This is a genomic window from Empedobacter sp. UBA6305 (assembly GCF_002440405.1).
Taxonomy (GTDB): Bacteria; Bacteroidota; Bacteroidia; order Flavobacteriales; family Weeksellaceae; genus Empedobacter; species Empedobacter falsenii_B.
This window is the reverse complement of sequence record NZ_DJTP01000016.1, coordinates 1-57671: the sequence shown is the minus strand read 5'-3', so window position 1 is coordinate 57671 and position 57671 is coordinate 1. Positions and strand designations below refer to the sequence as shown.

Genomic DNA, 57671 nt, shown 5'->3' with positions numbered 1-57671 from the left:
GCAAAAATCTTTTGATTCTTCGCCCATTCTTCCGAATTTCTGTAAACATAAAGTGTTTTAGCGTCTACAATTTTCACTTCTCCGTCAACTAATTTATCACGATGATTAAGATCTAAAATGATATTTGCGTCACCAGCTTTATTAAAAGTATATTCATGCAAACCAACGTGAGTTGTTGCCGTTAATCGAACATTGACATTATATTTATCTAACAAAACTTGATAATATCCTGCTGTTGCTTTTTCATTTTTATGCGAAAATTTAGAACCATAATCAGTCTGATTAAATCCTTTCTGATTAAGCGTTGGCATCAACATAATGTCACCATAATCAGAAACTCCTGTTCCATTTAGATGTGTATGTGAAAAACCATAAATAAAATCATCAGAATAATGATAACCACCACAACCATCCCAACTTCCATCAATTCGAGTATCTGGAGAAAGTTGAACCATTCCGAATGGTAAAGTCGCTCCAGGAAATGTATGTCCATGTCCACCTGTTCCAATAAACGGATTAACATATTGTGCATAATTATTTTTCTGAGCAAAAATTAATGATGAAAACATCATCAGAATAAATGATAGTAAAGTTGATCTCATTAGTTTTTAGTGTTTTGATTGACAGAAATTCTGTTATACAATAATATGGATTATATTTGTTTTAACACAATTTAGAAATCGATTAACACATGAGTAATAGAAGAAATTTCATAAAAAATCTTGGAGCTTTAGGCTTACTTTTAGGTACAACAAAACTTGATCTTAATGCGCAAACTACATCTAAAAGATCAACTACTTCAACAAAAATCAATAAACCAATTGTTCTTTCTACTTGGCGTTTTGGAATTGAAGCTAATGCCGAAGCTTGGAAAGTTTTAGGTAATAATGGAACAGCTTTAGATGCTGTAGAGCAAGGCGTAAAATTGGTCGAAGCTGATCCAAATGAACGAAGTGTTGGTTATGGTGGACGTCCTGATCGCGATGGAAAAGTAACTTTAGATGCATGTATTATGGACGATCAAGCAAATATTGGTTCTGTTGCTAGTTTAGAGTATATCAAACATCCAATTTCTGTTGCGCGAAAGGTAATGGAAGATACACCACACGTGATGTTAGTTGGAAATGGTGCACTTCAATTTGCGTTGGAAAAAGGCTTCAAAAAAGAGAATTTATTAACTGATGTTTCCGAAAAAGAGTGGAAAGAATGGTTGAAAGATACTAATTATCAGATGCCTATCAATATCGAAAATCATGATACAATTGGAATGATTGCCTTAGATTCCTATGGAAATCTTTCTGGAGCTTGTACTACGAGCGGAATGGCGTACAAAATGCACGGACGTGTTGGTGATTCACCAATTATCGGCGCAGGTTTATATGTTGATAACGAAATTGGTGCAGCAACCGCTACTGGTCATGGTGAAGAAGTGATTCGTATTGCGGGAAGTCATTTGGTTGTGGAGTTGATGCGTCAAGGTTATTCGCCAGAAAATGCATGTAAGGAGGCTGTTCATCGAATCATTAAATTAACAAAATCGCGTAAAAAAGATTTATCGGCGATTCAAGTTGGTTTTATTGCAATTAACAAACAAGGCGAATATGGTTCATATTGTATTCATCCTGGCTTTAACTTTGCGGTTTATGATGAAACTGGAAATCGTTTAATTGACGGAAAATCTATTACAAAATGAAAAAAATAGAAATTGCTTGCTTTAATTTAGAATCAGCTTTAGTTGCAGCAAAATCAAATGCAGATAGAATCGAGTTATGTGCTGATGTTTCAACAGGCGGAATTACACCTAGTTTTGAAGATATCAAAACATTAAGAAAAGAAACAGATAAAGAAATTATGGTGATGATTCGCCCTCGTGATGGAGACTTTTGTTATTCTGATGAAGAATTTGAACAAATGAAATCTGAAATCATCATGATTAAAAATTTTAGAATTGATGGTTTTGTTTTTGGAATTTTGAATGAAGATAACGAAATCGATTTTGAACGAAATCATGAATTAATTGAACTTGCAAAACCTTTTCCTTGTACTTTTCATCGCGCTTTTGACAGAACTTCTGATGCCGAAAATTCACTTCAAATCGTGATTGATTTAGGATTCAAAACTATTTTAACTTCTGGTTTAGATAGTAATGTTTATGATGGAAAACGTGAATTAAAAAACCTTGTTAAAAAAGCAGAAAATCAAATCACAATTATGCCTGGAGGTGGTTTGCGCTCAACAAATATTGAAGAAATTGATTCATATACAAACGCTACTTACTTTCATTCATCAGCGATGATTGATGATTCTGGAATTGCTAATTTAGAAGAAATCAATCGATTAAAAAGTATGATAAATTCTGAAAAATAAAAATAGTAACTTTGGACTATGCTTTGGGAAAATATAATTGGACAACAGGAGATTAAAAACAAGCTTCAACAATCTATAAAAGATGGTCGTATAAGTCATGCTCAGCTTTTTTCTGGTCCAGAAGGTTCGGGAACTTTGGCTTTGGCAATTGCTTATGCACGTGAAGTTTTGTGTGGTTTGAATAACGAACAATGCAATCTGAAAGTTGATAAATTACAACATCCCGATTTACATTTTTCTTTTCCTTATTCAGCAACAGAAAGTGTAAAAAAGCCACTTGCTAAGTATTTATTAAACGATTGGCGAACTTTTGTAGACGAAAATGTCTATGGAAATTTAACGGATTGGATGTCTCATCTTGGTATTGAGAAAAAACAAGGCGTTATTCCTGTTGATGAAGCGGATGAAATCGTCAAAACATTAGCGCTAAATAGTTACGAAGGAGGCTATAAAATCATGATTATTTGGCAAGCTGAGGAAATGACTACTGCAGCTGCAAATAAATTGTTGAAAATAATTGAAGAACCGCCTCAAAAAACACTTTTTTTATTGGTAACAGAACGTGAAGATTTGATTCTACAAACTATTACTTCTCGTTGTCAATTGGTTAAAATTCCTCGTTTATCGCAATCGGATATAAAGAATTATCTAATTGAGAAGAAAAATATTAATCCAGAAAAAGCGCAACATATCGCTTTTTTATCGCAAGGAAATGTACGAGAAGCGTTGCATCAATTGAATGATGACGAACATTTATTCGATAAGTATTTTGTGACTTGGGTTCGAAAAGCCTTTATGGCAGCCAAAACGCCAACCGTTTTAAAAGATTTGATTGATTGGTCGAATCAAATTGCAAGTTGGTCGAGAAGTGAACAAAAAGATTTTTTGAATTATTGTTCAGAGATTTTTCGTCAAGCTTTGTTAAAAACGTATCAATCTGATGATTTAGTTTTTTTACAAATTAATGCAGAAGGTTTTAAATGGCAAGGTTTTGCGCCTTTTATACATGGAGCTAATATCGAAGATATTTTAAATGAAATTAATGAAGCGTCGTATCATATCGAGCGAAATGGTAATTCTAAAATTATACTTTTAGATTTATCTATCAAGTTAACTCGCTATTTACATCGAAAAACAGCATAAAAAAACCACTTATCTAATAAGTGGTTTCTTTATATGATCTGAATGTTATTTCAAATTATTTTGCTGGAGCTTCAGTAGCTGGAGCTACTTCCTTAGCTGCACCTTCAACTTTAGTTGCTAAAGAATCAGTTTTTTCTACTAAAGAATCAGTTTTAGCTGCTAAAGAATCAGTTTGAGCTGCTAAAGAGTCAGTTTGAGTTGCTAAAGAGTCAGTTGTATTTTCTACTGCTTCTTCTGCTTTTTTCTCACCACAAGATACTGCTCCTAAAGATAAAGCTGCTACTGCAACTACTGCGAAAAATTTTTTCATTGTTTTATTGTTTTAATTATTAATAATTTTCGATTAATTTTCTTTGACAAATGTATTTCGAAACGTAAACAACAGCATGTAAAATCAATGTAATATAATTGTATTAATCAATTCTCAATAAATAAAATTTAAACTATTGATTTTTAATCAATTATAAATAGTTTTACAATTTTTGAATATTTTTTGTAAAAAACATTGTGTCAATTATTTATCTAATGAAGACAGTTAAATTTAAAAATTAATTGATTTTGATTAATTTTTGATCCTAAATCATTTAATCTTTATTCTAAAAAATTAATTATTTATACATTTGTATAAATTTAATAAAAGTATGCTAGTAGTTTCTTACATTCAAGAAAACAAAGATCGTGTAATTGAAGGACTTAAAAAACGTAACTTCAAACAATTAGATCTTGTTGATGAAGTTTTAAATGTGGATGAACTTCGTCGTAAAACACAATTTGAATTAGATAATGTATTAGCTGAATCCAACAAATTAGCAAAAGAAATTGGTAATTTGTTTAAAGATGGAAGATCGGAAGAGGCTAATGAATTAAAAAACAAAACGGTTGATTTAAAAACTCAATCAAAAGAGTTACAAGATTTATTATCGTCTTACGAAACATCCGTTAAAGATATTTTGTATCAAATCCCGAATATTCCGAACGAAATCGTAAAAGCAGGAAAAGATGCTGATGATAATGAAATCGTTTTTGAACACGGAGATGCAACTGCAAAACCAAACAATTTGCCACACTGGGAAGTTGCTAAGAAATTTAACATCATTGATTTTGAATTAGGTGTTAAAATTACCGGAGCTGGTTTCCCTGTTTACAAAGGAAAAGGTGCTCGTTTGCAACGTGCTTTAACACAATTTTTCTTAGATAAAAATTCTGATGCTGGCTATACAGAAATTGTTCCTCCCTTCGTTGTGAATGAGGCTTCTGGTTATGGAACTGGACAGTTACCAGACAAAGAAGGACAAATGTATTATATTGGAGAAGATGATTTGTACTTGATTCCTACTGCGGAAGTTCCTGTGACGAATATTTACCGTGATACAATTGTAAAAGCAGAAGATTTACCAATTACGTTGACTGCATATTCACCATGTTTCCGTCGTGAAGCGGGTTCTTATGGAAAAGATGTTAGAGGATTAAATCGTTTACACCAATTTGAGAAAGTTGAGATTGTACGTATCGAAAAACCAGAAAATTCTTACGCTGCTTTAGACGGAATGATTGAGCACGTAAAAGGAATTTTAGAAGATTTAGAATTACCATACCGTATTTTAAGACTTTGTGGTGGTGATACAGGATTTACATCTGCAATTACATACGATTTTGAAGTTTTCTCTGAAGCGCAAGAAAAATGGTTAGAAGTTTCATCTGTATCTAATTTTGAGACTTTCCAAGCGAATCGTTTGAAATTACGTTACAAAGATGAAAACGGAACTCAATTAGCACATAGTTTAAATGGTTCTGCTTTGGCTTTACCACGTATTTTAGCCTCAATTTTAGAGAATCACCAACAAGCTGATGGAACAGTAAAAATTCCGAAAGCGTTGCAACCTTATACTCGTTTTGAGATTTTAGATTAATCAATAATCTGTCAGATAAATAAAAGCTCGAGAATTTCTCGAGCTTTTTTATGTTATTAAAATTGAAACTAAATCAGGTGTTTCAATTCTTTTTTCAAACTATCTTCCCAAGTCGGAATATCAAATTGATAAACTTCTTTTATTTTCGATTTATCCAATAAACTATACGCAGGACGTTTCGCTTTTGTCGGATAAGCTGAAGTTGGAACAGGATTAATTTCGATTGTTGAATTAGACAATTCTTTAATTTTTTGCGCAAATTCAAACCAAGAACATTTTCCTTCATTCGAATAATTAAAAATTCCATAGGTTAAATCATCTTTCAAAATAATCGTTAAGATTACATCAGCCAAATCAATTGCATTTGTTGGCGAACCAATTTGATCTGCTACAACAGAGATCGAATCTTTGTCATTAAACAACCTAAGCATCGTTTTAACGAAATTATTTCCAAATCGAGAATAAACCCAAGCTGTGCGTAAAATAATCGTTTTAGAATTGTTTTCTAATGCTAAATTTTCGCCATCTAATTTTGTTTGACCATACACCCCTATAGGATTTGTTTGATCTGTTTCTAGACGAGGTTGAGCTTCAGTTCCATCAAATACATAATCTGTCGAAACGTGAATAAAAGGAATTCCTTTTTGATTCGTGATTTTTGCTAAAAATTCTGTTGCTTTTGCGTTTACTAAATAAGCATTCTCTTGATCATCTTCAGCTTTATCAACCGCTGTATAAGCTGCACAATTGACAACAAAATCGAATGATTTATCTTCGAAATAATGATTAATTAATTCTTCATTCGTAATATCTAATTCATTTCGAGTGACAAAAAAACATTCAATTTCCTTGTAGTTTTTTGATTGCTCTAAAATCGATTGACCTAACTGACCATTCGCTCCGGTAACTAAAATTCTTTTCATATATAAAAAAAGCCACTAAAATAGTGGCTTGAAGGTATTATTAATATCTTAAAATTATAATCCTAATTCTTTTTTAACGTCATTTAATAAGTCGTATCCTCCAGCTTTGTAAACTAAAACACCTGCAGGTAAAACATATTTAACTCCTTTTTTTGCAGCAGCAGCATTAATTGCATCCATTACTCTTTTCTCGATTGGATCCATTAAAGCTTTCTCTTTTGCTTGCATTTCATCTTGAGCAGCTTTTGCATACGTTTCGTATTTCTTTTGCATTTCTTGCTCTTTCTCTTGGTATTTGTTCGCTGCAATTAATTTTTGAGCCTCTTCTTGAGATTTACCAGCTAAATCTTTTTGAGCAGTTTCCATAAAAGTTTTATAGTCTGCTTGTAATTTTGCGATAGCATCTTCGTGTTTTTTACCTAATGCTTGTAAATCAGCCTCTGCTTTTTTGTAAGCTGGCATTGATTCAATTACTGCTTGCGTATCAATATGTGCAATTTCTTGAGCGAAAGATAAAACGCTTCCGAAAACCATCATTGTAAATACTGCTATCAATCTAATTTGTTTCATTTCTAGTCTAATTTGTTTTTTAAAATTTATTTTCTTGTTTTATTGCTACTATTACTAGTTTTATTATTTCCAGAAGTTGATGTTTTTGAATTATTTGGTTTCAACTCTGGTCTTAAAGTCATTAATACTTCTCTACTTATGTCAAACTTTGGATCTGTATAAATCATGATTAAATCACTTCCTTTATCAAATACAAAACCATATCCTCTTTTATCTGCAACTTCTTTTGTCGCATTATAAATTTGATCTTGTAAAGGCTTTACCATTGATCTTCTCAGATTAACTAAATCACCATTTGGTCCATAACGTTTATCTTGCAAAATTCTTACAGCCGCTACTTCATCAGCTAGCTTTTTCTCTTGCTCTTTCACCTGTTCTGCCGTTAATAAAATCTTTTCGGCTTCGAATTCGGCTTGTAATTTAGCTAAATTTTCTTGTTTTTGCTCAATTTCTTTTTGCCAAGACTCTGTTTGAGATTTTAATTTGTTTTGAGACGATGTATATTCTGGTAAATTTTCTAAAATATACTGACTGTCTACATAACAAAATCTTTGCGCAAAAGAGAAACTTGCTAATCCAAAGAACAACGCTATAAAACTAATCCATTTTTTCATATTTGTGGTGTGTTAATTCTAAAATTATGCCAAAATGTTCTAAGCAAATTTATTCAATTTATTAGAATTGTTGTCCAATAATAAAGTGAGTTTGCCATCCTGAGCGTTCTGTTTGTCCAAATCCTTTATCAAATCCATATCCGAAATCGAATCCTAATAAACCAAATGCTGGCATGTAAATACGAACACCTGCCCCTGCAGAACGTTTTAATTCAAACGGTTTAAATTCACTTGTATTGTTCCAAACGTTACCTCCTTCCGCAAAAGTTAATGCATAAATTTTAGCTGTTTGGCTCATTGTGATTGGATAACGCAATTCTAATGAATATTTATTATAAATCGTACCACCTCCTTCTGGCGTAATATCTCCTGTTTGTCCACCAGAATTTGTTGCATCTTCGTAACCTCTTAATGAAATAATCTCACGTCCATCGAAACGATTTTGTGTAAGACCTGTTCCTCCTAAGTAAAAACGTTCGAAAGGAATTGTTCCAATTTTACGGTTATATGTTCCTAAAACTCCAAACTCTCCACCGGCTTTTAAAACTAATTTACCAGTTAATTCTTTGTAGAAATATGCTTTAGCTTTGAATTTATAATATTCTAACCATTTGAATTTTTCTACATCAGACATGTTTGTATAGTCTTTGTTATTAAAAGCTGAATAAGGAAATGTTGTCGTAAACGATAAACTAATTTCTGATCCTGATTGTGGGAAAATAGGGTCTGGTCCAGCAGAATTACGTGTTAAACCTAATGTGTAGTTTAAGTTGTTTGACGAACCATTTTCATATTGCATATTACCAACAGACATCGCATAATTATCGAAGTTATATAACTGATAAGAAATTGAGTTTGATAAACGGAAATAATCATCTGGCCAAGTTAATAACTTAGTTAACCCAACTGAAGCTCCTAAGATATCCAATTTCGCTTTTTCTCCATAATTATCACGGTAATCATATTGCGAATAATAAAAAGACGTTGATAAAGCTGTAGGGCGTTTTCCTCCAATCCAAGGTTCAACAAATGATAAACTATAATTTTTATATCCGTTACCAGCTTGTGCTCTTAGTGATAATTGTTGTCCATCTCCCATTGGAATTGGTTTCCAAGCTTTTTTATTGAAAAAATTCTTTAATGAGAAATTCCCGAAAGTTAATCCTAATGTACCAATGAAAGTCCCTGCACCATATCCTCCTTGTAATTCTACTTGAGAAGATGATTTTGGCGCAACTTTCCACTCCACATCAACTGTATTATTATCTTGATTTGGTTGAATATCTGGAACTATTTGCGTTGGTTCTAAGTATCCCAAAGAAGCTAACTCCATCATCGTACGCTTAATGTCCGATTTAGAGAATAAATCTCCTGGTTTAGTTCTTAACTCACGGTATAAAATATGATCGTGTGCTTCTGTATTACCGTTAATCGTTACTTTATTAAGTGTAGCTTGAGTTCCTTCAAAAATTTTGATTTCCAGGTCAATCGTATCATTTTTCACACTTTTTTCAACAGGAATAGCACGTGCAAATAAATACCCTCTGTCCATGTATAACGTTGAAATATCATCATCTTTTTCTGATCCCGAAATCTTTTTATTGATTCCGACAGCATCATAACGATCTCCGGTTTTATATCCAAAAATTCGTTGCAACTGCTCAGAAGTATAAATAGAGTTTCCTGAGAACGTTACATCTCCTAAGAAATATGGTTTTCCTTCGTTAACCTTAATTTTTACCAATAAGTTTTTATCATCAACTTTTTCGATATTGTATGACTCAACTTTAGCATCTCTAAAACCAACAGATTTGTATTCTTCAACCAATGTTTTTAAATCTTCCTGGAATTTTTCAGGAATCATTTTAGATGACTTGAAGATATTGATAGATTTCTGTTTGGTATTTTTCATCCCTTTTTTACGTAAACGAGCAGCAGTTAAGTTTTCATTTCCTTCGAAAATGATTTTCTTAATCTTTACACGCTCTCCACGATTCACATTTAATGTAATGTTTTCTTCGTCTTCTTTACCAACAATTGGCTGACGTTCTACATTAATTGTTGTGTTAGGATAACCTTTTCCAGTATAATAATCTTTAATTTTATTATTTGTCGTATTGATTAAACTTTGTGTAATCTTAACACCTGGATTTAATTTATTTTGTTTGATTAAATCTTCGCGTTGCGATTTTTTCACACCATTAATCTTAATTTCTCCTAAACTAGGAACTGAAACCAAGGCAAGCTCTAATGTAACTTCGTTACCTTCTATTTTATCTACATACAAGTCGATGTCAGAGAAAATATTAGATCTCCATAATTTTTTTACAGCATTATTTACCTTCGTACCTGGTAATTCTATCTCTTCACCGATAGCAAAACCTGCATAACGGATAATTTGATTCTTAGAATATTTAGAGTCACCTGTTACAACGATATCTTTCAATTTGAAAGTTCGTGCATTGGTATAATCTAAGACAAAATTATCTTGTTGTGTTGAATCAATGGTTTTCGTAGAATCTACGACTTGCGCTTGTGCCATGTAAGCTCCAAGCATACACATTGTCCAAAAAATTTTCTTCATAATCCTCTATTTCAGTTCGATTAGTTCGTTAGTTGCTCGCTTATCTTACCAAATCTACGTTCTCGATTTTGGTAATTTAAAATTGCTTTATAAAATTCTTCCTCGTTAAAATCAGGCCACAAAACCTCTGTAAAATATAATTCTGCGTAAGCAATTTGCCACAACAAGAAATTACTAATTCTGGTTTCGCCACTTGTTCTAATCATAAGATCTACCATAGGTAAATCGTGTGTATATAAGTTTTGATGAACTAATTCTTCATTAAAATCATTGTCGGATATTTCTCCGTCTTTATATTTTTGTGCAATAGACTTCATCGCTTGTAATAGTTCTTCTTTCGAACCATAACTTAATGCTAATGTCAAAACACAAGCTGTGTTGTCTTTCGTTTTTTCTATTGCTTGAGTCAAATCTTTGAATGCTTTTTTTGGTAATTTTGATAAATCTCCAATCACATTCAAGCGAACTCCATTTTTGTGTAATTCATTTATTTCGTCCTTAATTGCAGAACTTAATAAAGTCATTAAAACATTGACTTCTAATTTTGGACGATTCCAGTTTTCTGTAGAAAATGCGTAAAGTGTAAGATGTTTTATTCCTAATCTACGACATGTCTCTATAGAAGATCGAACAGCTCCTAAAGCACTTTTATGTCCAAAAGTTCTTTCTTTACCGTTCTTCTTGGCCCATCTTCCGTTACCATCCATAATGATTGCAACGTGATTAGGTATATTATTTTTATCTATTTGTTCTACTAAACTAATTTCCATTCTTTTTAATCACAATAACAAGCAGGTCGACCAAAACTATATGTCAACGAAATTCCTGTTATAACATACCAATCTTTGTTAGATAGATTTCCGTAAACTACTTCATTATCATAAGGAAAATTTGGGAAAATATTTTTATATTCCTCACTAAATTTGCCTGTATTATAATCGATATAATCCACATTTGTATATCGAACACCTGTCTCAAAAGATAAAATCCAATTGTAATTGAATCTTACTTTATATCCAACTCCAAAAGGAATTGTTAAATCGGTATTATATTTTGTTTTTTCTATAATATTCGTCCCATCGTAATCATATTCTTTTCCTTTTGCTGAAAATGCTCCAACTCCTACAAAAATATAAGGCGATTGCGCTTTTTCTTGATCATCATTGATATTAAAGAAATTATACTCAAACATCAATGATCCTTCTACAATATTATTTCGAAAATTTTTATTTCTTTCTAATTTGTAATACTCTTTCGAGCGGTGATCACTTGCTCCAACTTTTGAATAAGATATATTTGCTCTAAAACCCATTTGTGGATTTATATTAAAACGATATAATCCTCCTATTGAAATTGGTAAATATATTTTACCTCCTGCTTCAGTTTTAGTAGGAAATGGATTGATATAACTGGCTTTACCAACATCTCCAATCACATTTGCTCCACCAGCAAAAATTCCGAGTTCATGTCTTTGCGCAAAAGTTAATTGCGAAAAACATAATATAAAAACAAACAAAAATAATCTCCTCATAAGTTGTGTTATTTTTTCGGCTTTTGCTTTTTATCTTCTTTTAAATTCGAACAAATATAAACAAAAGTCAATTCAACGTAACTGATTTAACAAAAATTAAGAAGTTTTATTGTAAATTTTAATTCCTTTTATCTGAACCCCAAAGCATTTTTTCTCTCAAAGTTGTGAAATAAGTCGCGTCAATAGCTTCAACGATTAAGATTTTGAAGTCAGCTTTTTGTATTGTCAATTCGACGTCAGTTGTTAAAGGAAAGTTACGAGAATCTAACGAAAGGAAATATTCATTAGCTCTACTGCGTATTTTTAAGTCAATTTTTTCGTTTTCTGACACAACTAATGGACGCACATTTAGATTATGTGGCGCAACAGGTGTAATGACAAAATTTTGATTAGACGGATGAACAATTGGTCCACCACAACTTAACGAATATCCTGTAGAACCTGTTGGCGTAGAAATAATCAAACCATCAGACCAAAAAGAATTTAAAAATTCATTGTTTAAATAAGCATCAACCGTAATCATACTCGTTGTTTCACGGCGAACTACAGTCACTTCGTTAATCGCAAAATTATTTTCAATTTCTACACCATCACTTCTTTTCACTGTTAATAAAGTTCGTGGAATAATGTTATAATCATCATTGAAAAAACTATCCATTTGCTCCAACAACACACTTTTATTAATTGTTGCTAAAAAGCCTAAACGTCCAGTATTTACGCCAATAATTGGAATATTAGAATCCCTAACAATTGTAGTTGCCGATAAGATTGTTCCATCTCCACCAAAACTGAATAAAAACTTGACCGATTTGTCTAAATCATCATGAGAAGTATAGGTTTCTACGTTATCAGTATCAAAATCAGTTGTTTCTTTTAAGATTTGAAGAAAATTTTGCTCAACACAAAAAGCAATTTCGTTGTGAACTAAATAATTAATAAATGGTGGAATAATATCCGTTAAAGACGTACTTGTTTTTTGTCCAAAAAGTGCAACTTTTATCATTAGGTATTCATGTATTTTAACAATTGTGCATAACGACTTTGCAGAAGTTCTTGTTTTTCGTCGTTATAAAATTTTTGAATCACTTGATATCCATAACGCTCAAATGTTTCGCCAATTGCCAACAAGTTCGATGAACTAAATTTCAGCAAAACATAAACGCTATCCTCATTATTCCCAACAATCATCATTCCCAAAATTTTTCCGTTATTCACTTCAATAATATTAGAAATCGCGGTCATCGACAAATCTTTTTCCGCAATCGAAACCAACATCGAAACGCCTTGCGCAGCGACAAAAGGAAAATTTGCAAATGTGTTGATAATATCCGTTTCCGTAATAAAACCAACATAGCGCGACTGTTCGTTAATAATCGGTAAGATATTCGCCTGATTCGTGTACATCATGTGAATTGCATCTAAAAGCGTACTCAATTCAGAAAGATAAAAACTCTCCAAATACGAAGTATAATCTACTTTTTCATCATCAATTGATAATTCAATCAAATCTTCTTCCGAGATATTTCCAACAAAATCCAACCCTTTAAACAAAGCTAAATGCGTCAATTTATTCTCTTGCACAACTTCTAAAAGCTGACTTGGAGAAGAATTAACTTTCCCTGGTTTTATCTCATTCGATAGATATTCGGTGATATACATGGCACAAATTTATATATTTTAATACATTAATTCTCTATTTTTAATGCTAATTGGGTTAAAATCATTGATTATTAATTGAAATTTAACCAATTTATTCTAAATTATTTAGTCAAAATATATTCCAAAATCTACTAATAATCAAAAAATAATGTGATTTACAATTTTTTAAAGCAAAACTCTTCCTCAAATTCAAAAAAGAATGGCTTAAATTTTGTAGATTTGCAGTACCAATTTTAACATTGAATGAAGAACCCATTATTTTATGCCAAAATCTTACTTTTTGGCGAATATGGAATTATTGAAAACTCGAAAGGATTAACAATTCCTTATAATTTTTACCAAGGTGCATTAAAATTTGAGCCTTCTGAAATTGCAGAATCATCAAATGCTCACTTGAAAAATTATGCAAAGTTTTTAGAAGAAAATTTTGCTGATACTTTTGATACAAAGTCTTTTTCGGAAGATGTTGCAAACGGAATGTACTTCGATTCTAACATTCCTCAAGGATATGGTGTAGGTAGTTCTGGTGCTTTAGTTGCCGCTATTTATGACAAATACGCCTTGAATAAAATTGATATCAATCAAAATCTAAACAAAGAAAAAATCAGCGAATTAAAAGCGCTTTTCGGTAATTTAGAATCTCATTTTCATGGAAAAAGTTCTGGAATTGATCCTTTAATTTGTTACATGAATATTCCTTTGTTAATTCAATCAAAAGATGATATCTCGACAATTGGTTTACCTTCTGCAAATGCTGACGGAAAAGGAGCTGTTTTCTTAATCAATTCGGGTACACCAGGAGAAACGGCGCCAATGATTCATATTTTCTTCGAAAAAATGAAAAAAGAGGGTTTTCGTAAAACATTGAAAGAAGAATTTATTAAATACAACAACGCATGTATCGAAAACTTTGTGAAAGGTGAATACAATCCACTTTTTTCAAATCTTCAAAAATTGTCAGCTTGGGGTTATGAGCATTTCAGACCAATGATTCCTCAAAAACTGGTGAATGCATGGAAAACTGGAATTGATACAGATACGTATTACCTAAAACTTTGTGGTTCTGGCGGAGGCGGTTATGTTCTTGGTTTTACACAAGATTATGACAAAGCGAAAAGCTACTTAAAAGACTTCCAGACCGAAGTTATTTACAAATTCTAAAAAATAATTTATAAAAATATAATCAATGAACGTTCAGAAAATAATCTTAAAAGTTTTTGCATTATTTTCTGTTGTTCGTGGCTATAATTTAATTGTGTTAATATTGGCACAATACCTTGCTGCACTTTTTATTTTTGCGCCAGAAGTTGGTCATCGTCAATTGTTGACAAATCCAAAGTTGGACGGGCTTATTCTTTGTTCGATACTTTGTGTGGCCGCGGGATATATCATCAATAATTTTTACGATTTAGAAAAAGACGAACTCAAACGTCCTTTACAAGTTTATCTTCAGAAACAAGTTTCGCAAGGTTTCAAGCTAACCGTTTACATTGTTCTAAATGCTTTAGCATTGATTATTGCAGCTTTAATTTCGTGGAAAGTTTTCATTTTCTTTTTGGTTTATCAATTTTTGGTTTGGTTTTATAGTCACAAAATCAATCGATTTGCATTGATCAAAAACTTTTACTTGGTTGTCATTCGTGTGATGCCATTTTTCGCCTTATTGGTTTATTTTGATCATTTCACATTCAATTTGGCCTTGCATGCTACTTTCTTGACCATTTTATTATTGATTACTGATATTGTAAAAGATTTGAGTTCTCAAAAAGCAGATTTGATTTATAATTATGATTCAATTCCAATTAAATATGGAATCGATTTTACAAAAGTTTTGATTTCATGTTTAATTATTATAGAATTAATCATTGGAATTATTATCATTATGAAAAATGATGTTGGCGCAATGAAATACTTTTTTATTGCTGCAAATATCGCTTTCACAGTGATTTTATTTATCATTTGGAGAATAAAATCGACACAAGCATATAAGATTTTACATTATTTTTTTAAGGGAATGATTGTTGCGGGTGTATTTAGTATCGTATTAATCGAAATAAATCCCTTAACTTTGCAAACTATTGCGCAAAATTTTAATCAGCGCATAAATTAATCAAATTCAGATGAATAACAGACGAAATCAATCCAACGACAGAAATTCCCAAGGCGGGAACAATCGTGGAAAAGGTGGAGCAAGAGGAAATTCTTCTTCTAAACCATCTTCAGGGAAAGGAAAACCAACTTTTGGTGGAAAACCATCAGAAGAAGGAAAGAAAAGTTTTGGACCAAAGAAACCGTTTAACAAACCAGGTGAAAAACCATTTGTTAAAAGACTGAAAAAAGCACCAGTTGATGACGGGACTATTCGTTTAAATAAATATGTAGCGAATGCAGGGATTGCATCCAGAAGAGAGGCCGACGAGTTGATCAAAACTGGAATCGTTACAGTGAATGGTCAAGTGATTACTGAAATGGGTTATAAAGTACAACCCGATGATGAAGTTCGTTTCGATGGTCGTAAAATCTCTTCAGAGAAAAATGTATATTTTGTGTTGAATAAACCAAAAGGTTTTATTTCAACATCAAATGATGAAAAAGGACGTAAAACTGTGATGGACTTAATGTCTACAGCAACTACAGCGAGAATTTTCCCAGTAGGACGCTTGGATAGACAAACAACAGGAGTTTTATTGTTTACAAATGATGGTTATTTAACTAAGAAATTAACACATCCAAGTCATGATATCAAAAAAATATATCACGTTACATTGGACAAAAAGTTAACAGCAAATGATTTGGCTGACATCAAAAAAGGTGTTCGTTTAATTCCTGAAGGAATTGCAGTTGTTGACGAAATTTCTTTTATTGAAGGTAGACCGAAAAATGAAGTTGGTGTAGAATTACATATTGGTTGGAACCGCGTTGTACGTCGTATTTTCGAAACAAAAGGATACGAAGTAGAAGCGTTAGACCGCGTTTCTTTTGCAGGACTTACAAAGAAAACTTTACAAAGAGGTGATTTTAGAAGATTAACGGAATTAGAAGTTAACTTCTTGAAAATGTTATAATACCTCAGCTATAAAATTTAAAAACCACTTCTAAAGAAGTGGTTTTTTTATGTTTTAATCTTTCGAAACCTTGTTATTATAAGCTTCCATCATCTTTTTATTTGCTTCTTTCACAAAATCATCTTTCTCAATTTGTGTCATTTTCTGACCTTTTGATGGAATTTTAATCACTTCGTTTTTAGATGCTTCTTTTATATTAATTGCTCTGAAAATCGTTTCATAACTTTCGTCTTTCATTGTTGTTACAGCTTTCAATTCTAAAATTAAACCTGGTAACCCATTGAAAAATATTGGTCCTCCTTTTGGTTGTAAAGTTGGCGCAAACCAAACTTCTATCTTAGAATCTTTGTATTCGGTTATTGCTTTTTTTACTTTAATTCCCAAAATTTCTTTTGCTTCTCTACTAATTGTCCAAGTGTATTTAGGCAAATTATCTATTATTAAAATATTCTTGTTCACATAATTTCCTTCAATCTTATATTGTGAAGTTTTATAATCGATGTAAATATTATCATCAATTGTACTCATCGACATAGATGATTGATTTTGACTATTATCAATTCTTACAATTTCAGAAAAAAACGACTGATTTTCATTAAAAAGTAATTGATAGTATTTTGGTGTAGAATTGTTTTTATCTAATTCTGCCTTAAAAACAGGATCTTTTTCGTCAAAAAACATTTTATCATAGGTTTCATATTCTACTTTCCACAAATTTTGAGCAAATAGAAATGGAGAAAAAATCATTAGAAAGAAGAGTAAAGCTTTTAATTTCATAGTTGATTAATTATGAACTAAATATAATAATTATTTACAATAAAAAAGCGATTCAAAATTGAATCGCTTTTCTTATATTGAGAATTATTTCTTTTCAGAATTTTTTCCTTTGTTTTTCACATATTTCTCTAACCATTGATCTTGTTCCCACAACATGTGAAGAATATTTTCTCTGGCTGCATATCCGTGAGATTCTTTTGGTAATAAAACCAAACGAGTTGTCGCTCCCAAACCTTTCAATGCATTGAAATAGCGCTCAGATTGCATCGGGAAAGTTCCTGTATTATTATCTGCTTCACCATGAATTAACAACAATGGTGTTTTCATTTTATCTGCATTTTGGAAAGGCGCCATTGTGTTGTAAACATCTGGAGCTTCCCAATAATTACGTTGTTCAGATTGAAATCCAAAAGGCGTCAATGTACGGTTATAAGCACCTGAACGTGCGATACCTGCCGCAAATAAATTAGAATGCGTTAATAAATTTGCTGTCATAAATGCGCCATAAGAATGTCCACCAACCGCAACTCTTTCACGATCGATAAAACCTAATTTATCCACCGCATCAATCGCAGCTTTTGCATTGGCAACCAATTGAGGAACGAACGTATCATTTGGCTCCTCTTTTCCTTCTCCAATAATTGGGAAAGCCGCATCATCTAAGACCGCATATCCTCTCAATGCCCAATAAATAGGACCTCCGTAAGAAGGAGAAGTAAATTTATTTTCAGAAGTTGTAACCTGACCAGCCGTAGATGCATCTTTGAACTCACGAGGGTAAGCCCACATTAACATTGGCAACTTTTCCTTTTTCGTTTTATCGTAATTTGGCGGCAAATATAAAGTTCCTGATAATTCTACACCATCAGCACGTTTGTACGTAATTAATTCTTTCGAAATTTTGTTCATTGCCTCAAAAGGATTTTTTGTAAACGTTACTTGTTTTGGCTTTCCTCCTTTCTGAAAAATATTACGAACATATAAATTTGGATAATCTGTTTTCGATTGAATCTGTTCTAAAATGATCCCTTTCTTCGGATCGATAACTCGAGCAATCGCTTCTAGTTTATCTGATTTCTGTGCTCTCCATAAACGAGAAGTTTTTTGCGTTTTGATATCAAAATCATCTACAAAAGGTAAGATTCCTTCCGCAGAAACTCCTTCTCCAACTAACATCAATTTTCCTTTGTTAATTGCTAAAACATTGTAACCATAATCATTCATTTCAGTTACAAAACTTCCAGGATTATTGTAAGCATCTTGCGAGTTTCTACTAAAAAAGCGTATCGGTTCTTGATTTGGATTTGACGGATTGAACAAATAACTACTTTCGTTACGTGTATTATACCAAGCATCTCTCACAATCGCAACCTCATCATTCCCCCAAGTCACTCCTCTATAGCGATCTTTTACTTTTACCAACAACTCTTTATTCGCTGTAAATGGCGCCGTTACTTGATAAAGCGCATCGCGATATTCCGCAGGCTTGTTTGCATCACCACCATCTAAAGCCTCAACCCAATATAAAGTATTTGGTTTATCTGCTCTCCAATTCAAACCTCTTTTTCCCATAATCGTAGAAGAAAATCCTTTCGGAACAACTTCTTGTAACTCTTTATGATCAACTTCTTTTATTAATTTTCCGTTGATATCATACACAATATTGGTTGAAGGAAAACTATTGTACGTTACTAAATATGAAAAAGGTTTTTTGATTTCGTTCACCAAAACATATTGTCCATCTGGAGAAGTCGAAATATCTGTGTACATCGCAGCGTCTTTCCATTTCGATTTTGCACCTGTTTCGATATTTACTTTTACTAATTCAGAAATTGCTAATTGTTCGAAGTTAAACTCATCATTTTTATTTTGTAATAAATCTTGATAGGTTCTGTTTTGCGCTTCTTTTCCGTCAGCAACAGAAACTGTAGGTCCAGTCGCAATTGCGTCTTTTGTATCAATCAAAGCTTTTTTGGAAGCTGGAATTACATTCACAATTAATTCTGTATCTGAAATCCAATTGAAAGGACGACCTAAGTTTGCGTTTAATTTATCTTCATAAACTTTTGTTGCAGCTTGTGTTTTTACATCAACAATCCATAGTTCTACACCTTTATTTGTTGTATTTGTAACGGCAAATTTCGATTGAGAAGTGTTCCAAGATTGATTAGAAAAACGACCTTTTGCAGGTAAACCAGCAATCGTTTTTTCTTTTGAAGTTTTTAAATCAAAATAAGTAATTTTCTCGCTGAATGTTTCACGTGAATTAATATTTGTAACTGGATTAATTCGTAATCCTGCTAAACGTAATTCCGTTTCTGACAATTCATTAATCGTTTTATAACGACTTCTATAAGACAAAAATGCATTCTCCGCTTTACGATCTATACTAATTGACGGCGGCATATCTGCATCTGCCAATTGTAAAATTTCTTGCGGAGGCAATTGATAAGTAACATTTTCTTGTGCTTTTACCGATGCACCAAAAGTCATCGCTATAAAAAGCAACGAATAAACAATTTTCTTCATGTGTTTTTAAGATTTTACTTTATAAAGATATTGAATCTTTGGTAAAATGACATGATAGAAGTTAGTTTTGACTAAAATGTATAAAAAAAGACGAAAAATATTCGTCTTTTGATTTTATCTTCTTTTACCAAATTTACCTCCTTTCGTATTTGTAGGTGGTTTACTTTTTCCTACTCTGGCTTGAGTTGTTGATTTTTTTACTGGCTTTTTAATTGATTTTCCTTTCGAATCTTTAAAATCTGGAGAAATTTCTTTTGTTTTTTTCGCTGATGATTTTTTTGATTTTGAAGCTGGTTTCTTTTCTTCGTGTTTTTCCGAATCTTTCGTCAAGCGATTGATTTCTGCTAATTCTTCTGCCGTTAAATCTCGATGTTGACCAATTCCTACATTCAACGTTAAATTCATAATCCGAACACGTTCTAATTTTTTTACACCATATCCAAAATATTCGCACATACGGCGAATCTGTCTATTCAAACCTTGGATTAATGTAATTTTGAAAACATTTGTACTTATTTTTTCGATCTTACATTTCTTCGTAACCTGATTAAGAATCGGAACACCTTTCGACATTCGTTCGCAAAATTCATCCGTAATTGGTTTATCAACGGTTACAATGTATTCTTTTTCGTGATTATTTCCAGCACGTAAAATCTTATTCACAATATCACCATCGCTTGTCAATAAAATCAATCCTTGCGAATCTTTATCTAAACGACCAATCGGAAAAATTCGTTCTCCAAACGAAAGAAAATCGATAATATTATCTGGATCTGTAGGATCTGTTGTACACGTAACGCCCACAGGTTTATTCAGCATAATATAAACCGCATGCTCCTTTTCGCGCGGTTCTATTTCGACACCTTTTACAGTCACCACATCATTTGGTCCTACAAATTGCCCAATTTTAGCAACTCGTCCATTAATTTGTACCAAACGATTTTCGATGTATTGATCTGCTTCACGACGCGAACAAAAACCACTATCGCTAATATATTTGTTTAAACGCAAAAAATTAGTTTCTTCCATACTTGCAAAGATAGTTTTTTATCGATTTGAAATATATTTTGACAAAATTCTTTATCATTCTGCAAAACGATGAAACTTATTTATCTTTACAAAACCAAAGATTTTGAGAAATGAAAAAAATATTTTTTTTGAAAACTTGCGATACGTGCAAACGTATTATGAAAGAGTTTGATTTTACAGGTTTTGATTTGCATGAAATAAAATCGACTGCGATAACAGCAGAAGAATTAGAAGAAATGAAGAATTTAGCTGGCAACTACGAAGCTCTATTTTCACGTCGTGCACAGAATTACAAAAAATTAGGATTGAAAGATCAACAGCTTTCTGAAGATGATATCAAAAATTATATTTTATCAGATTATACTTTCCTAAAACGTCCTGTCGTGGTAGATGGAGACAAAATTTTTATTGGGAATGAAAAGAAAAACTTAGAAGCACTTGGGCAATATTTGAAATAGAAATCACACATGAAAAAAACAATTTTATTGACTACACTTTTAATGAGCGCTAGTTTAATTGCTCAGAAAAAGAATGTCACAATGGAAGATGCTGTACTTGGATTATCGACGAATTTACGTATCGAAAATCTAAATCAAGTTCAATGGATTCCGAATCAAAATGCGTACACGCAAAATGTAAAAACATCATACGGAGAAGCTTTAATCAAGAAAGAAGTTCCATCTCTTAAAACTGATACAATTTTTAGAAGTTCTCAATTTGAGAATAAAAGAATTCCTTCTTTGAATTGGATCAATGATAAGCAAGCTTATTTTTCTACAAAAACAGGTTACAAAACAATTACAACTGCTGGTCAACAAAACGATTGGTTGAAATTACCTGAAAATGCAGAAAATATAGAATTTGACGCGACGAATAATCAAGTTGGATATGTAATTGACAACAATTTATTTTTTGTTGATAAATCTGGAAAAACACATCAAATTACCAAAGACGGAAAATATGAAATCGTGAATGGAAAATCGGTTCATCAAAATGAATTTGGGATTCACAAAGGAATTTTCATCTCTCCAAAAGGGAATTTAGTTGCATTTTATAGAATGGATCAAACAGCGGTTACAGATTATCCAATTATCGATTGGTCTGTACAACCTGCGGTGAACAAAAACATCAAATATCCATTTGCTGGAACAAAAAATCATACGGTTACGTTAGGTGTTTATAATCCAACCACTCAAAAAACGACTTTCTTAGAAACTCACCCAGAAGTAGATCATTATTTAACTTCGGTTACGTGGTCGCCAGACGAAAAACATATTTATATTGCTTTACTTTCTCGTAATCAAAAGCACATGGAATTGAATCAATATGATGCAGTTTCAGGGAAATTGATTAAAACATTATTCAAAGAAGATGATACAAAATATGTAGAACCTCAAAATGAATTACATTTTATTCCAGGAAAAAATAACGAGTTTGTTTGGTGGTCGCAACGCGATGGTTTTATGCATTTGTACCGATTCAATACGGAAGGAAAATTATTGAACCAAATCACAAAAGGAGATTGGATTGTAACGGATCTTGTTGGAGAAAATGCGAAGAAAAAAGAATTCTTAATCATGACAACAAAAGATTCTCCGAAAGATCGTCATTTATATGCGGTGAATTGGGAGAATGGAAAATTGCGTAAAATAACAACTGATGCTGGAACGCACAATGTTTCGGTTTCAACGAACGGAGAATATGCAATTGATAATTGGAGTAATGATAACACGCCTCGTAAAATTGATGTATTGGATGCAAACGGAAAATTCAAACAAAATATCTTAACTGCTCAAAATCCTTTGGCAAATTACAATACAGCGAAAGTTGAAAATGTAACGTTAAAAGCAGATGATGGAACAGATTTGTATGGAAAATTAATCTATCCAACAAACTTTGATTCTTCGAAAAAATATCCCGTTATCGTTTATTTATACAATGGTCCTCACGCGCAATTAATCACAAATCGTTTTCCTGCAACAGGAAATCTTTGGTACGATCATTTAGCGGAAAAAGGTTATGTTGTATTTACAATGGACGGACGCGGATCGGCGAATAGAGGTCTTAAATTTGAACAAGCGATTCACGGAAATGTAGCAACTACAGAAATGAATGACCAAATGAAAGGTGTTGATTTCTTGAAAACTTTACCTTTCGTAGATGCGGAACGTATGGGAATTCATGGTTGGTCTTATGGTGGATTTATGACAACATCATTCATGTTGCGTAAACCTGACGTTTTCAAAGTTGGAGTTGCTGGTGGACCAGTTTTAGATTGGACGCAATACGAAATTATGTATACAGAACGCTACATGGAATCGCCTCAAGATAATCCTGAAGGTTTCAAAAACACGAATTTAATTAACCGTGTAAAAGACTTAAAAGGTAAATTATTGATGATTCACGGAGCGCAAGATAATGTGGTTGTTTGGCAACATTCGATTGATTTTATTCGCGAAGCAGTGAAAAATGGTGTTCAAATGGATTACTTTGTTTATCCTGGACATGAGCACAATGTTCGTGGAAAAGACCGCGTTCATTTGATGCAAAAAATTACAGATTACTTCGATTTATATCTTAAACCAGAAGGTACATCTCAAAAATAATAGTCAACAAAAAACCACTTCTTATGAAGTGGTTTTTTATATTTTATGATGTGATGCTAAAACGGGTTCAGTATGAAAATTTAGAACAAATTTACTTCTTTGTAAACTCAAACTTTTGTCCAGCTTCTTCTACAGAAAATGTCTTTTTATCTTTTGCAAAAGTCAACTCCAAACCGCCTTGTTCATTCACAAATTTACCATCACCTTGATAATCTAATGGAATAGTTTGTCCACCAAAAACTAAATTCAATTTATCGTTTTCAGCTTTCAACACAAATTCTGAATTAATTTGTTTATTCGTAAATGTACCTTCGTATTCTTTTGGATTAATCTTTTCAACAGGTTTTACATCCGCCATATTGAATGTATTATTCTTCAAATCAATATCTGGTAAAGCTCCATTTGGATCCAATTTAATCATCGAAACTTCTTTTGTTGAAGGCACTTTGAATGTCCATTCTGTATTACGTTTCCAAACTTCAATCGGTAATTTAACTTCTTGAGAAGTCCCATCTTTAAAGTTCACTTGAACAGTAGTTGGCATTGGTAATTGTCCAAAATTTTCAACTTTCAAAATCAAGCCTTTTTTGTAATCTCCATCTACATATTTTGCACTGTTAATTCCTTGATCAATTGTCCATTTATTCAAAAACCAACCTCTCCAAAACCAAGATAATTCTTCTCCTGAAACATTTTCCATCGTGCGGAAAAAATCTTCTGGCGTTGGATGTTTATATGCCCAATATTTGATGTATCGACGCAATGCTTTATCGAATTTTTCTTCACCCAAAATTGTTTCACGCAAAACTTTCATTCCTGCACCTGGCTTATAATACAACAATGCACCGATATTTCTTTCGCGCATATTATCTGGTTGAGTCGTTACAGGCTCAAGATTATCGCTGAATAAATAACCCGCCATTCGTTGTGCAGATTGCTTTTTGTAATATTCGCCATTGTTGAAATTCTTCGTCGAAATATCATTGATAAACGTATTAAAACCTTCGTCCATCCAACCATGAACACGCTCATTAGAACCAACAATCATCGGGAACCAAATATGTCCAAATTCGTGATCTGTAACACCCCAAAGTCCTTCACCTTTCGAAGTCATATGACAAAAAACAATCCCAGGATATTCCATTCCACCCTCATTTCCTGCCACATTTGTCGCCGCTGGATAAGGATACTCTAACCATTGTTTCGAGTAATGCTCAATAGAAGCTTTTGTATATTCTGTCGATCTTCCCCAAGCATCATTTCCGTCACTTTCTACTGGATAAGCCGAAATTGCCAACGATTTTTGACCACTTGGAAGATTAATTTTTGCTGCATCTAAGATGAACGAAGATGATGAAGCCCAAGCAAAATCACGTGTATTCTGAATTTTAAATTTCCACGTTTTTGTTCCTTTTGCAACTTTTGTCGCTTTGTTTACCTCATCAGCAGAACGAATAATAATGGTTTTATCACTCGCTTTTGCTTTGTTCCAACGATTCACTTCTTCTTTCGAGTAAACTTCGTTTTCATTCAATAATTCTCCCGAACCAACCACATAATGCGTAGACGGAACCGTAATACTTGCTGTTACATCTCCATATTCCAGATAAAATTCTCCTGGACCTAGATAAGGCAAAGTATTCCATCCCATGATGTCATCATAAACCGCCATGCGAGGAAACCATTGCGCCATCGTAAAAATCTTTCCATTTTTAGTTGGCTCTACTCCCATTCTATCGGCTCCATAATCTGGCGAAACAAATGAATATTCGATTTTTATTTTTGTTTTTCCTCCACGAGCTTTCAAATGATTAATCAAATCAATTTGCATGCGTGTATCCGAAACAGTGTATTTCGCTTCTTTTCCGTCGATTTGAACAGATTTAATTTTATAACCTCCTTCAAATTCAGAAGTTGAATCGCCATAACGGCTTCCAGAAATCGGTAATAAAGCACTTCCTCGAGATTCTTTTTTGAATAAATTTTGATCCAATTGTAACCACAAAAAGTCTAAATCATCAAAACTATTGTTGGTATATGTAATTTCAGTTGTTCCCGAAATTTCATTCTTTTCTTCATTCAAACTAACATTCAGATTATAATCTGCACGATTTTGCCAATAATTATGACCTGGTTTTCCACTCGCCGAACGAGTTTCTGTTGCATTATTCTGATAAAAAAATGGTTTGAAAGCTTCTTGATAATCGTATTTTGGTTTTTCTTGTTGACCAAAAACCGAAATCGAGAATAAACTTATTCCTAAAAGTAAGGGTTTGAAATAATTTTTCTTCATGTGTGAAATTTTACAGTAATTATAAAATTACCTCATATTTTTCAATACGAGGTAATTTCAACTTTATAATTATTCTAAAATTTTAGTTTGAAGCTTTTTAAATTCTTCTGGTGTTAATTTTTAGGTTGATTATAAGGTAAAGCAAGTAATAAATTTCAGTTTTTTCATTCTAATATTTTGATTAGATGAAATTAACATATTTGTACGCAATAAAAAAACTCATCCAAAAAAGATGAGTTTTCTATATTTTATTAATTTTTCTGAAAATTATTTCTTGTTTGCATAAAGAACTGGATTCAAATCCTCGTCATTATACATTTTCATTTGTTTATACACTTTCATGTATTTTTTACCTGCTTCAAAATCAGCCAACAATTCTTCAATCGCTGTTGATAAATCTTGATGTTGTTGATTCAAAACATCTAATTTCACTTGACAAGCTGCTTTATGCTCCGGTGTTGCATCCTCACGTTCTACCTCTTGTTTCATGTGATAAACCTTAAGCGATAAAATAGAAAAACGGTCTACAGCCCACGCAGGAGATTCTGTATTGTAAGTTGCATCTGCTTTTACTTCTACATTCGCATATTGTTGTAAAAACCAGCTATCCACATATTCTACCATATCTGTACGTTCTTGGTTTGATTTATCAATCCAACGTTTTAAGCTTAATGCTTCTACTGGATCAATTTGTGGATCACGAATAATATCTTCTAAATGCCATTGAACTGTATCAATCCAATTTTTTTTGTACAATAAATGAGCGATTAAATCTTCTTCGCTATATGGATTTTCGATTTGACGATTTACATCATCATATTTGTGATAATCATTGATACTTTGATTAAAAATAGACCAAGCTTTATCTGTGAATTTCATGTTTTGTTTTAGTTTATAAAATAAAAGCATTGTAATTGTATACGCAACTACAATGCTCTATTATCTAATTAAAAATATATTTTAATTTTCTTTTTTGTCAGAAGTACTTTCAGTAGCTTCTGATTTGTTATCATCTTTTGTTGCTTTCTTGAATTCGTTTAATCCAGAACCTAATCCTTTCATTAATTCAGGAATTTTCTTTCCTCCGAATAATAATAACACAACAAGTACGATTACGATCCATTCTTTACCTCCTAATCCCATACTGAATTGATTTTAATGCAAATATATAATTAATTTATTACATTCCCGCTACCCAAGAAGCAGGATTTTGTTTTGTTGTTCCGCTCCAAACTTGGAAATTCATGATTGTTTCTCCATCTCCACTTGTATAGATAATTCCTAAAGACTGACCACGTTTTACATCATCACCTTTCGAAACACTTACACTTGATAAGTTTGTATAAACTGAATAATACGAACCATGTCTTACCAATACAGACTTACCATTTCCAGATACACTCATTACAGCTTGAACAGTTCCTTCGTAAACAGCACGTGCATGTGCTCCACGATAAGTTGAAATATCAACACCACTATTTTGCGTTGTAATATTAGATAAAACTGGGTGAGAATTAGCTCCAAATCTACTTACAACCGTTCCTTTATCAACAGGCCAAGGTAGACGACCTTTGTTTGATGAGAATTCTCCCGAAATACCTTCAGAATCTGGACGTTCTGCAAAAGTCTCAGCTGGTTTTACCGCATCTACTTTTACAACACGTTCTTTTTCTGGCACTTTTACAACAACTTTTTGTTCTGCTTCTATCTTCGCTTTACGCTCAGCTTCAGCTTTTGCTGCTGCAATTTTACGTGCATCCTCTTCTTTTTGAGCTTTAAGACGCGCATCTTCTTCCGCTTTACGTTGTGCAATAATGCGTTGACGTTCAGCTTCTGCTTCACGTTCTAATTGCTCAAATTTAGAAATTTCTGTTTTCGCTGTAGAAACGAAACTTCCGGTTGGATGATGAGTTAAATAAGATTGATACGCTTGTTTTGTATGCGCCGAACGTGCAATATTCCATGCTTTGGCATCATTCTCAATTCTTAAAATTGCTGTACGAGCAGATTTCGCATAATCTCCTTTCGGATTATCACGTAAATATTCGTTATAAGAAGCAATAGAGTTTCCTCGTTTTGCTTCATTCCAATCTTTTAAATCTTTTTCTGCACGAATCTTAGCTTGACGAATTTCTTCTTCAATAATTGCTTTAATCTGCGCATCAATTTGGCGTTGTTGTGCTTCTTTTGCATTGATTTCTGCAGCAATAACACCTTCATTTTTACGGAATTCTTCGACCGCTTTCTCTTTTGTTAATCGTTCTTTTTCAAGATTTTGACTAAACAATGTTTGTTGAGAAAGTACTTTTTCTTTTTCGTCTTTCGCTTTTTCTTTTTTCGCTTTTTTCGTTTGAATATCAGTTTGTTTACCGATAATTTCATTAGCTTGTCCTAATTGAAAAGCCGAATATTTTTCTAAATATTTGATACGACGATAAGCCTCTCCCAAACTTTTAGAAGAAAGCACAAAAAGTAATTTATTTTCAACAGATTTGTTCTTATATGCTCGAACCAAAACCTGTTTGTAGTCTTTTTTTAGCTCAACCAACTCGCGCGAAAGTTTATTAATCTCTAATTGAGTTAAATAAATTTCGTCCTCGATAAAGCGTTTTTCTTTCGATAAGTTGTTAACTAATTTTGTTTGTACCTGAATTTTTTTCGTCAAATTCTGCACAAAATCAACATTTAACTTCGAATTTTGCTTATTAACCTCGAGTTGTTTGTTTAAGTTTATAATCTCTTTTTTAAGCTGAGCATTCTGTTTTTGTAAGTTCGCTTTATTGTACGGAACCTGCGCAAACACTGATAATGACAACGTTAAAAGTACAGTTGATAAAACAAACTTCATTATTTTATTTCTTTTTTCTTATACCCATCTGGAATTGAGAACGGTGTGTTCGTTTCCTGAAACGTAAAACTATTATATTCCAAGTCTATTTGACGCGTTTTTTTCTCTTTTATAATAATTTTAACATTTTTCGGAAATTCCTCTGCTCCAGCTTTTACCCAATTGTCGTAAGCCAAATCAACTTCCATTTTTCGTTTTGGATCTTTCAGATGTGCTTCTTTCAATCGGAAACCATTATCAAAAACATATGTTTGTATATATTCGCCTTCTTTTGGAGAAGTCGCAATCGCTTGATTTTTATTATATGTAATCGTATATTGATTATCTGTAAAAGTAGCTGTATAATCTGTAGGATTTAGATCAACGAAAACTTTTCCTAACATCAAATTTTGTAATTTTTGATAATCGACAAAATCAACTTTCAATAATTTATTTGCAATAGAAAAATCTCCTTCATAATATGTTCCACCTAACTTTTCAAAAGCTGAAAAACCATCAGGCGTAATCAATGCGCGAGCACCTGTAAATCCAAATTTTGTTGCATTAACCCATATCTTTTGCCCATTTTTCACAGCAATTGTAGCGTTTGCATCTCCAGAAATCTCTTCTAAATCTGCTGTTACTTTTGCCTTAATCGTCAAATCTTTGAATGATGATTTTTTTGACAAGGTTTGCTGAATAATTTTTGAAGAAGCCGAAACAACTTCTGTATTATCTTTATCTACTTTTGCTGCTTTCTGAGTGTTACAAGCTGTTGCAAGAACCCCTAAACAAAAGATATACGTTAATTTTTTAATCATAATTTTTATGCTTTGTGTGATTTGAAATCCAATTCTGAATAATCTCCTAAACTGATACTTCGCGAAACATCATAATATTTGGCATTATTTCCGATCATAGTATCTGTAAGATTTGCATTACTGATGATTGAATTTTCTTGAATCAAACTGTTATCAATATTCGAGTTTTCAACAACCGTTCCATTTCCTAATGAAACAAAAGGTCCGATTTTCGAATTTTTAATCACGACATTTTCTCCAATAAAACATGGTTCAATGATTAATGAATTGTCAATTTTTGCAGAAGAATGAATCGTTTTGAAATCTTCTTTATCCAGATTCAACACACGTGTATTGGTGTCAACTGTAACCGATTTATTACCACAATCCATCCATTCGTCCACTTTTCCAAGCGTAAATTTATCACCTGCAGCACGCATATTTTCTAATGCATCTGTCAATTGATATTCTCCACCTTTTTGAATATCATTTTCTAATAAATATTCAATTTCTTTATATAACTTTTGTCCATCACGGAAAAAGTAAATCCCAATAATCGCCAAATCCGAAACAAATTCTTTTGGTTTTTCAACGAAATCTGTAATAACACTGTTATCATCTAATTTCACAACGCCAAAAGCCGAAGGATTATCGACCTGTTTTACCCAAACAACGCCATCCGATTCCATATCTAATTTGAAATCTGCACGAAATAATGTGTCTGCATACGCCACAACCGTTGGTCCATCCAAAGCTTCTTTTGCCATCCAAATAGAATGCGCTGTTCCAAGCGGCTCCAATTGATGACAAATTGTTCCTTTTGCTCCTAATTTTTCTGCAATTGCAATTAAATCAGCTTCAACCTCAGCTCCAAAATCACCAATTACAAAAGCAATTTCGTCAATTTTTTCTGAACAAACCTTCGCAATATCTTCTACCAAACGATGCACGATTGGTTTTCCTGCAATTGGAATTAATGGTTTTGGTGTTGTTAATGTATGAGGGCGTAAACGTGAACCACGTCCTGCCATTGGGATAATAATTTTCATTTTATTTCTAAAAATATTTTTTGTTAGATTGATATTTTATAATTGAATTACTTCTTTTTTAGATTCTTCGACAAGCTCAGAATGACAAAAAAATTATTGTTTTCCTGTACTTCCGAAACCTCCAGCTCCGCGTTCAGTTTCATTTAAAGCGTTAGATTCTTCCCACTCAACCGTTTCGTGTTTCGCGATCACTAATTGTGCAATACGCTCCCCATCGTTGATTGTAACGGCTTCGTTTGAAACATTAGCTAAAATAACACCGATTTCTCCACGATAATCTGCATCAATTGTTCCAGGAGAATTCAAACAAGTTAAACCATATTTTAACGCCATTCCACTACGAGGACGAACTTGTGCTTCGTAACCTGCTGGTAATTCGATGCTCAATCCTGTTGGAATTAATCTTCTTTCCAAAGGTTTTAATTCGATTGGTGCATCAATGTTAGCTGTTAAATCCATTCCAGCCGATAAAGCTGTTTTATATTCTGGTAAAGCGTGTTTCGAGATGTTGATAACTTTTACTTTCATCTTTATTTTCAAATTTTTAAGTGTATTTTTTTCCGCAAACGCAATAAACGCAATGTACACGATAAGAATCAGATTACCAATAATCAAATTAGAATCGAGAATGTAATAATTTGTACATGCTAAAGCAATTGCAATTCCCATGTAAAGTACAATTTTATTGACTTTATACGGAATCGGATAAACTTTCTGACCCCAAATGTACGAAATCACCATCATTACACCATACGCCAATAAAGTTGTCCAGGCAGAAACCATAAAACCATATTTTGGCAATAAAAAAACATTCAAAATAATAGTAATCGCACCACCAACCAATGAAATTATAGTTCCGATACTTGTTCTATCCGTTACTTTGTACCATGTTGAAAGGTTATAATAAATTCCGAAAAATAAATTCGCAATTAAAATAATTGGGACAATATCTAAAGCATTCCAATACGTTGAATTTGGAACAAATATTTTCTTAATCCAGTCAATATTTGCTAAAATTCCAAGAATTACAATATTACAAATGATACTGAAAAAGAACAAAATATTCGCGTATGTCTGTTTTGCATCTCCTTTTTTGGCAACTTTAAAGAAAAATGGTTCTATTCCCATTCGATAAGCTGTTACGAAAAGCGTCATTAATGTTGCTAATTTGTAACAAGCGCCATAAGAACCCGCTGCTGCTGGATCTATTAATTGTCGTTGAACTAATTTATCGAAATTTTCATTTAAAATATACCCCAAACCAGCAATCATAATCGGATAACCGTACAAAAACATTTGTTTGAAAAGTGATTGATCAAATTTGAATTGAACATGACGTACAACGCCTATTAATAATACAAATCCTAAAATACTCGCTAATAAATTCGCTATAAAAGGATAGGAAATCGCATTATCAAAACCTAAACCTAGCATAAAATCTTTCGAAACATAATACAACAAACCAATTGTCAAAACTGCTTGAAAAACATTCTGAATTACGCGAATTGTTGTATATAATATTGGTCGATTTTTAAAACGTAGAACTGCAAAAGGGATCACACAAATTGCATCAAAAAAAGCAATCCACGCAAACCACAAAATATATTCTGGGTGATCGCTATAATTTGCAGAATCTGCCAGAGGTTGTAAAAAAAGAAAAACTAAAACGAGCATTGCAGTAGAACTCATCACCATAAACCAAAAAGCTGTATTCAACACTTTTTGATACATTCCTTCTTCGGTTGCATAACGGAAAAATGCAGTCTCGAAACCAAATGTTAAAATGACATTCAGGAAAGAAACCGCAGAATATAATTGAGAAAACATTGCAAAATCTGAATTATCAACTTGCTTGATAATAAAAAAATTCAATGCTAAAATAATTACCCTCGGCAATATAGAGCCAATACCGTAGATAATGGTCTCACTAAAAAGCTTTTTATACAAAGTCGTTAAAATTTTTACAAAATTGAGTTTCTTTTCGTAAAATTCAAAATACCTAAGCTACAAATTAATTAACTTTGTCTATTCAATACATATATTATGATAGAGTTATCTAATCGTAAAGTTGGATTAATAGGGAATGGAAGCTGGGCAACTGCGATTGCAAAAATGCTGAATAAAAACCTTGAAACTTTCAACTGGTGGGTAAAAGATGAATACGTAAAAGGATATTTAGAGCGAAATAGACACAATCCAAATTATTTAACTGATGTCGAATTTAAGTCAGAAAAGCTTAAAATTTCAACGGATATCAACGAAGTTGTCATGAATTCGGATATCATCTTTTTGGTTGTGCCATCTATTTACGTTGTCGATTGTTTGAGTAAATTAACTGTTCCGTTGACAGATAAATTTGTAGTAACATCAATCAAAGGAATTATTCCAGATCATTATCAATTGGTTGGACAATATTTGTTTGATAAATTCGATGTAAAAGAAGAACAATTAGGAATTGTAAGTGGTCCTTGTCACGCTGAGGAAGTTGCTTTGGAGCGTCTTTCTTATTTAACAATTGCGGCGCAAGACGAAAACAAAGCACAAGTTGTTGCGGATTGTTTAGCATGTGATTTTATCAAAACGAAACTTTCAAACGATATTTACGGAACTGAATTTGGCGCGGTATTGAAAAATATTTACGCGATTGCAGCAGGTATAGCGCATGGTTTGGGTTATGGAGATAATTTCCAAGCAGTTTTGATGAGTAATGCGATTCGAGAAATGAATCATATTTTAAAAACCGCAAGTCCAATGAAGCGTAAAATTAACGATTCGGCTTATTTAGGCGATTTGTTAGTAACAGGATATTCGTTCTTTTCACGAAATCGAATGTTCGGAAATATGATTGGAAAAGGTTACACCGTAAAATCTGCTATTTTGGAGATGAATATGGTTGCCGAAGGTTACTATGCGACAAAAGGTGTGGCAATTATGAATGAGCAATACCAAATAAAAGCGCCAATTATCAACGCTGTTCATAAGATTTTATACGAAGATAAAAACGCAAAAAAAACTTTCGAAAAGTTGTCTAAAAAATTAGATTAAGATGATTAAACAAGATTTTATTTCAAAATATATTCAAGAATTAAACAAAACATTGGCTCGAATCATTTCGTTAGAAGTTGGAAATGCAGATGAAGGTTTTTTGATTATTTTCAATCAAATGTTACAATCGTATTACAAAATTGATGATAATAATTTGTCGACTTTATTGGAAGCAAACGAAGAACGCGATCAATTTTTGTTGGCAGATGAATTGAAAAAGAAAAATATTTTGACGTTTATGAAAGCGATTCGTATTTATCTCAATCGAGAAGATTTTACAAAAGCAAAAGCATCTTACGAAGTCTTGAAACGCATTGAAAGCATCAATTCTGGAATTTTTCAATTTCCGACAGAAGAAGATAATTTGATTGCGCAAGAACGAAAAGTTGTGGAAGAAAAAATGAGTAATTTGTAATAAAATCAAACTTTATAAAATTTCAAAAAAGCTGTTAGAAAACTAACAGCTTTTTTTTTGTATCTTAACACAACCTAAATCAACCTACTATGGATAACATTCTTTCATTACTATCATCATTATTTTGTTTTTTTCTCCATTTGCACTACTTCTTGGAATAACTTTTTGGGCAAGTAAATCACGCGAAAAGAAACAAAATGCTTTGTTAACACAAGTTCCTCCAAATGTAGAATTTAAAGCAGTTTTGCGTTATAACTTTGGAAATCTACAATCAAAATTCTTAAAAATGAAAGCGTTTCAAGGAAGTGGTGTTTTATATGTTTTGGACGACAAAACACATTATATCACCACAAATAATCCGAATGATAATTTTATTTTCGATCTGAAAACTTCACAAATCAATTGGATTGGTGTTAATCTTACAAATGGTTTGTTGGAATGGTTTCAATTGAAAAATGGAGAAAAAGATTATTATTTCAATTTCGAAACTGGCATGTTTATTTTTAATATAAATTCTAAAAAAAATGAACACAACACAAGTTTTTAATTACTTAAAAGAATCGCAGAAAAAATATCAATAATGCTAAAACCACTTCACAACGAAGTGGTTTTTCTATTTAATCAGAAAATCATCAACTCAAAACTTAATGATTTATTTTCCAATTTGTCCGTATCTTTGCGCAAACACAACAAAACAATGCAAATTTTAGACGGTATTAAACTGGCAAAAGAGATCAAACAAGAGATCAAGGAGCTGGTGCAGAATTACAAGGACCAAGGAGTTCGTGTACCACATTTGGGTGCAATTTTAGTAGGAAGTAATGGTGCTTCTCAGACCTATGTTGACAATAAAATCAAGGATTGTCATTTTGTAGGTTTCGAGTCATCAGAATTACGTTTGCCTGATACAATTTCTCAAGAAGATTTGATTGCAGAAATTGAAAAATGGAACAATGATGATACATTGGACGGGTTTATCGTGCAATTGCCATTACCAAAACACATCGATCAAGAAGCGGTTATCAATGCAATTGATCCTAAGAAAGATGTAGATGGTTTTCAACCGATGAATTTTGGTAAAATGGCGTTAGAAATGGAAACATTTTTACCTGCTACACCTTACGGAATTATGGAAATGTTAGAGCGTTACAACATTGATACAGCTGGTAAACATACAGTTGTGATTGGTCGTTCTCGCATCGTTGGTCGCCCAATGAGTATTTTGATGAGTAAAAACGGAAATCCTGGAAACAGTACAGTAACATTAACTCATTCGAAAACTCAAAATTTAGAACAATTTACAAAAGAAGCTGATATTGTGATCACTGCATTAGGTGTTCCTGGTTTCTTAAAAGCTGATATGGTAAAAGTTGGAGCGGTTATCGTTGACGTAGGAATTACACGCGTTGATGACGAAACTAATCCACGAGGATTTAGATTAGCTGGTGATGTAGATTTTGATAATGTAAAAGAAAAAGCATCGTGGATAACGCCAGTTCCAGGAGGAGTTGGACCAATGACACGCGCTATGTTATTAAAAAACACATTGTTGGCATACAACAACAAAAAATAAAATTATGATACACATTGCATCAACAACTGCAGAAGAACAACAATTGATACAAGAAGGGAAATTATTGCCTGTTATGGAGCATTTTTACACAATTCAAGGTGAAGGAATGTACACAGGTGTGGCTTCTTATTTTATTCGATTAGGAGGTTGTGATGTTGGTTGCCATTGGTGCGATGTAAAAGATAGTTGGGATGCTGAAAAGCATCCCTTAACTAATGTGGATGAATTGGTGGATTTGGCAACTTCTCAAGCCAAAACAATCATCATTACAGGAGGAGAACCTTTAATGTGGGATTTGACTTATTTGACAAAAAAACTACACGAAAAAGGTGCAAGAATCCATATTGAAACTTCGGGTGCCTATCCGTTGAGCGGAGAAATTGATTGGGTTTGTCTTTCTCCTAAGAAATTAATGTTGCCGTTAGACGAAGTTTGCGAAGCTGCAAATGAATTGAAATGTATTGTGTTCAATAATCACGATTTTCAATTTGCTGAAGAACAAGCTGCTCGAGTTGGAAAAGATTGTACGCTTTTCTTACAAACAGAGTGGAGCAAACGCGACAAAAACCTTCCATTGATTGTGGAATATGTAAAAGAAAATCCAAAATGGCGTTATTCTTTACAAACACACAAATATTTGGATATTCCTTAGAAATTTATCTGTTTAAAATCAGTTCTATTTAGACTGAGTAAACTTTTTTAAGTTACTGAATTTCATTATTTTTATATCAAACAAAAAATTGAAATAATGAAAAAAATAGCTTTGATGAGTTTCGCGGCAATTTTGATGATGAGCTGCGGAGGTTCTAAGAAAGATGAATCAACTCAACCAGAAATAGATTATAGTACAGCTCCATCAGAAGATGCTGAAACTTCTACAGCTACGCCTGCTACAAACAACCATATTGTTTTGAAAGCAAGTGATGATATGCGCTACGATAAAACTGAATTTACAGTGAAAGCTGGCGAAGAAGTAACTTTAATCTTAATGAATGCTGGTGAAATGTCAAAAGAAGCAATGGGACATAATTTTATTTTATTAAAACCAGGTTCTGATGCTTCTGCTTTTGCAAATACAGCGGCTTCTGCTAAGGCGACAGATTATATTCCGACAGAATTACAATCAGAAATTATTGCGCACACAAAATTGTTAGGTGGTAAAGAAAATGATCAAATCAAATTTACCTTAGAAGAAGGTACTTATGATTTTTTATGCTCTTTCCCAGGACATTTTGCAACAATGAATGGAAAAATTAAAGCAGTTAAATAGATTGTGCAATTATTTTTTATGTCAAATATAGTTTTGGCACAAATATTGAAATATTCATGTACGTATAAGATTTAGTAGAGTAAATTTTGTCCTCATGTGTTAATTTTAAGCCTGTTTTTCAACAGGCTTTTTTGTTTTTCAACAATTTAATATTCAAATATTTAACACTTATTTTAAACATTTTTATCCTATAATTTCATAACTTGTTAGTCACAATCAAAAAAATACTTTATTATGGGAAAGAATGTAGCACATCAAATTGTAGAATTACTAGAAAAAGCGAATATAAAACGTGTTTATGCAGTAACTGGTGATAGTCTCAATTTTTTTAATATTGCAGTTAAACAAAGTGACAAAATTGATTGGGTTCATGTAAGACATGAAGAAGCTGGAGCAATAGCTGCTACTGCCGAATCAGAATTGAATGGGATTGGATGTTGCGCTGGAAGTTCTGGTCCTGGTCATGTACATTTGATTAACGGAGTTTATGAAGCGCATAAATCAAGAACTCCTTTAGTTGTAATTGCCTCTACTCTGCCTACAATAGAATTTGGTACAGATTATTTTCAGGAAACGAATACTATTAAACTTTTTGATGATTGTAGTTGTTATAATCAAATTATAACTCGAGCAGAACAAGTTCCTAGAATGGTACAAACAGCAATACAACATGCTATTTCAAAAAAAGATGTTGCAATTATTGGACTTCCAGGAGATATTGCAGAAATGGAAGCCGTTGAAAGTAATTATACCTCGAATTTCTATTTCAATCAACCTATTATTACTCCAAATAAAACTGAATTAAGAGAAGCTGCTTCTATTATAAATGATGCTAATAATATTACCTTATTCTGTGGAATTGGCGCATCTCAAGCAAATGAAGAAGTTATAAAACTTTCTCGTCATTTGCATGCTCCAGTTGGATATTCGTTCAAAGGAAAAATGAGTATTCAACCCAATAATCCAAATGAAATAGGAATGACAGGATTACTTGGTCAACCATCTGCTTATCATGCTATGCACAAAGCTGATTTAATTATTTTGATTGGTACCGATTTTCCTTATAAAGATTTTATTCCAACAGATAAAAAAATCATTCAAATTGATTCAGATGGCTCTAAACTTGGACGAAGAGCTAAAATTGATTTAGGATTAGTCGGAAATGCAAAAGAAACAATTAACGAATTAATTGAGTTATTAGAACCTAAGCAAGACAAAGATTTTTTGGATAGTCAATTAGAAATGTACAAGAAAGTTCTTGAAAGCAAAATGACATTTGTTCATGAAAAAGGAAAAGAAAATGCCATTCAACCCGAATATGCAGCTTATTTATTAGATGAGTTAGCTACAAAAGATGCTATTTTTACAGTTGATACAGGAATGTGTTGTGTTTGGGGAGCACGTTATATAACGGGTACGGGGGAAAGGAAAATGTTAGGATCTTTTAATCATGGTTCTATGGCAAATGCAATGCCTCAAGCGATTGGTGCACAAATGGCATATCCTGATAGACAAATTATTGCGATGTGTGGAGATGGTGGAATCTCAATGTTATTAGGAGATTTAGCAACCATCAAACAATATAATCTACCTGTTAAACTAATTATTTTTAATAATAGAACATTAGGAATGGTCAAATTGGAAATGGAAGTTGCTGGTTTACCTGACAATGAAACAGATATGGAAAATCCTGACTTTACTTTGATTGGAAAAGCAATGGGAATAGAAAGCGAATCGGTTAAAAATCCTGATGATTTACCTGATGCAATCGGAAGAGCTTTTGCGCATAATGGACCGTATTTATTAAATGTATTTACAAATCCAAACGCTTTAGCAATGCCTCCAAAAGTAGATCTTGATCAAATGATTGGAATGACAAAATCTATGGCGAAACTAATGTTAGGTGGAAAAATGAATGAGGTAATGGAAACGATTAAATCCAATTATAAACATTTAAAAGATTTATAATGAATCAACCATCATCTATCACACAATCAAGTAAAAAACTTTTCATCATTGCATGGGTTTTAGGCTTAATCTTTTATTTCATTGATTACGCAACTCGTTCTGCGCCTTCATTAATGATCACAGATTTGGCTCAGAATTACAACATTTCTAAAGAAAATTTAGTTTCTCTCATTGGAACATATTATTACTCTTATTCGATATTCGCTTTAATTGCTGGAATATGTTTAGACAAATTTGGTGCAAGATATTCGATGTTTGCAGGGTGTTTTATACTCGGAATAGGATGTATTTTATTTATTGTTTCCTCCCAATTTGCTGGAACAACAGGCAGATTATTACAAGGAGCAGGTAGCGCATTTGCTTTTCCTGGTTGTGTCTATTTAGCAACCAAAGGATTCTCATCAAAATCTTTAGCAACAGCAATAGGCTTCTCTCAATGTATAGGAATGCTTGGAGGAGCGGCAGGACAATTTGTGGTTGCGCCATTATTAGAAAATGGTTTTGGATATAAAACATTTTGGATAATTGCTGGAGTTTTATGTATAATTCCAGCTGTAGCAATGCTGTTCATAACTCCAAAATCGTCTGAAGAAGAGATCGAAAAAAGTAAACAAACCTCTTTTATTGAACCTTTCAAAATTATTTTCAGCAATCCAAATTCTTGGTTAACTGGTATTATTTCTGGATTATTATTTATACCGACAACAATTTTTGCCATGACTTGGGCTGTTCCTTTTTTCAAATTAGACTTAGGTTTTGATGCTCACAATGCTGCTATGACTGCTGCTATGGCGTCACTAGGCTGGGTAGTTGGATGTCCATTAATGGGTTATATAACGGATAAAATAGGAAAAAGAAAATCTGTTATTCTTTTTGGTTGTATCGGAATGATCCTGATGTTTATACAACTCATTTATCTTTCAGATTTAATTCCAATAAAAGTTACATTTTTCATTTTTGGGCTTTTCTCTGGAGTCGCAATGATCCCATATTCGGTTATCAAAGAAGCTAATCCAGATTATGTAAAAGGCTCTGCAACTGGAGTTCAAAACTTTTTGACATTTGGTGTAACTTCTCTAGTTAATCCTGTTTTTGCTAAATTATATGGAAACGAAATTGTAAATGTTACAGATAAAACTGTACATTATCATCAAGCAATTTGGTTTTGGATCATTGGAATATTTATTGCCATTATTCTAACCTTATTTTTAAAAGAAACTGGTCACAAAAATTCATAAAAAAATCCGCTCATTGAGCGGATTTTTTAGTAATTGTATTGATAAATTATTTTCTCCAATATTTATAAGCATTGATTAATCCATTTGTAGAAGCATCATGAGAAGTAACTTGTTCATCATTTTCTAACTCTGGTAAAATCACATTTGCTAATTGTTTTCCTAACTCTACTCCCCATTGATCAAAAGAGAAAATATTCCAAATAACACCTTGCACAAAAATTTTGTGTTCGTACATCGCAATTAAATTTCCTAAAACTTTTGGAGTCAATACTTGATATAAAATTGAGTTTGTAGGACGATTTCCTTCAAAAATTTTGAAAGCAGTTAAGAAATCAATTTCTTCTTTCGATTTCCCTGCTTTTTCTAATTCAGCAACAACCGTTTCTTCATCTTTTCCAAAAGCTAAAGCTTCTGTTTGAGCAAAAAAGTTTGATAATAATTTTGCATGATGGTCGCCTAAAACATTCAACGAATTAGCTCCTGCAATAAAATCGGCTGGAATTAATTTTGTTCCTTGATGAATTAATTGATAAAAAGCATGTTGTCCATTTGTTCCTGGTTCTCCCCAAATAATTGGTCCCGTTTCATAATCTACTTTTTTTCCATCACGACCAACATATTTACCATTACTTTCCATATCTCCTTGCTGAAAATATGCTGCAAAGCGCGATAAATATTGTTCATAAGGTAGCAAAGCAACCGAATCTGCACCAAAGAAATTGTTGTACCAAATTCCTAAAAGCGCTAAAACAACTGGTATATTTTGATCTAAAGTTTCTGTCTTGAAATGCACATCCATTTCATGCGCTCCCTCTAACAATTCTTCGAAATTATCGAAACCAACTGCCAAAGCAATGCTCAAACCAATCGCGCTCCACAACGAATAACGACCGCCAACCCAATCCCAAAATTGGAACATATTTGCTGTATCAATTCCGAAATTTGCAACGCCTTCTGCATTTGTCGATAACGCCACAAAATGTTTCGCTACATCAGCTTCTTGCGCATCAGAATTCAAAAACCACTCTTTTGCCGAAAACGCATTTGTCATCGTTTCTTGCGTTGTAAATGTTTTTGAAGCAACAATAAATAAGGTTGTTTCTGGATTTATTTCTTTAAAAGTTTCTGCTAAATGCGTTCCATCAATATTCGAAACAAAATGAATATTCAAACGAGTTTTATAATGTTTCAATGCTTCCGTCACCATCACAGGTCCAAGGTCAGAACCTCCAATTCCAATGTTGACAACGTCTGTAATTTCTTTTCCTGAAAAACCTTTCCATTCACCCGAAATTACTTTCTCCGAAAAAGATTTCATCTGATCTAACACCTCATTAATTTGAGGCATCACATCTTTTCCGTCAACCAAAACTTCTTCATTAGAGCGATTGCGTAAAGCTGTATGTAGAACAGCACGTTTTTCAGTAACGTTAATGACATCTCCTTCAAACATTTGCTGAATTGCTGTATCAACATCCATTTCTTTCGCTAAATCAACCAAAAGTTGAATCGTTTCTTCATTAATTCTATTTTTCGAATAATCCACTAATAATGAAGGATATTGAATCGAAAATTCTTCAAAACGATTTGCATTTTGAGCAAATAATTCTTTGATTGACGTATGTTGAATCGTTTGAAAATGTTTCTCTAACGCATTCCAAGCATTCGTAGTTGTTGGATTGATTGTATTTAAAGCCATAATATTTTTAGTATTCTTTCCTTAACAAATTTAATCATTTCATGCTCATCTCAAAACCAATATTATTACGATAACGTTTTAGATGAAAATTTTATGAAATAATTAATAAACGATTAATGTAACCTTTTTAAAAACAATGCGTCATATAGCAAACAACAAAGTCATGAGCAACTATTTTTTTGGATTAATTTTAAGTATTTGTACAATCGTTCAAGCCCAAATTCAAGTGAAAGGAACTGTAAAAGACAGTAATAATTTGCCAATTTCATACTGTTCTATTGGAATAGAAAATTCAGAAGTTGGAGCAATTACAGATGAAAATGGTCAATTTTCTATCGAAATTCCCGAAAATTTAACTAAAACTCATTTAGTTTTTGATGCGTCAGGTTATAATTTAACTTCAAAATCGGTTCATGATATTCAACAAAGTTCTGTTGTTATATTAACTGAAAAATCAATTTCATTGTCAGAGGTGACACTGAAAACAGAAAAAATGAAAGAGAAAATTATTGGACAAAAAACTCGTCCGATGCTTACTTTTTCTAAAATGTTTGATGAAAATGTACCTACAATTGAACAAGGAAATATTTTTGAAATTTACCCAACTACAAAACTGAATGCGTTTAATTTTCATATTATTCCAAGTTCTAAATTTGAAGAAATAACGCTGAAAGTTAATATTTATTCGGTCAAAAATGGGTTACCCGTAGAATCCATTTTAGATAAAAACATTATTTATAAAACTTCTACAACAGGATGGCAAAAAATTAATTTAACACCTTATAAATTTCGATTCAAAAATGTTGATCAAATTGCTGCAACACTACAATTAGTTGGTTATAAAAAATTAGATCAAGAAGATTTTGTTTTTGGTGTTTCGGCTAAAAAATCTTTAGCAAAAGATTTATTGTTTAGGTATCAAAGTCAAGGTAATTGGGAAGCTTCCGAAGGCGTTTTTATCGCCAACTTAGATCTTTTATATTCAAAAGATAAATTGACTATAAATGAGGAAAAGCCTGAAGAAATTGATACAAAAACAAAAGAATTAATTTCATATTATCAACATAAAGAGAATGCTAAAAAGTTGATTTATGGAAAAAATAAGTTAGGAAAATATATTGACATAAACGATGCAAAGATTTATTATGAAGAATATGGACAAGGTGAGCCTTTGATTTTTTTACATGGAAATAACGGAAGTATAGAAGATTTTTATCAACAAATTCCATTTTTTGCCAAGCATTATCGAGTAATTGTTCTTGATACGCGCGGACAAGGGAGAAGTACAGATTTGACAAATACACCTTACACTTATGAAGAATTTTCAAACGATTTACTTCAAGTGATACAAAAACTTAATCTAAAGAAAGTAAATCTTGTTGGTTGGAGTGATGGTGCAAACACAGCTTTAATTATCAATACTCAACATCCTGAATTAGTTAATAAAATTATAACAATTGGAGCAGTTCTTAATCCAAATGGAGTAAGCGAAGAACTGATTGAGAATTTGAAAAGTTTAGTAAATAGATCTTCAGAAAATACGAATTTACGCTTAATCAAATTGATGTTAAATGAACCAAAAATTACTAAACTAGAATTAAATAAAATTCAAAATCCTGTATTGGTCATTGCTGCAGAAAAAGATGAAGTAAAAGAGAGTCATACTAAAGAAATTCAACAAAATATTTCAAAAGCAGAGTTATTGATTATTCCAAATTCGACACATTATGTTCCTTTCGAGCAACCAAAAGTATTAAATGAAGCCATTTTGAAGTTTTTGAAAAAATAGGAACATAGGTTTAGTTTTCATTTTCTCCATATCTTTACCCAACTAAACCAACTCAATGAAATACATCACAGGTTTCTTCGTCCTTATTTGGCGCATTTGGATGATTTTATTAGCCGCAATTTATGTCCTAACAATTGGTGTTTTTATCGTATTACCTTTAGCAAACTTCGATAAAACATTTCCTTACATCTACCCATTTATAAGATATTGGGGAAAATTTGTTTTGTATGGAACAGGATTTAGAATAGATTACAAAAAACTTGTTCCACTCGATCCAAAAGAAAATTATGTTTTTATAGCTAATCATACTTCGGTGATGGATATTATGTTGATGTTGACTATTCTAAAACATCATCCAATCGTATTTGTAGGCAAGGCAGAATTGCTTAAAATCCCTATCTTTGGACGAATATTCGAACGAATTTGTATCCCTGTCGACCGAAAAAGTGCACGTAGTAAAGCACTTGTTTATCCCGAAGCAAAGAAAAAGTTAGACAAAAATCTGAGTATTTTTATTTTTCCTGAAGGCGGCGTTACAAACGACAAAGAATTCAAAATTTATTTGGATCCTTTCAAAGATGGAGCGTTTAACATTGCGATTGAAACACAAACACCTTTGGCTGTTTTGGCGATTCACGGTGTTAATAAAATGTTTCCATTCAATTGGTTTCGAGGATATCCAGGGAAAATAAAAGTTCGATTATTGGCGACTTTCGAAACGAAAGATTTGAATGTAAAAAACGATAAAGTGGCGCTGAAAGAAGCTGCTTACAACATGATTTTAAAAGATTTAGAACAATGAAAAATTTAGTTTATATCGCATTAGGAACGGCTTTAACGGCGGTTAGTTGCAATAAACAAATCACTTCTACCACAGAAACTGAAGCAAAGGATAATCAAACTTTTGCTGATTTAGATAAAACTCGCATCAAACATTTGAGTTTAGATATCGAAACTGATTTCGATAAGCATCAAATCAAAGGTTCGGCGGCTTATACATTCGAAAATAATCAAGCAAAACAATTGATTTTAGATACCGAAAAACTAATAATTGATTCAGTTTTATTAGCGAATGGAAAAAAAACAACATACAAATTAGGTGAAAAAGATTCTATTAAAGGTCAAGCCTTAATCATTGATGTTACGCCAAATGATACAATTGTAAAAGTTTTCTACAAAACTTCTCCAGACGCAAATGCCTTACAATGGTTAAATGCACAACAAACTCACGATAAAAAGCATACGTTTTTATTGTCGCAAGGACAAGCGATTTTAACGCGTTCTTGGATTCCAATTCAGGATACACCAAGTGTTCGCTTAACGTATGATGCAAAAGTAAAAACGCCAAAAGATTTGTTGCCTTTGATGAGTGCAATCAATCCGAAAGAGAAAAATGCAGAAGGTGTTTACACGTTCAAAATGCCTCAACCAATTGCACCTTATTTGATTGCTTTGGCTGTTGGTGATGTACAATATCAACCAATCGATAACAGAACGGGAGTTTATGCAGAACCTGGCTTATTGAAAGCTGCTGCGTGGGAATTTGCCGACATGGGAAAAATGGTAACGGCTGCCGAGAAATTGTACGGAAAATATCCTTGGGAACAATTTGATGTATTGGTTTTACCGCCTTCGTTTCCTTTTGGTGGAATGGAAAATCCGCGTTTAACATTCGCAACACCAACTGCAATTGTAGGTGATCGTTCGATGACGAATTTGATTGCACACGAATTGGCGCATTCTTGGTCTGGAAATTTAGTAACGAATTCTTCTTGGGATGATTTCTGGGTAAATGAAGGATTTACAGTTTATTTCGAACGTAGAATTATGGAAGAATTAGAAGGAAAAGATTATGCAGATATGATTTCGGTAATCGGTTTTCAAGATTTGGAAACGTCGATGAAAAATATTCCAGAAAAATATACTTCATTAAAAGTGAACATGAAAGGTGCAAATCCTGATGATGCTTTTTCTGATGTTCCGTACGATAAAGGTTATTTATTTTTGAAAATGTTAGAAGATAAATATGGTCGTAAAAAATTTGATAAATTCTTGAATCAATATTTTTCTTCGCACGCTTTCCAAACGATGACGACAGAAAAATTTGTGGAGTATTTGAAAACTAATTTGACAAATGGAGACGATTCTTTTGTTCAAGAATGGATTTATAACACAGGTTGGCCAAAAGATTTGAAAAAACCTACTTCAAAATTATTCGATTTAGCAGAAGCACAGTTACAGCAAGATATTAAAAACGGGCGAAATAAAGTTGCTCCGAAAAAAGTGGCGATATCTACGAAATCTACAAACGAATGGGTTCATTTTATTCGTCAAATTGATACGACTAAAAACACGAAAGAAGATTTAGCTTATTTGGATGCTATTTATGATTTTACAAATTCAAAAAATCCAGAAATTGAATGTGCTTGGTACGAAAAAGCATTTTTAATGCATTACGATAAAGTCAACACAAATGCAAAAGAATTCTTGGTAAATGTTGGTCGTCGTAAATTTTTAGAGCCTTTATATTTAGCTTTAAAAGAATCTAATCAATTGGATTTAGCGAAGAATATTTATAAAGATGCGCGTCCAAATTATCATTTTGTTGCGCGTCAAACAATTGATACAATGTTAAATTACAAACCATAAAACATGGCGATTGTAGCATATACAGACGGTTCGTCGTTGGGAAATCCTGGTCCAGGAGGATTTGGTTGTATTTTGTTGGAAACCGAGAAAAAAGTCAAAAAAGAAATTTCTCAAGGTTTTCGACTAACAACCAATAATCGAATGGAATTGTTGGCAGTTATTACGGCTTTGGAAACGCTAAAGTTCACCAACACGGAGATTACTATTGTGACGGATTCTAAATATGTGGTAGATGCTGTGGAAAAACGTTGGGTTTTTGGTTGGGTGCAAAAGAATTTCAAAGGAAAGAAGAATGCTGATTTGTGGAAAAGATTTTTAGAGGTTTATAAAATTCATCGCGTAAAATTTCAATGGATAAAAGGTCATGCTGGACATCATTGGAACGAAGAAGCTGATAAATTGGCGGTTGCGGCAGCAAATAAACCAGAAAATTTTAAGATAGATTCTTACTTCGAAATTCATCAAAACGAAGAATAATTTTCTACTTTTGTGAGGCAGAGAGAAAAATGAAAATGAAGACGTTGTGGAGATTTCTCCTACTACTTTTAATTACAATTTACAGTTGTTCGCCTAAAAAAGAAAAAGGTGAACTTGTCTACTTTAGTGGACGAATCGCAAATGCGCAAACAGATAGCATTTATCTATTATTGAATAATCGTGAAAAAGCTTTTGCTTTAGATTTTGATGGAAACTTTTCGGATACTCTTCAGTTAGTTGACGAAGGCTACAAAACACTTTCTATCGAGCGCGAAGAGTTTACAATTTATTTGATTCCAGGTGATAGTTTGATTCTAAATACAGATTTAAAACATTTGGAGAATAATTTCAAATTCTCTGGAATAGGAAAAAATCGAAACAATTATTTGGTTGACAAAAGTTTTAAAACGGATAAATTCTTAACTGAACATACCGAATTATTTAAACTTGCTCCGCCAGATTTCAAAAATCAAATCAAAAAGTTTCATCAAAAAGTTTTCGAAAATTTAGAAAAATTAGAAGTTAATTCTTCATTCATCAAAACAGAAAAAACGAATTTAAATTACGATTTTATCAATTTGTTGTACATATACAAGGATTCGTACACTTACTACAATCCTGCTTCACAACAATTACCCGTTAATTTTTTGACAGAATTAGACAAAATTGATTTAGATAATGACGAGGATTATAGAACGTATCAGAGTTACCGTAATATTGTCTTAACAAACTTACAAGAAAAATTATATCAAGGTCTTTCCCCAGATACTTTATTGGAAAACATCAAAAGTCAATCGATAAAAAACGGATTTATTAATTCATTAATCTATGAACTTGATCCAAAAGATCCGAATAGCAACGGAATTTATCAAGCGATACAAAAACACTGTAATTATCAACCTTGGTTGAATGAGGCTGCAAAGCGCATGAAAAAATTTGGTTGATAACTTAAAAAAATAAAAGCCACTTCTTTCGAAGTGGCTTTTATTTTTAATATTATATCTCTTATTGTCTTTGTCTCACTGCTTCGTAAACACAAATCGCTGCAGCATTACTTACGTTCAGTGAATCTACAAAACCTAACATCGGAATTTTAATCAACGAATCTGAATGATCAGCCCAAAAATCCGAAAGTCCTGTTGCTTCAGTTCCTAAAATAATCGCAGATGATTTTGTAAAATCAGTCTCGTATAAATTCTTTGTTTCATCTCTCAAAAATGTTGAAACAACTTGAATATTTTTCGACTTTAAGAAATCCAAAACATCCTCTTTACTTGCTGATGTAATTTGATTGGTAAACAATGTTCCAACCGAAGAACGAATCACATTCGGATTGAAAAAATCAACTGTTTCATCACAAACAATTACAGCATCTACTTTTGCTCCATCTCCAGTTCGTAAAACTGCACCAAGATTCCCTGGTTTTTCTACAGCTTCCAAAACAACAACCAACGCATTTTCTGGTAATTGTAAATCCGTTAATGTCGAAGATTTCGTTTTATAGGCACCGATAATTCCGCCTGTCGATTTTCTATACGCAAGCTTTTCAAAAACTTGTTTGGTAATTGTAAATACTTTTGCCTGTCCAAAATCAATTGATTTGTTATAAATATCTTCGCAAATATAAATTTCAACCGCTTCGTAACCACCTTTTACAGCTAATTCATTTTCTTGTGTTCCTTCCACAATAAATAAACCTTGATTTTTACGTTCTCTCGATTTTTCTTGCAATTTCAGCAAGTTTTTAATCCTTGGATTTTGAAGACTTTCTATTAACATTTTACAAAATTACTCGAAATTCTTTGAAGTAGATTCAAATTATTTCATTGTTGCTAATTTTTTACTTACAACTTTTACTAACTTATATTTTAATGAAGATGCATCTGCTGGTGGATTTTCAATTTCAGATTTTGAAACAATAATTTGATATTCATAACCTGGTTCATGCTTAAATCCTTCAATCTGATTATAAAAATATTGCCATTCAGCTGCATTTGCTTCTTTTACCATCATACATTGCATTTTTGCAACTCCTGCGGTACATTCTCTTGTTTCTGGAGCAACTGTTAACAATTCTTCTCCTTGTTTCAATTCTTTAGTTGAAGCACAAGAGGCAAATAAACCGATACTTAAAATACTTGATAAAATAATTTTTTTCATGGAATATCATTTATTGTTTGACAACAAATATTATGCTAAAAACTAACTTAAACTTCAAAGTAAATTCATTCTCAAAAATTTAACTTGATTATAAATAACTTAATCACTTGTATTTTTTGTTGTACCTTTGCACCTTAAAATCAGAATTTTCGTATGACCAAAGATGGAAAAATGGAGTTGATGGCTCCTGCTGGGAATTTCGAATCGTTACAAGCGGCTTTAGATAATGGAGCTGATTCTGTATATTTCGGAGTTGAGCAGTTGAATATGCGTGCGAGAGCATCAATAAACTTTACAATGGACGATTTACCAGAAATCGTAAGACGTTGTGAAGAAAAAGGTGTGCGTTCTTACCTTACTTTAAATACAATTATATACGATCACGATTTATCTTTAATCAAAAACTTATTGGACAGAGCAAAAGAAGCAAATATTACGGCTGTTATTGCGATGGATCAATCTGTTATTGCTTATGCAAGACAAATTGGGATTGAGATTCATATTTCGACACAAATTAACGTTACGAATATCGAAACAGTAAAATTCTATGCAATGTTTGCTGATACAATGGTATTGTCGCGTGAATTGAGTTTGAAACAAGTGAAAAAGATTTGTGAACAGATTATCAAAGATGATGTTCGTGGACCGAGTGGAAATTTAGTTGAAATCGAAATTTTCGGTCACGGAGCATTGTGTATGGCTGTTTCAGGTAAATGTTACTTGAGCTTACATTCGCACAATTCTTCTGCAAATCGTGGAGCTTGTAAACAAAACTGTCGTAAAAAATATACGGTAATCGACCAAGAATCTGGTTTCGAAATCGAATTAGATAACGAATACATGATGTCGCCAAAAGACCTTTGTACAATGGAATTTTTGGATGAAGTGGTTGATGCTGGTGTAAAAGTATTGAAAATTGAAGGTCGTGGACGTGCTCCAGAATACGTTGCAACTGTAATTCGTGCGTATAGAGAAGCGATTGATTCTATTGCGGATAAAACATATTCAAAAGAAAAAGTGGATTACTGGATGGGATTATTGCAAACTGTTTATAATCGTGGTTTTTGGTCTGGATATTATTTAGGTCAAAAATTAGGAGAATGGTCTGCTGTTCCAGGTTCTATGGCAACTCAGAAAAAAGTTTATATCGGAAAAGGAGTTCATTTCTTCCCAAAACCAAGTATTGGTCAATTTGTAATTGATGCCTATGATTTGAAAATTGGAGATTTAATTTTAGTTACAGGACCAACAACTGGAGCCAAAGAAATGGTGGTAACAGAAATGATGGTGGAAGATGTAAAATCTGATACAGCTAAAAAAGGTGATTCGATTACAATTCCGATGGAATTTAGAATTCGTCCATCTGATAAATTATACAAATTAGTAAAAGTAGAAGAGCCAGGAACGCAACAAAATAGTGTTGAAGAAGGCGCTTATTCTCATTAAAAAAATAGTTATCAATGGTCATTATTACGTTACAACGCGATAAATGCATCGGATGCAACTATTGTTATGAGTTAGCACCAGAACGATTCAGAATGTCAAAAAAAGACGGTAAATCTGTTTTATTAAAAGCAATTGATAAAAAAGGTTTCCACACGTTGAAAGATCCTGATCATTCTATCGTAGATAATTGCGAACGTGCTGCCAAAGCTTGCCCTGTAAATATAATTACAGTAAAAGAAATATAGATTAAAACATTAGCTATATAAAAAGTCCATCAAAATTTTGATGGATTTTTTTATTTTTAAAATTTATTGGATTAATACACAACCACATAAAAGACAATTACGGTTTCCCGCATTTTTTATAAGCAACCTTTTTACCATATTTGCATCTAGATAATAGAATTGATAACGAAATTAAAAATGTCAAAACCGAAGAGAATTCACAAAACTTACAAAAAGTCTTTGTTTAGTAAAATGAAAGTAAAACCTGTTAACTTATTGTTATTTATGGCAATCGCTTGTTTTATTTTTGTATTAGTTTTTCTGAATTAATTGAATTTCTTACTCTCTACTTTTTTACTTTAATAATTTCTTAACTTCGTATCAAACTACGAAGAAATGACAAAATCTGAAGCTAGAAAATATTACCGAACGTTGAGAAAATCATTCACTAAAGAAGAAGTGAATAACTTGAGTGATCAAATTTTCGAACACATTAAACAATTAGATTTTTCTACAGATCAGACTTTTCATATTTTCTTACCTATCGAAAAAAATAACGAAATCAATACTTATCCAATCATAAATTGGCTATTTCAACAACAAAAAGAGGTCGTTTTGCCTTTGGTTATTGGCGATGATATGATTAATTGTAAAGTAGAAAAAGGTTTCGAAACGGTATTAAATTCACTTCAAATTCCAGAACCTATTCAGTATTCAGAAATTGATTCTAAAGCTATTGATGTTATTTTTATTCCAATGTTTGTTGCCGATAAAAAAGGAAATCGTGTAGGTTACGGAGGAGGATATTATGATAAGTTTTTGGCAAGATGTAGAGCTGATTCAAAAAAAATAGGTCTAACTTATTTTAGACCTATCGAATATATTGAAGACGCTTATTTCGGCGATTTTCCTCTTGATTTTTGTATTACTCCAGACGGAATTGAATCTTTCTGAATCGAGTCTTTTTTATCATTTAACGTTCTAAAATAGAATTTAAACTCTCGTTGAAATTTGATCGGCTCTTGTTTTAACACAAATACCCCAACATGATTATTGGTTTCGATTAATTTTTTATCCGAATTGAAATAATTAATTGTATACGCAATTCGCTTGATAGAGTCAGGTGTAATTGAATCTTTTGGTAAAATTGCAAATTTAGAAACGGAAGTAAATGTTACTTTTTTTGAACGAAGTTCTCTCAATAACGAAAATATTTCGGTCGTATCTTTTTTAGGAAAATAAGATAACAATTGATCTCTCAACAAACTATCAACAACCGTATCATTGGTATTAGATGCCAGTGCCGAAAGCTCGAAAAACTCGCGCAATTTTTGCTTTGCAATAAAATTTACAGCTTCTACCGAATCCATTTTATTACTTACTGTCGATGCTTCGTTTTTGTAACCTTTTATTGCTTCTGGGTTATAATCTCCTTTATATTTATCGTCTTTGCACGATAATATCATCCAAACACTCATCAGCAATATCATGCTAAACTGAACTATTTTACTTATCGTTCTCATCTTGCTGGATTTTAAATTTTAATTTCACAATTTTTCCATTTTTCCTTTCCGATTCGATCAAAGAAAAATTCTTTAACGATGTCGTAGGCATTGTAACTAAATTGATATATTGTTGTTTCGAAAGAATCTCTACACCAAAAAAATCATTGTCATACACTTGATAAATCAACGCATCATCCGCAATCATTTGATTTAGCTTAGAAATTCGTTGTTTCAGATCTTTTGCTGAATTCGAATAATAATACAGCATAATTTTATAATCATCTGGCTCTAACAAAAGCTTTTCTGGCTGATTATATTGATGCAAATTAACCTTAAACGTATCTTGTTTATAATAAGGTGAACTCACAAACATCTTGATTGTATCTTTTTGCGATTCGAATTTGATACAACCTGTTTTCGTTGATAAATAAAGTGGCGTAAAACCATCTCTAATAATTGTAACCTCAACAGAATTGGTAATTGCAGCTTGTCTATCCGAATCTACAAAACAAAATTCATATTCTCGCTGACCAAAAATTGAATAATAAATAGTTGCTCCAATTCCGCTCAACAAAACAACTGCTGCTGCTATTATCGAAATCAATTTTAGCTTAGGTTTTGTTTTAGCAACTTTCTCTTTTACCGGAATTATTTCTTTTTCTGTTGATGGTTTAACATCTGCTGGAATCTCTACTTCAGATTCTTCTGGAATTATATGTTCTGATGAAAAATTTTCGTTTTCTGTTACTTCAATCGTCGATTCTTCAGTCTTATTTGGACCAAAATGTTCGATTTTCTGAACATTAAGAAAGTGTGCCCAATTTTTATATCCACAATATTGCGCCAAAAGATTGAGCATATCAATACGCGGAAGTTTCTTAAAATCTGACTTAAAATACGTATAAAACCATTTTTCACTAACAGTAGATCTGGTTTTATTGAATAAATCGTCTTGAAAAGATGTAATTTCTTGCCCCTTCCAATCGGAGATATTTTCGGATTGAGCAGAATTTTCTTCCAAAAATCGATTTGAAATCGTTTTTTTCAGAATTTCGAAAATTTCTATATCTGTAAATTTGCTCAAAAAAATAAAATTTATAAAGTTGGTTTTCAATATTTTGTAAAATAATTTCGATTTTACAAATTTTCTTTTAATACAACTACAAATAAAATAATTTTTTTGATATGTTGAGTTGTATTTCTTTATTAATGCTTTGTTAAATGATTTCTTTTGTTGTAAAACATTTGTTGAATATTAGATGATTGGATTACAATCATCTTACAACTATTTTACTTCAAAAAACTTTGATGTCTGCTTAACTTTGGTTCAACAAAATGATTGAAAAAATCAAGAAAAAAAAATCAATTAAACATATCAAAAATTAAAGTTATGAAAAAATTAGCATTAAACGTAATCGTATTAGGAGTAATCGGAACTTCATTTGGTCTAACATCTTGTAATTTATTTGGATCGAAAGAAACAAAAACTGAAACAGAAGTAAAAAATGACACGATTACAACAATCGAAGATTCTGTAAAAATTGACTCTGTAGGAAAAGATTCTGTTGTTATCAAAGATTCGGCAGTTGTAAAAGAAACTCCTGTAAAAGTTGAAACAACTACGACTACAACAACAGAGAAAAAATAATTTGTAGAATAGATTAAACAAAAAAATCAAATGAAAAAATTAGCGTTATTCGCTTTCGCAGCGATTTCTTTCACAGCAATTTCTTGTAAACAAGAACCAACAAGTGTAGGAGAACCAACAACAGTTATTGAAGATTCTGTAAATGTTGAAAAAGCAGAAATTCCTTCGGCAGATTCTGTAGAAGGAGTTACGGTAGATTCTTCGAAAACTGTAAATCCAGCAGGAACAACAAAAGATTCTGTTGCGAAATAGAACTTAAAAACTCAAAAAAAATCCGCTCGTTAAGCGGATTTTTTTGTTTCTATATCTAAGATTAAGATTCTTTCAATGATTTAATATCAATCACAAAACGGTACTTCACATCAGATTTCATCATTCGCTCGTAAGCTTCATTAATGTTTTGAATATCGATCATTTCGACATCAGACACAATATTATGTTCTCCACAAAAATCTAACATTTCTTGTGTTTCCTTGATTCCTCCAATTAAAGATCCTGCTAAATTACGACGTTTCATAATCAATAAACCTCCGTGAACAGCATCTAAAGGCTCGATAGCTCCAACCATACACATTGTTTTATCTAATTTTAATAATTGTAAATATGGATTAACATCGTGTTTTACAGGAATTGTATTCAATAAAAAATCAAATGAATTTGCATGCGCTTTCATTTGTGTTGCATCTTTCGAAATCAAAACCTCATCAGCTCCAAGTTTCTTTGCATCTTCACCTTTAGACTCAGATGTTGTAATCATTACAACATGTGCACCCATTGCTTTTGCAAATTTAACACCCATATGTCCCAAACCTCCAAGACCAATTATACCAACTTTATCGCCCGATTTTACATTCCAGTGACGCAAAGGCGACCACGTTGTAATTCCCGCACACAACAATGGCGCAGCAGCTTTTACATCGATATTTTCGGGTACGTGAAGCACAAAATCTTCTTCTACCACGATGTTTTCTGAATAACCACCGTAAGTGATTCCACCATGTTTCGAGTTTTTAGAATTGTACGTTCCTGTAAAACCATTTTCACAATACTGCTCCAAACCTTCGTCGCAAGAATGACAATGTTGACAAGATTCTACCATACAACCTACTCCAACCAAATCTCCAACTTTAAACTTTGTTACATCAGAACCAATTTCTTTTACTCGACCAATAATTTCGTGCCCTGGAACAACTGGATAATTTGGTTTTCCCCAATCGCCTTTCGCTGTATGAATATCGCTGTGACAAACTCCACAATACTCGATATCTATAAAAATATCTTTCGCATGTAAATGTCGACGTTCTATTGTGTGTGGCGCTAATGGATCAGTTTCATTAAACGCTGCGTATGTTTTTGTGTTCATTATTTTTAAAATTTTTAACCCTATAAAATTAAAAAATCTACCTGAATAATCAGATGGTTTTGAATGAATTAAATTATAATTATTTCAATTTTTTGATTCCCATGTTCCACAAAGTGAAGGCATACTTATCAGCTGTTTCATTGATCACAACTTCTGTCGAACGACCTGCTCCGTGACCAGCTTTTGTTTCAATTCTGATTAAAACTGGATTATCACACGCTTGTTTCGCTTGTAAATTAGCCGCAAACTTGTACGAATGCGCAGGAACGACACGATCATCATGATCTCCTGTTGTGACTAATGTAGCAGGATAACATGTTCCTTCTTTTACATTGTGAACTGGTGAATATCCTTTCAAATACTCGAACATTTCTTTGCTATCATCAGCTGTTCCATAATCATAGCCCCAACCTGCACCTGCAGTAAATGTATGATAACGTAACATATCTAAAACACCAACCGCAGGTAATGCTACTTTTGCTATTTTTGGATTAATTGTTTCTGTTGCTCCAACTAATAAACCTCCGTTAGATCCTCCTGATAATGCAGTAAAATCTGGTGAAGTGTAATTGTTTTTCTGTAAGTATTCTGCAGCAGCAATGAAATCATTAAAAACATTTAATTTATTGAATTGACGACCTCCATCGTGCCATTTTTTACCATATTCTCCACCTCCACGTAGGTTTGGAACAGCGTAAACTCCACCATTTTCAATCCAAGCAGCAGTTGCTGGACTAAATCCTGGCGTTAAACTAATATTGAATCCGCCGTATCCGTAAACGATTGTAGGATTTTTACCATTTTTCTTCAATCCTTTTTTATACGTAATAATCATCGGAACTTTTGTTCCATCTTTTGACGTATAAAAAACTTGTTCAGAAATGTAATCATCTGAATTAAATTTCACATTTGGTTTAATGTAAACATTCGAAGAACCCGTTTCTACATTGTATTTGTAGCTTGTAGATGGTGTGATATAATTTGAAAATCCGAAATAGATTTCTTTCTCTGATTTTTTCCCTCCAAATCCTGATGCAGAACCAACTCCAGGCAATGTAATTTGACGAACTTTTGATCCATCATATTTGTATTGCTCCACAACCGAAATTGCATCTTTTAAGTATTTAGCAAATAAATAACCTCCTCCTGTAGAAACAGATAATACATTTTCAGTTTCCGGAATAACTGTTTTCCAAGCAGATTCGCTCAAATCAGAAATAGTTGCTTTAACTACTTTATTGTTTGGAGCTTTGTTATTTGTAAAAATGTAAAAAGTTTCTCCATCATTATCAATCACAGAAGTATTTGTGTCAAAATTATTCACAATCGTTTTGATTGGACTATTTACTTGAGACAAATCTTGATAATACAATTCATTTCCAGTTGTTGTGTTAGCAGCTGTAATAATTAAGAAACGCTCATCATCCGTCAAATAAGCACCAACATAGCGACGAGGTGTTTCTGCTCCTCCAAAAATCAATTGATCTTTTTTCTGAGCCGTTCCTAATTTGTGGTAATATAATTTGTGTTGATCTGTTTTTTCTGATAATTCAGATCCTTTTGGTTTATCATAAGAAGAATAATAGAAACCGTCATTTCCTTTCCAAGCTGTTCCAGAGAATTTAACATCAATCAATGTTTCTCCAACTTGTGTTTTATCTTTTGCGTTAAGAACAATTACTTTTCTCCAATCTGATCCACCTTCTGAAATAGAATATGCAACTAAGCTTCCATCTTTAGAAAAGCTAACATCAGCCAACGAAACAGAACCATCTTTGGAGAATTTATTCGGGTCTAAAAAAACTTCTTCTGTTCCGTTTTCACCTAATTTACGGTACAAAACAGAGTGTTGTTGTAAACCATCATTTTTGTAGTAATACGTATAATCTCCTTCTTTAAAAGGAGTCGAAATTTTCTCATAATTCCAGATATCCGTCAACGATTTTTTCAATTGTGTACGTAATGGAATTTCATTCAAATAAGCATAAGTTGCTTTATTTTGTTCGATCACCCATTTCTTCGTATCCTCAGACAAATCGTCTTCCAACCAACGATATGGATCTTGTACATTCTCTCCAAAATACGTATCAACATGATCAATTTTTTTTGTATCTGGATACTTTTTCTTGTAACTCTGTGCATTCACTCCTACCATAAGGGCAACATTAAATAAAATAAAAGCAGTTTTTTTCATTTCTTCTTAGTATAGCTGTTTTGGTAAAGATAATAAAATCAAAAAGATAAATTGGTATTGAAAAAAATGATTTATTTTTGGGCAAAATCCTCTCAGATTTTAATTGAAATGAATACTTACAACTTCGCGGCAACTTAACGTTAAATTCATTTTGATTTAAAAATTTATCAAGTATTTTTAATTTTTTTAAAACCAAAAAAATGACTGTAGAAAAGTCTTTAACAGCCAAAATTGGGTCTATTTTTTCGTTAATTAAACAATCTTTTTCAAGCGAAAACTTAGATTTAACCGCGTTACCAATCAAAAAATCAGTCTTTCTATTAGCAATTCCGATGATGTTCGAAATGGTGATGGAATCTGTCTTTGCATTGGTCGATTTATATTTTGTAGGACATTTAAAAGAAAGCGCTTTCGCCATACAAACCGTTGGTCTTACAGAATCTTTATTAACAATTGTTTATTCGATTTCAATAGGAATAAGTATGGCTGCAACTGCCATTATTGCACGAAGAATTGGAGAAAAGAAACCCGAAAAAGCTTCGGAAAGTGCTTCGCAAGCAATTTTATTATCGATAATCATTACAATTCTGTTGAGTATTTTCGGATTTATATTCGCCAAAGATTTATTGATTTGGATGGGATCATCTGAACAAGCCGCAGAATACGGGAAGAATTTTACTAAAATAATGATGGCAAGTTGTTTATCAATTGTAACCCGTTGTGCATTTTAAA

Annotated in this window: 54 protein-coding genes and 1 pseudogene (1 of these 55 running past the window's edge); 28 read left to right on the top strand and 27 right to left on the bottom strand. The window is 32.4% G+C overall.

All coding sequences use genetic code 11. The features are described 5' to 3' along the window. Positions 1-602 carry the 5' portion of a GH92 family glycosyl hydrolase gene (locus B3M86_RS03935; protein WP_291075451.1) on the bottom strand. 2131 nt of this gene lie to the left of the window's left edge, so the window shows 602 of its 2733 coding nt (coding positions 1-602); it begins with the start codon at positions 600-602; the stop codon falls past the left edge of the window. A gap of 89 nt (positions 603-691) precedes the next feature. On the opposite strand from B3M86_RS03935, the gene B3M86_RS03930 reads away from it, so the two are divergent. Genes B3M86_RS03930 through B3M86_RS03920 form a run of 3 tightly spaced genes read left to right on the top strand, consistent with a single transcriptional unit; the run spans position 692 to position 3510 of the window. Further along, positions 692-1693, top strand: coding sequence for an isoaspartyl peptidase/L-asparaginase family protein (locus B3M86_RS03930; protein ID WP_114998363.1), 1002 nt, complete (start codon positions 692-694; stop codon positions 1691-1693). After that, on the top strand, positions 1690-2367 hold the full coding sequence (locus B3M86_RS03925; protein WP_221854122.1) for a copper homeostasis protein CutC: 678 nt from the start codon (positions 1690-1692) through the stop codon (positions 2365-2367). The genes B3M86_RS03930 and B3M86_RS03925 overlap by 4 nt, the downstream gene beginning before the upstream one ends. Positions 2368-2385: 18 nt before the next feature. Continuing rightward, a complete protein-coding gene (locus tag B3M86_RS03920) occupies positions 2386-3510 on the top strand; it encodes an ATP-binding protein (RefSeq protein WP_221854121.1) in 1125 nt (374 codons plus the stop codon). Between the two features lie 55 nt (positions 3511-3565). Here B3M86_RS03920 and B3M86_RS03915 read toward each other — a convergent pair whose 3' ends face one another. Then, entirely contained in the window at positions 3566-3820 is a 255-nt protein-coding gene (locus tag B3M86_RS03915) for a hypothetical protein (RefSeq protein WP_038334756.1), read from the bottom strand. Between the two features lie 331 nt (positions 3821-4151). Here B3M86_RS03915 and serS point away from each other — a divergent pair, with 331 nt between their 5' ends. Then, a complete protein-coding gene (gene serS, locus B3M86_RS03910) occupies positions 4152-5420 on the top strand; it encodes a serine--tRNA ligase (RefSeq protein ID WP_038334750.1) in 1269 nt (422 codons plus the stop codon). Between the two features lie 68 nt (positions 5421-5488). On the opposite strand, the gene rfbD is transcribed toward serS, so the two are convergent. The 8 genes from rfbD to B3M86_RS03870 all read right to left on the bottom strand — a co-directional run bounded on the left by rfbD (position 5489) and on the right by B3M86_RS03870 (position 13301). Continuing rightward, complete coding sequence (gene rfbD, locus B3M86_RS03905; protein WP_038334743.1) at positions 5489-6343, bottom strand: dTDP-4-dehydrorhamnose reductase; 855 nt, start codon at positions 6341-6343, stop codon at positions 5489-5491. Positions 6344-6397: 54 nt separating this feature from the next. Then, a complete protein-coding gene (locus B3M86_RS03900; protein ID WP_114998374.1) occupies positions 6398-6913 on the bottom strand; it encodes an OmpH family outer membrane protein in 516 nt (171 codons plus the stop codon). A gap of 26 nt (positions 6914-6939) precedes the next feature. Beyond that, the gene (locus B3M86_RS03895; RefSeq protein WP_286495463.1) at positions 6940-7527 is read right to left on the bottom strand and encodes an OmpH family outer membrane protein; all 588 of its coding nucleotides are present in this window, start codon (positions 7525-7527) and stop codon (positions 6940-6942) included. Between the two features lie 61 nt (positions 7528-7588). Beyond that, on the bottom strand, positions 7589-10111 hold the full coding sequence (bamA, locus tag B3M86_RS03890; RefSeq protein ID WP_291075453.1) for an outer membrane protein assembly factor BamA: 2523 nt from the start codon (positions 10109-10111) through the stop codon (positions 7589-7591). 20 nt (positions 10112-10131) lie between these two features. Beyond that, positions 10132-10875: an isoprenyl transferase gene (locus B3M86_RS03885; protein ID WP_280049258.1), complete on the bottom strand. Its 744-nt coding sequence runs from the start codon at positions 10873-10875 to the stop codon at positions 10132-10134. Positions 10876-10886: 11 nt separating this feature from the next. Then, on the bottom strand, positions 10887-11642 hold the full coding sequence (locus B3M86_RS03880) for a DUF6089 family protein (RefSeq protein ID WP_291075455.1): 756 nt from the start codon (positions 11640-11642) through the stop codon (positions 10887-10889). A 118-nt stretch (positions 11643-11760) separates the two neighbouring features. Then, positions 11761-12645 (bottom strand): NAD kinase, encoded by an 885-nt coding sequence (locus B3M86_RS03875; protein WP_291075457.1) that lies wholly within the window; start codon positions 12643-12645, stop codon positions 11761-11763. Continuing rightward, positions 12645-13301 carry an HPP family protein gene (locus B3M86_RS03870; protein WP_291075459.1) on the bottom strand — a complete coding sequence of 219 codons (657 nt, stop codon included), beginning with the start codon at positions 13299-13301 and terminating at the stop codon, positions 12645-12647. The genes B3M86_RS03875 and B3M86_RS03870 overlap by 1 nt, the downstream gene beginning before the upstream one ends. A gap of 243 nt (positions 13302-13544) precedes the next feature. Here B3M86_RS03870 and B3M86_RS03865 point away from each other — a divergent pair, with 243 nt between their 5' ends. From B3M86_RS03865 to B3M86_RS03855, 3 genes are read left to right on the top strand one after another with little or no spacing between them, the layout of a single operon-like run. After that, complete coding sequence (locus B3M86_RS03865; protein ID WP_291075461.1) at positions 13545-14462, top strand: mevalonate kinase family protein; 918 nt, start codon at positions 13545-13547, stop codon at positions 14460-14462. Positions 14463-14487: 25 nt separating this feature from the next. Beyond that, a complete protein-coding gene (locus tag B3M86_RS03860; RefSeq protein WP_291071128.1) occupies positions 14488-15411 on the top strand; it encodes a UbiA family prenyltransferase in 924 nt (307 codons plus the stop codon). Between the two features lie 10 nt (positions 15412-15421). Further along, entirely contained in the window at positions 15422-16366 is a 945-nt protein-coding gene (locus B3M86_RS03855) for a pseudouridine synthase (protein WP_038334708.1), read from the top strand. Between the two features lie 54 nt (positions 16367-16420). On the opposite strand, the gene B3M86_RS03850 is transcribed toward B3M86_RS03855, so the two are convergent. The 3 genes from B3M86_RS03850 to rluF all read right to left on the bottom strand — a co-directional run bounded on the left by B3M86_RS03850 (position 16421) and on the right by rluF (position 20701). Next, positions 16421-17143, bottom strand: a complete 723-nt coding sequence (locus B3M86_RS03850) for a GLPGLI family protein (RefSeq protein ID WP_291075463.1) — start codon at positions 17141-17143, stop codon at positions 16421-16423. A gap of 84 nt (positions 17144-17227) precedes the next feature. Further along, the gene (locus tag B3M86_RS03845) at positions 17228-19672 is read right to left on the bottom strand and encodes an alpha/beta hydrolase family protein (protein WP_114998387.1); all 2445 of its coding nucleotides are present in this window, start codon (positions 19670-19672) and stop codon (positions 17228-17230) included. 114 nt (positions 19673-19786) lie between these two features. Then, positions 19787-20701 carry a 23S rRNA pseudouridine(2604) synthase RluF gene (gene rluF, locus B3M86_RS03840; RefSeq protein WP_038334704.1) on the bottom strand — a complete coding sequence of 305 codons (915 nt, stop codon included), beginning with the start codon at positions 20699-20701 and terminating at the stop codon, positions 19787-19789. 110 nt (positions 20702-20811) lie between these two features. On the opposite strand from rluF, the gene B3M86_RS03835 reads away from it, so the two are divergent. After that, on the top strand, positions 20812-21159 hold the full coding sequence (locus B3M86_RS03835) for an arsenate reductase family protein (protein WP_038334703.1): 348 nt from the start codon (positions 20812-20814) through the stop codon (positions 21157-21159). A gap of 9 nt (positions 21160-21168) precedes the next feature. Further along, positions 21169-23307, top strand: coding sequence for a S9 family peptidase (locus tag B3M86_RS03830; protein WP_291075465.1), 2139 nt, complete (start codon positions 21169-21171; stop codon positions 23305-23307). A gap of 91 nt (positions 23308-23398) precedes the next feature. Here B3M86_RS03830 and B3M86_RS03825 read toward each other — a convergent pair whose 3' ends face one another. The 7 genes from B3M86_RS03825 to dut form a co-directional block, all read right to left on the bottom strand. Continuing rightward, a complete protein-coding gene (locus B3M86_RS03825) occupies positions 23399-25600 on the bottom strand; it encodes a M1 family metallopeptidase (RefSeq protein ID WP_038336578.1) in 2202 nt (733 codons plus the stop codon). 267 nt (positions 25601-25867) lie between these two features. Continuing rightward, positions 25868-26479: a DUF4254 domain-containing protein gene (locus tag B3M86_RS03820; RefSeq protein WP_114998393.1), complete on the bottom strand. Its 612-nt coding sequence runs from the start codon at positions 26477-26479 to the stop codon at positions 25868-25870. Positions 26480-26560: 81 nt separating this feature from the next. Continuing rightward, on the bottom strand, positions 26561-26743 hold the full coding sequence (tatA, locus tag B3M86_RS03815) for a twin-arginine translocase TatA/TatE family subunit (RefSeq protein ID WP_038336575.1): 183 nt from the start codon (positions 26741-26743) through the stop codon (positions 26561-26563). A gap of 37 nt (positions 26744-26780) precedes the next feature. Further along, positions 26781-28448: a murein hydrolase activator EnvC family protein gene (locus B3M86_RS03810; protein ID WP_291075468.1), complete on the bottom strand. Its 1668-nt coding sequence runs from the start codon at positions 28446-28448 to the stop codon at positions 26781-26783. Next, complete coding sequence (locus tag B3M86_RS03805) at positions 28448-29248, bottom strand: DUF4292 domain-containing protein (protein WP_221854108.1); 801 nt, start codon at positions 29246-29248, stop codon at positions 28448-28450. The genes B3M86_RS03810 and B3M86_RS03805 overlap by 1 nt, the downstream gene beginning before the upstream one ends. A 5-nt stretch (positions 29249-29253) precedes the next feature. Continuing rightward, positions 29254-30276, bottom strand: coding sequence for a sugar nucleotidyltransferase (locus tag B3M86_RS03800; protein ID WP_291075471.1), 1023 nt, complete (start codon positions 30274-30276; stop codon positions 29254-29256). Positions 30277-30369: 93 nt separating this feature from the next. Beyond that, positions 30370-32223 carry a dUTP diphosphatase gene (dut, locus tag B3M86_RS03795; protein WP_291075473.1) on the bottom strand — a complete coding sequence of 618 codons (1854 nt, stop codon included), beginning with the start codon at positions 32221-32223 and terminating at the stop codon, positions 30370-30372. Between the two features lie 96 nt (positions 32224-32319). Between dut and B3M86_RS03790 the strand changes: the two genes are divergently transcribed. From B3M86_RS03790 to B3M86_RS03755, 8 genes are all read left to right on the top strand, one after another. Beyond that, positions 32320-33321 (top strand): NAD(P)H-dependent glycerol-3-phosphate dehydrogenase, encoded by a 1002-nt coding sequence (locus B3M86_RS03790; RefSeq protein WP_291075475.1) that lies wholly within the window; start codon positions 32320-32322, stop codon positions 33319-33321. A 1-nt stretch (position 33322) separates the two neighbouring features. Then, positions 33323-33736, top strand: a complete 414-nt coding sequence (locus B3M86_RS03785; protein WP_291075477.1) for a hypothetical protein — start codon at positions 33323-33325, stop codon at positions 33734-33736. A 124-nt stretch (positions 33737-33860) separates the two neighbouring features. Further along, positions 33861-34283, top strand: a complete 423-nt coding sequence (locus tag B3M86_RS03780; RefSeq protein ID WP_286495472.1) for a hypothetical protein — start codon at positions 33861-33863, stop codon at positions 34281-34283. Between the two features lie 150 nt (positions 34284-34433). Continuing rightward, positions 34434-35309, top strand: coding sequence for a bifunctional 5,10-methylenetetrahydrofolate dehydrogenase/5,10-methenyltetrahydrofolate cyclohydrolase (locus B3M86_RS03775; protein WP_291075489.1), 876 nt, complete (start codon positions 34434-34436; stop codon positions 35307-35309). Between the two features lie 4 nt (positions 35310-35313). Continuing rightward, complete coding sequence (locus B3M86_RS03770) at positions 35314-35961, top strand: 7-carboxy-7-deazaguanine synthase QueE (protein WP_052217917.1); 648 nt, start codon at positions 35314-35316, stop codon at positions 35959-35961. 96 nt (positions 35962-36057) lie between these two features. After that, on the top strand, positions 36058-36579 hold the full coding sequence (locus tag B3M86_RS03765) for a plastocyanin/azurin family copper-binding protein (protein ID WP_180905630.1): 522 nt from the start codon (positions 36058-36060) through the stop codon (positions 36577-36579). Positions 36580-36813: 234 nt separating this feature from the next. Beyond that, entirely contained in the window at positions 36814-38547 is a 1734-nt protein-coding gene (locus B3M86_RS03760) for a thiamine pyrophosphate-dependent enzyme (protein WP_286495849.1), read from the top strand. Then, positions 38547-39785, top strand: a complete 1239-nt coding sequence (locus B3M86_RS03755; RefSeq protein WP_291075479.1) for an MFS transporter — start codon at positions 38547-38549, stop codon at positions 39783-39785. Before B3M86_RS03760 ends, B3M86_RS03755 begins: the two co-directional genes overlap by 1 nt. A gap of 46 nt (positions 39786-39831) precedes the next feature. Here B3M86_RS03755 and pgi read toward each other — a convergent pair whose 3' ends face one another. Beyond that, complete coding sequence (pgi, locus tag B3M86_RS03750) at positions 39832-41484, bottom strand: glucose-6-phosphate isomerase (protein ID WP_291046171.1); 1653 nt, start codon at positions 41482-41484, stop codon at positions 39832-39834. A 163-nt stretch (positions 41485-41647) separates the two neighbouring features. On the opposite strand from pgi, the gene B3M86_RS03745 reads away from it, so the two are divergent. The 5 genes from B3M86_RS03745 to B3M86_RS03725 are packed head-to-tail and all read left to right on the top strand — an operon-like array spanning position 41648 to position 47343. Further along, positions 41648-43273 carry an alpha/beta fold hydrolase gene (locus B3M86_RS03745; protein ID WP_291046169.1) on the top strand — a complete coding sequence of 542 codons (1626 nt, stop codon included), beginning with the start codon at positions 41648-41650 and terminating at the stop codon, positions 43271-43273. 55 nt (positions 43274-43328) lie between these two features. Further along, positions 43329-44075: a lysophospholipid acyltransferase family protein gene (locus B3M86_RS03740; RefSeq protein WP_286495845.1), complete on the top strand. Its 747-nt coding sequence runs from the start codon at positions 43329-43331 to the stop codon at positions 44073-44075. Continuing rightward, positions 44072-45922 (top strand): M1 family metallopeptidase, encoded by a 1851-nt coding sequence (locus B3M86_RS03735; RefSeq protein WP_291075481.1) that lies wholly within the window; start codon positions 44072-44074, stop codon positions 45920-45922. Before B3M86_RS03740 ends, B3M86_RS03735 begins: the two co-directional genes overlap by 4 nt. A gap of 3 nt (positions 45923-45925) precedes the next feature. Continuing rightward, on the top strand, positions 45926-46399 hold the full coding sequence (rnhA, locus tag B3M86_RS03730; RefSeq protein ID WP_038336544.1) for a ribonuclease HI: 474 nt from the start codon (positions 45926-45928) through the stop codon (positions 46397-46399). 35 nt (positions 46400-46434) lie between these two features. Then, complete coding sequence (locus B3M86_RS03725; RefSeq protein ID WP_291078973.1) at positions 46435-47343, top strand: hypothetical protein; 909 nt, start codon at positions 46435-46437, stop codon at positions 47341-47343. Positions 47344-47404: 61 nt separating this feature from the next. Here B3M86_RS03725 and B3M86_RS03720 read toward each other — a convergent pair whose 3' ends face one another. Both B3M86_RS03720 and B3M86_RS03715 read right to left on the bottom strand, forming a co-directional pair. Continuing rightward, positions 47405-48178 (bottom strand): TrmH family RNA methyltransferase, encoded by a 774-nt coding sequence (locus B3M86_RS03720; RefSeq protein WP_291075483.1) that lies wholly within the window; start codon positions 48176-48178, stop codon positions 47405-47407. 39 nt (positions 48179-48217) lie between these two features. Beyond that, positions 48218-48559: a DUF4377 domain-containing protein gene (locus B3M86_RS03715; RefSeq protein ID WP_219034657.1), complete on the bottom strand. Its 342-nt coding sequence runs from the start codon at positions 48557-48559 to the stop codon at positions 48218-48220. 153 nt (positions 48560-48712) lie between these two features. On the opposite strand from B3M86_RS03715, the gene B3M86_RS03710 reads away from it, so the two are divergent. The 3 genes from B3M86_RS03710 to B3M86_RS03700 all read left to right on the top strand — a co-directional run bounded on the left by B3M86_RS03710 (position 48713) and on the right by B3M86_RS03700 (position 51183). Then, complete coding sequence (locus B3M86_RS03710) at positions 48713-50005, top strand: peptidase U32 family protein (RefSeq protein WP_280035167.1); 1293 nt, start codon at positions 48713-48715, stop codon at positions 50003-50005. Positions 50006-50019: 14 nt separating this feature from the next. Further along, entirely contained in the window at positions 50020-50250 is a 231-nt protein-coding gene (locus B3M86_RS03705; RefSeq protein ID WP_291053483.1) for a ferredoxin, read from the top strand. A 375-nt stretch (positions 50251-50625) separates the two neighbouring features. After that, positions 50626-51183: a 5-formyltetrahydrofolate cyclo-ligase gene (locus B3M86_RS03700; protein WP_280049495.1), complete on the top strand. Its 558-nt coding sequence runs from the start codon at positions 50626-50628 to the stop codon at positions 51181-51183. Here the strand turns inward: B3M86_RS03700 and B3M86_RS03695 are convergent. Beyond that, positions 51123-51752, bottom strand: coding sequence for a hypothetical protein (locus B3M86_RS03695; protein WP_280049494.1), 630 nt, complete (start codon positions 51750-51752; stop codon positions 51123-51125). The two genes, B3M86_RS03700 and B3M86_RS03695, sit on opposite strands and share 61 nt — an antisense overlap. Further along, complete coding sequence (locus B3M86_RS03690; protein ID WP_038336552.1) at positions 51736-52818, bottom strand: hypothetical protein; 1083 nt, start codon at positions 52816-52818, stop codon at positions 51736-51738. Before B3M86_RS03690 ends, B3M86_RS03695 begins: the two co-directional genes overlap by 17 nt. Positions 52819-53124: 306 nt before the next feature. Here B3M86_RS03690 and B3M86_RS03685 point away from each other — a divergent pair, with 306 nt between their 5' ends. Together B3M86_RS03685 and B3M86_RS03680 are read left to right on the top strand one after the other, a co-directional pair. Continuing rightward, entirely contained in the window at positions 53125-53382 is a 258-nt protein-coding gene (locus B3M86_RS03685) for a hypothetical protein (RefSeq protein ID WP_286495840.1), read from the top strand. Positions 53383-53412: 30 nt separating this feature from the next. Then, a complete protein-coding gene (locus tag B3M86_RS03680) occupies positions 53413-53634 on the top strand; it encodes a hypothetical protein (RefSeq protein ID WP_125349179.1) in 222 nt (73 codons plus the stop codon). 61 nt (positions 53635-53695) lie between these two features. On the opposite strand, the gene B3M86_RS03675 is transcribed toward B3M86_RS03680, so the two are convergent. Together B3M86_RS03675 and B3M86_RS03670 are read right to left on the bottom strand one after the other, a co-directional pair. Further along, a complete protein-coding gene (locus B3M86_RS03675; RefSeq protein ID WP_219034651.1) occupies positions 53696-54745 on the bottom strand; it encodes an NAD(P)-dependent alcohol dehydrogenase in 1050 nt (349 codons plus the stop codon). A gap of 79 nt (positions 54746-54824) precedes the next feature. Next, the gene (locus tag B3M86_RS03670) at positions 54825-56939 is read right to left on the bottom strand and encodes a prolyl oligopeptidase family serine peptidase (RefSeq protein ID WP_291075485.1); all 2115 of its coding nucleotides are present in this window, start codon (positions 56937-56939) and stop codon (positions 54825-54827) included. A 200-nt stretch (positions 56940-57139) separates the two neighbouring features. Here B3M86_RS03670 and B3M86_RS03665 point away from each other — a divergent pair. Further along, positions 57140-57652 (top strand): annotated as a pseudogene (locus B3M86_RS03665) (MATE family efflux transporter); the annotation flags it as partial. Positions 57653-57671: the final 19 nt, after the last annotated feature.

Coding starts and splice junctions, on each gene's coding strand:
- B3M86_RS03930 (WP_114998363.1), top strand. CDS start 692: ATGAGTAATAGAAGAAATTTCATAAAAAATCTTGGAGCTTTAGGCTTA.
- B3M86_RS03925 (WP_221854122.1), top strand. CDS start 1,690: ATGAAAAAAATAGAAATTGCTTGCTTTAATTTAGAATCAGCTTTAGTT.
- B3M86_RS03920 (WP_221854121.1), top strand. CDS start 2,386: ATGCTTTGGGAAAATATAATTGGACAACAGGAGATTAAAAACAAGCTT.
- B3M86_RS03915 (WP_038334756.1), bottom strand. CDS start 3,820: ATGAAAAAATTTTTCGCAGTAGTTGCAGTAGCAGCTTTATCTTTAGGA.
- serS (WP_038334750.1), top strand. CDS start 4,152: ATGCTAGTAGTTTCTTACATTCAAGAAAACAAAGATCGTGTAATTGAA.
- rfbD (WP_038334743.1), bottom strand. CDS start 6,343: ATGAAAAGAATTTTAGTTACCGGAGCGAATGGTCAGTTAGGTCAATCG.
- B3M86_RS03900 (WP_114998374.1), bottom strand. CDS start 6,913: ATGAAACAAATTAGATTGATAGCAGTATTTACAATGATGGTTTTCGGA.
- B3M86_RS03895 (WP_286495463.1), bottom strand. CDS start 7,527: ATGAAAAAATGGATTAGTTTTATAGCGTTGTTCTTTGGATTAGCAAGT.
- bamA (WP_291075453.1), bottom strand. CDS start 10,111: ATGAAGAAAATTTTTTGGACAATGTGTATGCTTGGAGCTTACATGGCA.
- B3M86_RS03880 (WP_291075455.1), bottom strand. CDS start 11,642: ATGAGGAGATTATTTTTGTTTGTTTTTATATTATGTTTTTCGCAATTA.
- B3M86_RS03875 (WP_291075457.1), bottom strand. CDS start 12,645: ATGATAAAAGTTGCACTTTTTGGACAAAAAACAAGTACGTCTTTAACG.
- B3M86_RS03870 (WP_291075459.1), bottom strand. CDS start 13,301: ATGTATATCACCGAATATCTATCGAATGAGATAAAACCAGGGAAAGTT.
- B3M86_RS03865 (WP_291075461.1), top strand. CDS start 13,545: ATGAAGAACCCATTATTTTATGCCAAAATCTTACTTTTTGGCGAATAT.
- B3M86_RS03860 (WP_291071128.1), top strand. CDS start 14,488: ATGAACGTTCAGAAAATAATCTTAAAAGTTTTTGCATTATTTTCTGTT.
- B3M86_RS03855 (WP_038334708.1), top strand. CDS start 15,422: ATGAATAACAGACGAAATCAATCCAACGACAGAAATTCCCAAGGCGGG.
- B3M86_RS03850 (WP_291075463.1), bottom strand. CDS start 17,143: ATGAAATTAAAAGCTTTACTCTTCTTTCTAATGATTTTTTCTCCATTT.
- B3M86_RS03845 (WP_114998387.1), bottom strand. CDS start 19,672: ATGAAGAAAATTGTTTATTCGTTGCTTTTTATAGCGATGACTTTTGGT.
- rluF (WP_038334704.1), bottom strand. CDS start 20,701: ATGGAAGAAACTAATTTTTTGCGTTTAAACAAATATATTAGCGATAGT.
- B3M86_RS03835 (WP_038334703.1), top strand. CDS start 20,812: ATGAAAAAAATATTTTTTTTGAAAACTTGCGATACGTGCAAACGTATT.
- B3M86_RS03830 (WP_291075465.1), top strand. CDS start 21,169: ATGAAAAAAACAATTTTATTGACTACACTTTTAATGAGCGCTAGTTTA.
- B3M86_RS03825 (WP_038336578.1), bottom strand. CDS start 25,600: ATGAAGAAAAATTATTTCAAACCCTTACTTTTAGGAATAAGTTTATTC.
- B3M86_RS03820 (WP_114998393.1), bottom strand. CDS start 26,479: ATGAAATTCACAGATAAAGCTTGGTCTATTTTTAATCAAAGTATCAAT.
- tatA (WP_038336575.1), bottom strand. CDS start 26,743: ATGGGATTAGGAGGTAAAGAATGGATCGTAATCGTACTTGTTGTGTTA.
- B3M86_RS03810 (WP_291075468.1), bottom strand. CDS start 28,448: ATGAAGTTTGTTTTATCAACTGTACTTTTAACGTTGTCATTATCAGTG.
- B3M86_RS03805 (WP_221854108.1), bottom strand. CDS start 29,248: ATGATTAAAAAATTAACGTATATCTTTTGTTTAGGGGTTCTTGCAACA.
- B3M86_RS03800 (WP_291075471.1), bottom strand. CDS start 30,276: ATGAAAATTATTATCCCAATGGCAGGACGTGGTTCACGTTTACGCCCT.
- B3M86_RS03790 (WP_291075475.1), top strand. CDS start 32,320: ATGATAGAGTTATCTAATCGTAAAGTTGGATTAATAGGGAATGGAAGC.
- B3M86_RS03785 (WP_291075477.1), top strand. CDS start 33,323: ATGATTAAACAAGATTTTATTTCAAAATATATTCAAGAATTAAACAAA.
- B3M86_RS03775 (WP_291075489.1), top strand. CDS start 34,434: ATGCAAATTTTAGACGGTATTAAACTGGCAAAAGAGATCAAACAAGAG.
- B3M86_RS03770 (WP_052217917.1), top strand. CDS start 35,314: ATGATACACATTGCATCAACAACTGCAGAAGAACAACAATTGATACAA.
- B3M86_RS03765 (WP_180905630.1), top strand. CDS start 36,058: ATGAAAAAAATAGCTTTGATGAGTTTCGCGGCAATTTTGATGATGAGC.
- B3M86_RS03760 (WP_286495849.1), top strand. CDS start 36,814: ATGGGAAAGAATGTAGCACATCAAATTGTAGAATTACTAGAAAAAGCG.
- B3M86_RS03755 (WP_291075479.1), top strand. CDS start 38,547: ATGAATCAACCATCATCTATCACACAATCAAGTAAAAAACTTTTCATC.
- pgi (WP_291046171.1), bottom strand. CDS start 41,484: ATGGCTTTAAATACAATCAATCCAACAACTACGAATGCTTGGAATGCG.
- B3M86_RS03745 (WP_291046169.1), top strand. CDS start 41,648: ATGAGCAACTATTTTTTTGGATTAATTTTAAGTATTTGTACAATCGTT.
- B3M86_RS03740 (WP_286495845.1), top strand. CDS start 43,329: ATGAAATACATCACAGGTTTCTTCGTCCTTATTTGGCGCATTTGGATG.
- B3M86_RS03735 (WP_291075481.1), top strand. CDS start 44,072: ATGAAAAATTTAGTTTATATCGCATTAGGAACGGCTTTAACGGCGGTT.
- rnhA (WP_038336544.1), top strand. CDS start 45,926: ATGGCGATTGTAGCATATACAGACGGTTCGTCGTTGGGAAATCCTGGT.
- B3M86_RS03725 (WP_291078973.1), top strand. CDS start 46,435: ATGAAGACGTTGTGGAGATTTCTCCTACTACTTTTAATTACAATTTAC.
- B3M86_RS03720 (WP_291075483.1), bottom strand. CDS start 48,178: ATGTTAATAGAAAGTCTTCAAAATCCAAGGATTAAAAACTTGCTGAAA.
- B3M86_RS03715 (WP_219034657.1), bottom strand. CDS start 48,559: ATGAAAAAAATTATTTTATCAAGTATTTTAAGTATCGGTTTATTTGCC.
- B3M86_RS03710 (WP_280035167.1), top strand. CDS start 48,713: ATGACCAAAGATGGAAAAATGGAGTTGATGGCTCCTGCTGGGAATTTC.
- B3M86_RS03705 (WP_291053483.1), top strand. CDS start 50,020: ATGGTCATTATTACGTTACAACGCGATAAATGCATCGGATGCAACTAT.
- B3M86_RS03700 (WP_280049495.1), top strand. CDS start 50,626: ATGACAAAATCTGAAGCTAGAAAATATTACCGAACGTTGAGAAAATCA.
- B3M86_RS03695 (WP_280049494.1), bottom strand. CDS start 51,752: ATGAGAACGATAAGTAAAATAGTTCAGTTTAGCATGATATTGCTGATG.
- B3M86_RS03685 (WP_286495840.1), top strand. CDS start 53,125: ATGAAAAAATTAGCATTAAACGTAATCGTATTAGGAGTAATCGGAACT.
- B3M86_RS03680 (WP_125349179.1), top strand. CDS start 53,413: ATGAAAAAATTAGCGTTATTCGCTTTCGCAGCGATTTCTTTCACAGCA.
- B3M86_RS03675 (WP_219034651.1), bottom strand. CDS start 54,745: ATGAACACAAAAACATACGCAGCGTTTAATGAAACTGATCCATTAGCG.
- B3M86_RS03670 (WP_291075485.1), bottom strand. CDS start 56,939: ATGAAAAAAACTGCTTTTATTTTATTTAATGTTGCCCTTATGGTAGGA.